Raw genomic sequence first — 57,671 nt, forward strand, 5'->3', positions numbered from 1 at the left:
ATCAGACTCACCAGCGCGGGCGATAACCTCAGCCGGTTTTTTCTGGATCTGGCCAATGAAATGAAGGCAGATTCGGTGAAAACCGGAACCCAAAACCTCGCATTTTCGCAGGAAAACAACCAGCTTTCCATTACGCCCACCCAGCCACTGGGCAAGGGTCAGGCGCTAACTGTAACGGTTTATTACCAGGGAAAACCGGGTGCAACGGGATTAGGAAGCTTTACGTTTAGTACGCATGGTTCTCAAAATCAACCCGCTATCTGGAGTCTGAGTGAGCCCTACGGTGCCCGCGACTGGTTTCCCTGTAAAGATTCCCCGGCCGACAAAGCCGATTCGTCGGATGTCTGGATTACCGCCCCGAAGCAATTTGTTTCGGTTTCGAACGGTCGACTGGAATGGGTCATCGACAATGCCGACAGCACGCGTACGTACCGCTGGCGAAACCGCTACCCGATTGCCAACTACCTGATTTCGGTGGCCATGTCGAATTACGCGCTCTACGAACAGACGTTTCGCTCATCGCCCACGGATTCGATGCCAGTGACGCACTACCTTTACCCCGAAGCCCTAACCGATAACGTGAGAAGAACGTTGGACCAGACCACGGCCATGTTGGAGGTGTTTACGAATTACTTTGGGCCGTATCCGTTTCTCAAAGAGAAATACGGCCACGCCCAATTCGGCTGGGGTGGAGGTATGGAGCATCAGACCATCAGCTCGATGGGCGCCTTCAACACCGATCTGATTGCTCACGAACTGGCTCATCAGTGGTTTGGTAACAAGATCACCTGCAAAACCTGGGAACACATCTGGCTCAATGAAGGGTTTGCGTCCTACGCAGAAGTGCTGTACCGGGAAACCGTCGGGGGAACCCCCGCGCTTCGTTCCTACATGAACTCGTATATGCTGCTGGCCCGACGGGCACGCGGGACGCTGTTTGTGCAGGATCTGGCCAATGTGAACAACATCTTTGATTCCAACCGGACGTATTACAAGGGCGCAACCGTTTTGCACATGCTCCGGGGCATCGTGGGTGATCAAAAATTCCGGGAGATTTTGCAGAAATATGCCGCTTCGGAATTTGCCTACAAAGCTGCTACCACCGAGGATTTTGCCGCCATTGCGTCGCAGGTCTACGGAAAACCGCTCGACTATTTTTTCAAACAGTGGGTTTACGGCGAAAATTATCCGACCTACCGGGTGAAATGGAGCAGCGGTGCCCTGGCGGGTCAAGCCAATCAATACCGGGTCAACCTGCGGCTGGAACAAACCACCGGCACGGCCAACCCGGCTTTTTTCACGATGCCGGTGCCGGTTTTGGTGAGAACATCGGTGGGCGATACGCTGATTACGGTCGTGAACAACAGTGCCGACCAGACGTTCGAGCTTACCGTGAAAGGGCAACCGACTGAAATTCAAATTGATCCGAACAACTGGATTTTGAAACAGGTCGAAGTAACGGAAGTTATTACGGCTTTGAACGACCCGGTTCCGGCGACGCAACTGACGGTTTTGCCCAATCCCGCCCGCGATCAGTTAACGGCCCAAATCGATGTGGCCGGGGCGTTTACGGGGCGGCTGGTGTTGACCAATTTGGTGGGACAGGAAGTAGTTACCCTATCCGAACGGCCTTTTACCAGCGGACGGCATACGGTTACTTGGCCGGTGCTTGACCTGCCAGCCGGACGCTATAACCTGACACTAACCACCGGCGACCGTCGGCTGACGAAAGCGGTTTTAATCGCTAAATAAAAGGAATGTAAAATATCAAATGATGAATGCTAAATGTAAAAGTAGCCTGACGCTATTCACTTTTACATTTAGCATTCATCATTTGATATTTGAAATTAATTCCCACCAACCAGCACCGGTTTTTCCATCTCCGCTTTCATTTCTGCCGGTAATTGAAACACCTGTCCTTCCCGGTTGCAGAAATAGAGAAAAGAAGCAGACGGTTTTCGGGCGTTTCCATCGGCCCAGAAGGCGTAAAAACCGGGATGGGCTACCACGGGGCGACGGGGATAGGCATGGTTGCGGACGCTGTTCTGCGTAACGGCTTTCACGGTTTTCCAGGATTTTCCGGCATTCCGGCTTTCCAGCATGGAGAGTTCACCGCCCGTGCCAAACGGCTGCGGCCCGGCTTCGAAGGAGCCAATGATGCCCCACGTATTGCCTTCTACCACCAGCGACGCCATGTCGTAGTTGTGGTCCGATTGCGCCACGGCGTGGATTGCCCACTGCTTGCCGGTCCAGTGGGCCACCTGCCATTCATACGGGCCGTTTTGGGGTCCCGGTTCCGGGCCTTTGCTGCTGACATACAGAATGATCGGCCGGTTAGCGGCATCGTAGTTCACATCGCTGATGTACACATTCCGGCCCAACTTCCGGTAGTCTTTCACCAGAGCGGTGTTGAGGGTGTCTTTGAGGGGCAACTGAACCGGTTTTCCGTCGGCGGTATGCCAGCTTTTGCCGAAATCGTCGGTTTCGACGTAATAGACATTGGTGCGGTAATCGAGTCCGGCACCGACTTTGGTGTTGGGGTGGTAATTAAACGCACTGCCAATCTTGTTGCCCCGCTGCCCGCTGCTTTGGTAATGGCCCTCCTCGATGGTCGCAATATCCTGCCAGGCCGACCAGGTAATGCCATCCGGGCTGGTGATGTAGGAAATCGTTCGGCGGGGTTTCTTGGCGCCGTAGGGTAAAACGCCCCGGTCGTAATGGGTCATCAGGTTGAAAAAACCGCTGCCGGGCTGGTAATACGTTTGCAGGTAAGAGAAGTTGTTGAACGGAACGGTTTGCCCGTTTTCATCCCGGCGCGTGGCTTCCATGCGGTCGAAGGCGCTGATGTCATACGGTTTCCGGCTCCGGTGAATAAACGACGGGCGTTCGGTGCCGTGCGAGGTGGAGAAGAGCCAGATATACCCCTGACTATCCAACTGAATCACCGGATTGTCGTGTGCATCGCCGGTTTGTTTGTTCAGCACCAGCGTGGGGCGCGACACCATCCCGGTTTTGTGATCGAAGAACCCGACCATGTGGCACAACGCGCGGGAACTGGAGTCGGTGACACCTCCGTAGCAGAAAAACGTTCGCCCGACTGCCGGGGCGTAAACCGAGAATGGATAGTGATTGGCCGGATACGTTCCCAACCCGCCACTGTACTTGTACACATAGTCGTTTTTGGTGTCGCCGATGAAGTACCAGATGCCCCGGTAGCCGGATGCCTTCTGGTTGAGGGTTTCGATCTGAGCGTAAACGGAAAATGAAGCCAGAAAACTGATGATAAACAATATACTTCGGAACATCATGGGGTTAAACGGTTTTGAGCAGTCCTTCATCTTTCGGTACGACCAGAATTACTTCTTCTTTTTCGACTTTCACCTGACCGGCCGCCAACCCTTTGGGTTTGCGGACGAATTTTTTGGGTGTATAAATAACCGGGCAGAGCGAATCCGTCCGGCGTTTGGAATACCAGGCCGCCAGTTCAGCCGCCCGTTCGATGACGGTTTTGGGAAACGTCTTCCCGGCTTTGTATTTAATCACGACGTGCGAGCCCGACACGTCGCGGGCGTGCAGCCACAGATCGTCTTTGTAGGCGTATTGCTGCGTCAGCAAATCATTGTTTTTCGAATTGCGCCCAATCAAAATCACAAAACCTTCGTGAATCACCTGCTTGAACAAAGGAGCCGTCCCGTCGGCGGCTTTTTCTTCTTTGATCGGATTCTTTTTCAGGTATTTCCGCAACTCCCGCAGCGATTCCACGGGTTGAATCAGGTCGATTTGTTGCTGAAGCTGCTGAACTTCCAACTCCCGGTTTTCGATTTGTTCCTGAAGGATAACGGTTTCAATTTTCTCGTTTTTTGCTTTTCGATAGTAATGTTCGGCGTTTTTCTGGGGACTGAGGTCGGTTTTGAGCTTGATTTTAATCGGTTTGTTCCGGTAAAAATCCTCCAGTTCCACCACCTCCGGCGAACGCGCCCCCGGACTTTCGGGAATCTGGTGCAGATTGGCCATCAGGATGTTGGCAACCTCTTCATTCTTAACCGATTCGTCCAGTCCAATGAGCCGTTGCAGGTTGGCGTCGATGGAGGCTTTGGTGCGTTTCAGCCGCTTTTCCAATAACCGCAGGGCTTCGCCTTTCTCGCGTTCCAGCGTATTTTGCCCCATAAAGCTGGCGAAAAACCGGTTGCTGGCTTCGAGCGGATCGGTAAATTCCTGCCGGATGGGTTCGCCGTAAAGCAGAAGGGAGAGCGCAGGTTTGTGTTGAAACATCGTGAGGTAAAAGCGCGGTTGTTCCAGTTGCCGCACGGTTTCCTGAATCAAGTCCCACTTTCCGCTTTCGTCTTTTTCGTTGATGTCTTTTTCCTCCAGATACGCATTGACGAGTTTCCCGAAGGTCGGAAACAGCTTCCGGTGGTCGAAACCGCTTTGTTCGTAAGCTTCCCACGATTGATCGAGCGGCCGGTCGAGAGCTGACAGCACGAGTTGGGTGTCAGCCGCCAGTTTGTTGTTGAACAGGTCGATCACCGCATCGTCCGAAAAGATCAGCAGATTCGGGCGGTTTCCAAAAAATTTGAACAGCAACGTAAAACCGCCTTCCAGCGTAATCGCCAGACAGCGTTCGTTCAGAAATGAGCGGACGTCGATCACCGGCTGGTCATACAAATTCTCGAACAGATCGACGCTGTTGATGCGGGCGCGCTGGATGGTTTCGGGAAACAGCAGGCCCGAAAAATCGGGTCGGAGGGTGGCTTTGATGAAAAACGGGCGGTAAAAATTGACTTTTCCCCGGGCGTGAGCGAACACCAGCACCAGTTCGTCCCGATCCTGGCTGAAACATTCCATCAGTTTCAGGCCGATTAAATGCGGTTTCAGGGCAGGAGCAAGCTGACGAAGAAAATAGTAATTGGTGTGCATAGGGCACAAAAGTACCGGAAATTAAGGGGGCAGCGAAAAGAATATCGAATAATGAATATCGAACAACGAATATTGAATAGCGAAGTAGGATTATTCACTTCATTATTTCGATATTCGTTATTCAATGTTCAGTATTCGATATTTCTTTATACTTTCCTAACCTTGTTATGATTGACCTTCGAGTGATCCGTCAGGAACTCAATCAGGAATTAAAAGACATTCTGGCTTATTGGCAGAAATATGGCCCTGACCCGGTTGCGGGGTATTATGGCCAGGTCAATTACCAGAATGTGCCAAAAACCGATGCTGCCAAAGGCATTGTGCTCAACAGCCGCATTCTGTGGACGTTTGCCGCTGCCGCCCGGCATATGCAGCACGACGAATACCTTCCCTACGCCGAACGCGCCTACAACTACATCGAAAAATATTTTCGGGATAAGGAACACGGTGGCGTGTACTGGGCCGTCGACTACAAAGGCGAGCCGCTACAAACCTTCAAGCAACAATACGGTCAGGCGTTTGCGATCTACGGATTGAGCGAATATTACCGGGCCACCAAACACCAGCCCGCCCTGGATTTTGCCAGAGATATTTACGGACGGATGATCAAACACGCCTACGATCCCAAACGGGGCGGTTTTTACGAGTCGATGACCCGCGACTGGTCGGGCATGGCCGACGACTACGTGATCAGCAAAAAAGACAATCACGAAAGCAAAACCATGAATACGCACCTCCACATTCTGGAGGCATTCACCAACCTCTACCGCGCCTGGCCGGACAAAGGGCTGAATCAGCACATTCACGGACTGATCGGCAATTTTGAGAAATACATTGTCGATCCGAAAACGTACCGGATGAATCTGTTCATGGATGACGACTGGAAGATCCGGAAAACCGCCATTTCCTACGGCCACGACATCGAAGCATCCTGGCTGCTGGTCGAATCGGCCGAAGCCCTGCACGACGAAGCGTTGATCAAACGCATCAAGACGCTTTCCGTGAAAATGGCGCGGGCGGCTGCCACCGGTCTGGAAGCCGACGGCGGGATGAACTACGAGTATGATCCCAAAGAAAACCATGTGAACCGCGAACGCTCGTGGTGGGTGATGGCCGAAGCCATGGTCGGTTTTATGAATGCGTATCAGCTAACCAAGGAGCAGCAGTTTCTGGATAAGTCGCTGAAAACCTGGGAGTTTATCAAAACCTATCTGCTCGACAAGAAGAACGGCGAGTGGTATAGCGGCATTGACGAAAACCACAAAATACTCGGAAATACCAAAATCAGCATGTGGAAGTGCCCGTATCACAACGGCCGGGCGTGCATCGAAATGGTGGATCGGTTGGGGTGAGATCGCCTACAGTTCAATTTTTAACCCATCATAACCCAGTCGGATCGACGGCGGCAATCGTTTTTCGACTTCCCGGTGAAGACCAATTTTGTGGCTCATGTGGACAAAATAGGTTTGTTCCGGCCGAATCCGCTCCACCAGTGCGAGGGCCTGTTCGAGCGTGAAGTGGGAAATATGGGGCTCGATTTGCAGGGCATCCAGCACCAGAATCCGCGTTCCGTACACCTTTTCCAGCTCTTCGTCGGAAATATAATTGAGGTCGGTCAGGTAGGTGAAGTTATGAATGCGGTAACCAAAAACCGGTAACCGATGGTGTAATACATCGATGGGCGTGAACAGAACACCCTCAATTTCAATCGGTTCATTCCGGATCTCGTTCAACTGGAGCCGTGGAATGCCGGGGTATTTTTTTTCGGCGAAGATGTAGGCGTATTCGGTCTGAAGCTGGTTCAGGACGCGCTGGTGGGCATAAACAGGGACATCCTGCCCCTGCAGAAAGTTGTAAGCCCGAACTTCATCCAGCCCGGCGGTGTGGTCTTTGTGTTCGTGCGTAAACAGCACCGCATCGAGTCGTTGGATGCCGGTGCGCAACATCTGCTGTCGAAAATCCGGGCCGGTATCGACAACGAAGCTTTTTCCATCAATGTCGAGATGAACGGAGGTCCGCAACCGTTTGTCCCGGAAGTCAATCGAGCGGCATACGTCACACGCACAACCAATCAGCGGCACACCGGAGGATGTTCCTGTTCCGAGGAGCGTAACAATCATAAGGATTGAAAGAAGGAAAAGTGGAGGAGTGATTTAACAGACACTCCTCCGTCTCTTCACACCTTATTTATCCGTTAGCTGATTCACGACTTCGACCAGCCGGTCGAAGTTCAGCGGTTTCACCAGAACATCGTTGAAACCGGCGGTTTTAAATTCTTCCTCCGTATAATTTTTCGCGTTTCCGGTGATGGCTACCACGGGAACTGCGGCTTTTTCTTTGTCGGCGAGCGCCCGCACCCGGCGTACGCACTCCATGCCATCCATCACGGGCATGTTAATATCCAGCAGGATGATGCTGAAATCTTCCTTTTCCAGAATTTGCAATACCTGCTCCCCGTTTTTGACGGAGGTGATGTCGTAATTCTGAAATTCAAGAATTTTACGGGCAAGGTTCTGGATAACGGAGCTGTCTTCGGCAATCAGTACTCGTTTGGTAGACATAAAGTCAATGGCTTGTGGTGAACTGTATCTTCACAGGAAGTTTGGACAGGTGAAATTAACGACTATTCCAATAACACAAAAAAAATGTTCGTGTACAGTCCCTACTTAATTTCGTTTATCAGACGATAAAGAGGTGACTTTGAATTATTTCTCGCCTAGTTAAATTTTTTAAACGGAAAATGCTATATAATTCTATCCCTTTTGTATTTTTACTTTACGTTTATACCTACGTGTTGGTTGTGTTTGAATGGCTACTGGCTTTCGGTTGAGACCCGGTTTTACTGATTCGGTTCTGCGATTTGCCTTGGCTGCCCCGTGCCTGAACTGCGCTGCAAGATTGTGTTGATCCTACTTCGGTCTGCCTCAAACAGATCGCCTGATTTTTCTAACCCATGAAACTGACTGGCCCCGAAGCTTCTTTTGAATTGGATATTCTGGACTATGAATACAGCGATTCGCAGTATTTTATGGATCGTAACTGGCTGTTGATCAGCTTAAAAACCCGGTATCGAAACAAAGAGTATACGACGACGGCTCCCCTGTTATCGACCTGGGAAATTGAGTTGCTGATCAACTGGATGCGTTCGGTGGCTTCTCAACGGGAGCTTTCGCCCCGGCTTTCGTTTGTAGAACCGTGCCTGGGCTTCAGCAATTCGTCGAAAGGGCTGAGTGGGTATTCATTCGGGATCAAACTGGATCAGGAAGCGGCCCCGGATTGGTACAGTGATCCCAACAAACCATTCTGGTTGTCGGTCAGTCCCAACAACGATGAGCTGGAGCGCGCTATTTCGGATCTGGAAGGGCAATTGGGCCGTTTTCCGGTGCGGGATTAAGAACCCATTACTTCCTGATCAATTCCTGTAAGGTGTGCATATTGACGGTTTTATCGAAAATGGCTCGCACCGGAATCCGGAAACCGGGGATCGTCAGACTTTCGAGGGTGTCATCCACAAAAAGAACCGCAGCTTCTTCAAAAGCCATCAAATCCTCGTCCAGTTTATACTGCTCCAGCGACTGACGAACCGGATCGATCATCCAGTATTCCCGGACGCCATGCGCGGCATAGTCTTCGAATTTGATGCCTCTGTCTCGCCCGGTGGTGGTTCGGGAGAGAATTTCAACAATGAGATCCGGGGCAGGATGTTCCATCTGATCGTCGTGGAACGATGCCGCTATTTCTTTGTTCCAGTAGCAAATATCTGGTTCATAATCGTTTCGGGACAAGGCAACCAGCGCCTTTTCGGTATTCACTTCACCTAAATCCTGTTTGTTAACATAGACTTTTAACAGCATCAGGAGGTTTTCACTGGCATTCAAATGTTGTCGCTTAACCGGCGAGTGCATCACAACCACACCATTGATAAATTCCGCTTTTACATCATCGCGCAGCCATTCCCGGAATTCTTTACGCCGTTGTGCTTCGTCGTTCAATATAGCCTGTGCCCGTTCGATAACCAGTTTGGCATCCGGCGCTTCCAGTAAATCAGCAACGCGGCTTGTGATCATAGTGAAAATCAATTTTTATAAAAATACGAAAAAACGGTTTACGATCTAAGGCTGGCCCAACTCGGGCATCAGCCCCTTCAATATTTTCTGAGCCGCTATTGAAATAACCGTTCCCGGCCCGAAAACGCCTTTGACTCCCGCATCATACAGAAACTGGTAATCCTGCGCGGGAATGACGCCCCCGGCAATGACCATGATGTCGTCGCGGCCGATGGTTTTCAACTCCTCGATCAGTTGGGGCACCAGCGTTTTATGCCCGGCGGCCAGACTCGACACGCCGACGAGGTGAACGTCGTTTTCGGCGGCTTGCCGGGCTACTTCCTCCGGCGTCTGAAACAGCGGCCCCATATCCACATCGAAGCCCAGGTCGGCAAAGCTGGTGGCAATGACCTTGGCCCCCCGGTCGTGGCCATCCTGCCCCATTTTGGCCACCAGAATCCGTGGACGGCGGCCTTCCCGCTCGGCAAACCGGTCGGTGAGCTGACGGGCGAGCCGGAAATTTTCATCATCCGACACCTCGGCGGAATAGATGCCTGACACAGAACGAATCGTGGCCTTGTGACGGCCAAATGCTTTTTCCATAGCGTATGAAATTTCTCCTAACGTGGCCCGGTGACGGGCAGCTTCGATGGCGAGGGTCAGGAGGTTGGCTGCCCCCCATTCCCCTTTAGGGGGTGTAGACTCCTCCTTTAGGGGGCCGGGGGGCATTTGAGCGGCTTCGGTAATTGCTTCCAGCGCGGCTTCCACTTTGGCCTGATTCCGCCGGGCTTTCACCTCATTAATTCGCCGGATCTGCCCTTCCCGAACGGCTTGGTTATCGACTTCCAGCAATTCCAGTTCCTTTTCCGAATCGGGGCGGTATTGGTTGACGCCGACAATGACATCTTTCCCGGAATCGATGCGGGCCTGTTTTCGGGCGGCTGCTTCCTCGATGCGGAGTTTGGGCAGGCCGGTTTCAATCGCTTTGGTCATGCCGCCCAGGGTTTCCACTTCCTGAATCAACGCCCAGGCTTTCTGAATCAATTGATCGGTTAGCGATTCGACGTAATACGAACCGCCCCACGGATCGACCACGGACGTCACGTCGGTTTCGTATTGCAGATAAAGCTGCGTATTTCGGGCAATCCGCGCCGAAAAATCGGTGGGCAGCGCAATGGCTTCGTCCAGCGAATTCGTGTGCAGCGATTGCGTATGCCCCAGTACAGCCGCCAGCGCTTCGACACACGTCCTAGCCACATTGTTGAACGGGTCCTGTTCCGTCAGGCTGTAGCCACTGGTCTGGCAGTGGGTTCGCAACGCCAGCGACTTCGGGTTTTTCGGTTCAAATTGCCGGACCAGCGTCGCCCAAAGCACCCGGGCCGCCCGCATTTTGGCAATTTCCATAAAATGGTTCATGCCGATTCCCCAGAAAAACGACAGGCGGGGCGCAAATTCATCGATGCTCATCCCGGCTTTCAAACCGGTTCGGATATATTCCAGGCCATCGGCCAGCGTATAGGCCAGCTCGATGTGGGCGGGCGCGCCCGCTTCGTGCATGTGGTAGCCGCTGATGCTGATGGAGTTGAACCTGGGCATGTAGCGACTCGTATACGCAAAAATATCGCCGACCAGCCGCATCGACGGTTCGGGGGGATAGATGTAGGTGTTCCGTACCATGAACTCCTTCAGAATGTCGTTCTGAATGGTGCCCGACAATTGCTCCGGCCGGACGCCCTGTTCCTCAGCGGCCACGATGTAAAACGCCAGAATGGGCAAAACCGCCCCGTTCATGGTCATCGATACCGACATCTGATCGAGCGGAATCTGGTCGAACAGCGTCTTCATGTCCTCGACCGTGTCGATGGCAACCCCGGCTTTTCCAACATCACCCACCACGCGCGGATGGTCGGAATCGTAGCCCCGGTGAGTCGCCAGATCGAAGGCAACGGAAAGCCCTTTTTGCCCGGCCGCCAGATTCCGGCGGTAGAACGCATTGGACGCTTCGGCGGTTGAAAAACCGGCATACTGGCGGATGGTCCACGGCTGGGTCAGGTACATGCTGCTGTAGGGGCCACGCAGAAAAGGCGGAATCCCGGCGACGGAACCCAGGTGCTGGGCGTCGGCAAGGTCGGCGGCTTCGTAATGCGGTTTTATTTTAATGCCTTCGGAGGTTACGAAAGGGCGCGAAGACGTGGCTGACGATGGAGGGTTGTCAGGTGTCGTTTGATGAAGTGGCGTATTGAAATCAGGTCTCATACCGGTTTTCTCTTCTGGAAATTACTCGAATTCTTGGGGCAATCGTAAAACCGGTAAGGTTTTTTGAAACCTTACCGGTTTGGCCACCATGACCTTCTCATCAATCCGGAACTTCGTCACGCCCACCAAAATCCGGCCGTTCTTCACTGCTTCCACTTTGGCCTGATACGCTTTCTCCAGTTCGCTGGGAACAAAACCGCTTTCGGTTGCTTTCAATAAACCGCCCTGCTTTTCGACATCCAGAAACAACGCCCAGGCCGACTCAACCAACTCGTTCGTCAGGGTTTCGAGGTAATACGAACCCGCCGAGGGGTCGAGCGTTTTGTCCAGATGGGCTTCTTCTTTCAGCAAAATGGAAATATTCCGGGCAATGCGGGTAGAAAATTCATCGGGTTCGCCGAAAACCGCGTCGTATGGATGAACGGTCAGCGCATCACAGCCCCCGATGACGGCGGACATGGCTTCCGTCGTGGCCCGGAGCAGGTTGTTGTAAGGCGTGGCCGTGGCGTCGTAGAAGGTGGAGGTTTGAGCGTGAATGAATAATGAATAGCGAATATCGAATATCGAATAATGAAGTAACAAGCGTTGCCAGAGGATGCGGAGGGCGCGGAGTTTGGCGATCTCGGTGAAGTAACTCGTTCCGACCGAGACCACGAAGGCGGTTTTGGGAATCAGTTGTTCCATCGTTAAACCGGCGTTGGTCAGGTAGTCGAAGACGTCCACCACGGCGTTGAGCGTAAAGGCCAGTTCCTGCGTGGCGGTGGCTCCGGCGTTGTGGAAAACCGTGCTGCCTACGGTTATCGTGCGAAAGTGGGGTGAGTCCAGCGTTAGGCGCGTCGCTTCCGCCATCTGGGCAAGTGCCGCGTCGGGATGGGTGATAGATTGGAGGGAACAGCCCACCGGTTCGTCAAAAATACCGCCTTTCAGTTGATACGGCAGAATCTGCTTCAACGCCTTCGCCACGTTTTCCGACTGCCCATCGACGCGAAACCAAACCGGCGTGTTGCTCAGTTTCAGGCCATGCAGCAGCCGACTCCACTGAATTTTTTCGATTTTTGCCTCGGTCAAATCAAGAAGAAAACCATCGGCTCCTTTGGTGAGCCCCGTACGCAGAACTGTATTGGTCTCACTTTCCGTTTCAAACCGCACACCCGGAACATTCAGCCAGCCCAGCGACCGGCCCGTTTGTTGGCTTTGCTGGTTCGTGGCAAGTGGCAACTTCGCCAGATCTTCGTTTGTATAAAACGGCTCCGTCTCCAGGCCATCGGGTGTGAGCCGCTTCAGGGATTCAACCGGTTTTCCTTTTAGGTCGGCCACCACCTGCCGGGTCCACTCCGCTTTCGTAACGGCCGGAAAGAGCGATTTTATAGAAAACATAGTATCAAGGGCTGTAGGGTTAAAAAGGGTTGAATGGTTTGATGCTTGAATATGGTTGAATGGTTAAATGGTTTTACGGTAAAAAGGATGGCCTTCACAAGCAGCCATTAGCCATTTAACCATCAAACCATTTTAACCATCAAACCATTTTCAACCATTCAACCATCGAATTCATCAAATCCATTCTTTTCCAAAGTTAGGTCTTTTCGGAGTAAAGCCACAGCGGGAGGCTTCACTGTTCACTATTGGGTTGTATTATTTTGATAATCTATTTTAATGTATTGATAGATAAAAAATGGGGCTGTATTTTTATCCGGCCGGAGTTTGGCAAGTCACCTTGTCTGCTCTATTTTTTTTCCTACTTTTGTCTCCCTTTTTTCACCCACCGGGCTGATTGTCTTGGGCAATTTGGCTTTATTATTAGGTAAAATGAAACTGTGAACATATCCGTACCCGGCATACAGCGTGAAGCAGTGACGGTCTGGAACCGCTGCCTGCAGGTGATCCAGGAGAACATTCCCGACCAGAGTTTTCGGACCTGGTTCGAGCCGATTGTTCCCCTGCGCCTGAATGGAAGCGAACTGACCATCCAGGTACCCAGCCAGTTCTTCTACGAATGGCTGGAGGAAAACTATGTTCATTTACTCCGAAAAGCGCTCGACTTTGCCATCGGTCATCACGGTCAATTGCAATATTCGATCATTGTCGACAAAGGTGACGAAGGGAGTAAGCCGTTGACAGTCAACGTGCCGACGTCAAAGTCACCTCAAAATGCCAAACCGGATAACGTCGACGCCGATATTTTGAAGAGTCCATTTGAAATGAAAGACCTGGACTCACTGCAACTGGATTCGTACCTGAATCCGGCCTATACATTTGATAATTTTATTGAAGGCGACTGCAACCGGCTGGGCCGCTCGGCGGGTTTCGCCATCGCCCAGAATCCGGGAACCACGGCCTTTAATCCGCTGATGATCTACGGCGGGGTGGGGTTGGGCAAAACGCACCTGGTGCAGGCCGTCGGCAATTATATCAAAAATAACAATCAGGACAAATTCGTCCTGTACGTGTCTTCCGAAAAGTTTACCACCCAGTTTATCAACTCCATCCGTACCGATTCGCTGCGGGATTTCATGGGTTTTTACATGCAGGTCGACGTGCTGATCATCGATGATGTGCAGTTTTGGGCGGGGAAAGAAAAAACCCAGGAGACTTTTTTCCATATTTTCAACCACCTGCACGGCGCCAAGAAGCAGATCATCATGACGTCCGACCGTGCCCCCCGCGACTTGCAGGGCATGCAGGACCGGCTTCAGTCGCGCTTCAAGCAGGGACTGACGGCTGATCTGACCCAGCCGGATCTGGAAACACGGACGGCGATTATCCAGAAAAAACTGCTGGCCGAAGGCATCTTTATCGAGCATAACGTCATCGAATACCTGGCGCACAGCATCAACACGAATGTGCGCGAACTGGAAGGCGTCATTGTGTCGCTGATGGCACAGGCGTCGCTCAACCGCCGGGAAATCGATCTGGATCTGGCGCGGAACACCCTCCGGAACCTCATCATCGACTCGGATAAGGAAGTGACCATCGATACCATTCAGGATGTGGTGGCCGATCATTTCAAAATCGCGGTTTCTGATTTGAAAAGCAAAAGCCGGAAGAAAGAAGCCGTTTTCCCGCGCCAGATTGCCATGTTTCTGGCCAAAGACCTGACGGAATTGTCGTTGAAATCGATTGGCTATCACTTCGGAGGACGTGACCACAGCACGGTGATTCACGCCATTCAAACGATCAGCGACATCACCAACACGAACCCGCAAATCCGCGAAACCGTCGAAAAGCTGAAGGGCTCGTTGAAATAAGTTAAGAATTAAGAATTATGAGTTAAAAGTTGGCTGACGCATTAACTCATAACTCTTAATTCTTAACTACATAAAGTAATGAACCCCAGACCCTAAACTCATTTGGTTCGTCTGCTCTCCCGACAACACCTCGACGATGCCGCGTATGATCGGTGCGTGGCCCTTTCCCCGCAGCGGCTGGTCTATGCGTTTTCGTGGTATCTGGACGTCGTTTCGCCGGGGTGGGAGTTGCTGGTAGAAGGTGATTATGAACGAGTGATGCCATTGCCGGTTCGCAGTCGGTATGGCGTCAAATCCGTTATTCAGCCTTTGTTCTGCCACCAGCTGGGTGTTTTTTCGGCTGGTGAAACACCGAATTCTTCGGTTTTATCCCGGTTTTTGGAAGCCCTCCACCAGCACATACGCTACATCCCTTCGTATCAGTTCAATGCCGTCAATTCAGCCGGGTTAGTTGCGCCGGTACTACAACCAATTTTCCTGACAAATCACGTATTGAATCTCCGGAAACCGTATGCGGAACTGGCTGCGGGCTATTCGAAAGATCGAAAAAACAACCTGAAACGCGGTTTGCAGCGCGAATGGGAATTTGTCGATACCGACGATGTTGCTCCGCTGATCGACTTATTTCGGAAGCACAACACCGCTGGTATTGGTCGCGTTGCGCCCCAGGCCTATGGTCAACTTCGGCAACTGGTTGCGGTTTTGCAAAACCGGCAGCAGGTAACCATTCGGGTGGCAAAGCAAAACGGACGGATCGAAGCGGGGTGCCTGCTGGTGACGGACGTAAACCGGATCATTCATTTGTTCTGCGCGGCCAGTCCGGAAGGGCGAAGGGGCAACGCCCGAACCGTTATTCTGGATCAATTCATTCGGGAATACGCCGGGCAGCCGCTCTGTTTTGATTTTGAAAGTCCGGAAGTCGAAAATCTGGCGGCTTTTAACCGAAGTTTCGGGGCCGAACCGGAGCCGTATGTTCGGCTGGTCAGCAATCGATTGCCGGATTCGGTGCGGTTCTTGCACCGGATGAAGCAATGGCTGCAGCAAACGCTTCTCTCCCGATGACCGTCCGGTATCTCGACCGCGCTGACCTCGACGCGGTTCGCTGGGATGATTGCGTTGCCGAATCGTCCCAACGACTGATCTATGCGTTCTCGTGGTACCTGGATGCCCTGACCACGGGCGTCGGCGCTCCACAGTGGGGCGGTATCGTGGCCGAACGGGGCGGACAATACGTAGCCGTGATGCCGGTGGTTTACAAAAAAAAGTACGGGATACGGTATGCCTACCAACCCGATTACTGCCAGCAACTGGGGATTTTCAGCCGGGCCGGAATCGATTTAGCTTCATGGTCTTCCAAATTTTTCGATCAATTAAACCGGTCATTTCGCTGGGTGGTTTCGTACCGGTTTAACGAAAAAAATGAAAACGAACTGCGATTTCCGACCGGTTTTTCTGCGATCAAGCGTTATAACCACGTTTTGCCGCTCAATAAACCGTATGAAGAAATCTACCGTCATTATGCAACCGACCGAAAAACCAATCTCAACCGGGCGCGCAATGTGGGCTGGGTGGTAGAAGAAAAACCGGACATGCGGCTACTGATTCAACTGCATCGGGAACACAACGAAGAAAAGGCAGTCGGTGGTATTCAACTAGATTTAACAATCTACGACCGGTTTATGAAAGCCGTCGATCAACTAAAATACCGGGGAATGACGCGCATCTGGCTGGCCCGGAAGGAAGGCGAAAAAAACGCTGAAGCGGGTGGCTTGTTTGTGCTGGATCGCGACCGGATCAGTTATCTTTTTAATGGCGCATCACCGACCGGGCGGAAGCAACAGGCGCGGTTGTGGATGATCAATCAACTTATTGAGGAATTTGCCGGACAACCTGTGGAATTTGATTTCGAAAGTCCGGCGGTAGGAGCGGAGTCGGTGAAGGCGTATTACCAGAGCTTTGGGGCCGAAAGCCGCCCCTATACCGAAATCACCTACGACCATCTGCCGTGGTTTATTGCCTGCGCCTGGGCTTTGGTTCGTAGGGTTTCTGGATGGAAAACCGCGCTGGAAGGAGCCGTTCGTAGGGGCTTTACTGCTTAAAAAATTTCAGGTCGTTGCGTAAACCGGAGTGTTTTTTCAGATCCATTTCCATGGAACCCACCCACAATTCCACCTCGATCTTTACCGGAATTTTATTGGCATCGTCCGACACCCAGATCCGAATCGCATCCTCGCCTTTGAACAATTTATTTTCCGGCAAAACCGGATTCAGTTTGATGGCATTGATGTGACCAAACCGGGTTTTAACCACCTCCCGACCCCGATACCGCACTTTCATGTTGTAGACCTGATCGTCGAAAAAAGCGGGTACTTCGATGGTTTGGTTCGTGTTGACCCGGCTAAAGTCGATGGTTCGTAAGTAGTAATACCCGCTAATGACGTCGTGAACGTTATCCGGCACTTTAAAAACATCCTTCTGGGTTTTTTCTTCGGCCCGAACGGTATTGGCAAAGTGATTGAACGTGACGTTCTCTTCCTTGCGGTGATTGCCTTCTTCGATGTGGGCAAAAAATTTCTGCGGCAGAATCGCCGTCGTATCGATGTATGACCGCCAGGTGTTGCGAATCCGGGTGACGAGGTCGAAGGCACCGACGGTTCGGCCATACACGTTGACGCGGTAGCAAGGCCGTTCGTTGACTTTATAAAGCGTAGGAGCTACATCGACCACCGCTTCCGCAGCGTTGAAAATGCCGTAATGGACTTTATATTCCAGGTGCTCACCGGCCCCAAAACTGGAATTGGGTACGCGACGGTACGCATTTTCCGGTTTCAGCGCCACCTGCGACAGAGCCGCACTGGTTAGGATGGATAGGATAAGGACTACTTTTTTCATGATCGCTTGACCCTTGGCCCCGCAAATGTCAGGATTAGAGATAGATACTTCCAACTGGAAACGAATGAACCGCCAAAAAAAGTGGCTCAACCGTCATCAAACTCATAAAGACGGATACGTCTTTTTCAAATACGTCAGATACTGACTAAAATTGCTATTGAACTTCTCTTCAAATTCGCGCCGGAAGCTGTTCTGCTGCTGCCGGTAGGTTTTATAGCCCACGAAGTACGCGTTATTCGGCAAATTCTGAGGATTAAACCGGCGCTTTTTAGGAACCGGTATGCCCGCCAGCGACTTTCTTTCCAGGGTGTCGACGGTTTCGACAATCTGGCCGATCAACTGCCACTTCTTCTCCTCCCTGACCCGTTCGGGTGTTTGAGGGTTGTAAGTGGCGTATAAACTATCGAGTTTCCGGGTTCCGTGCAAAACGTGTTCGTCGTATTTTTCGCCGTATTGCTTCGAATCCAGATACCCGAGAGCCGCCGGTGAGTTGGCTCCGTATTTCTGGGTCAGAAATTTTAAGGCTCCGTATTCACCGACAAAATCCGCGAGGTTTTCGTTGTATTCCAGGTTGTCTTTCACAAACAGCGTGCCATGCGTCAGTTCGTGAATGATCAACTCGGCCAACTGCCCTTCCGATCGTTTCAACATGGACGACAAAATAGGGTCACGGAAAAATCCTAACGTCGACCAGGCTGATACTTCATTTAAACGCGTATCGTAGCCCAGTTGTTTCAGTTCGTTCTGTTCCTGATTGGCGCGGTCACGTTCAAAAAAACCTTTATACGCAAACGTGCCGATGACCGGGAACTCCCATTCTTTGGCCACAAGCCGGTATTTTTCCGAAGCTACTACGACCCACAAAATCGGTTGCCCGTGCTGGTCGTAAAAAGTCGTGTAGTTTTTGGAAGGATTAATACCCAGAGAATCAACGGCATAACGTTTGATTTCCTGAATAAGTTCAATTTTTTGCTTCAAAGAATCCGGAATCGAGGCATCGGCCATCACTTCTTCGACCGGGCGCGTGTTCCACAAAATCCGGAATTGCCCCTTCGCCTGCATCCAGCCATACCCGATCAGATTGCGGTACCAGATTCCCAACACAATACATACGGCCAGAAGTGCCAGCAGGATTTTACGAACCATAGACAAAAATAGCAGACTCTCCCGGTTTTTAGTGCCGGAAGGTGATATAAACCCCCTCCGAATGCTCAAATTTTCCGTTTCCAAGGTCATAATGCGGCTCAAAACGGACGCTTATCGAAAGCCCGCTGGCGATCGAAATATCCTTTAAAAACCGCAGAATGAAAAGCTGCCGGTTACGCTCCTCGTAGGTGCTGTTATACCGGCGCGTGTAGCTCTGGTACAAATCTCCGCCCAGTTCGGCCCGGTAGGCATTCCCGCGCCAGTAGCTAACCAAAACCGTCAGTGGTTTGAGCTGTAGCGTCAGGTTGGGATAAAAAGCACCACCGGAATAAGCTTTTTCCGCATTTTCGGAATAGCCAGCCACATAGGTGTCCAGCCGGGCCGAGCGCAAAAAACCGGACGCTCCATTCTGCCAGGTCAAACTCAGGCTACCGGCCGCGTTCAAGGCCGTTCGGACGGGGAGCGGGCTGTTGATGTTTTGACCGCCAGCGTGAAAAGCTGTAAACTGGAGCGGCACGCTCAGCCGAAAACCGGGGGAATATAGCAACGAAAATTCTGCCGAAATGCCTCCCCAGAATTGCTCCTGACGCGTGTAGCCGGGCCGGGTATTCTGGAGGTAGCTGATCCAGCCGTCGAAGAAGGTGCGGTCGGTTTGGTGGTTGATTTGCAGGCCATTCTCGATGCGTTGTTGCAGCAGCCGTTCAAAATTATAGAGCGGCTCGATCAGGTTGTGACTTACTGAGCCTTCCAACGTCCCAAAGAGGTAATTCCAGTTGCGGTGACGAAATTTCACGGTGAACGTCGGCGCGATTTGCGTGATCCGTTCCTGGCCAAAATCACTCCTGAAAAACACACCGGCTTCCACCACCACGTTCGGCGCAGGCTGGTAGGCAATCCGGGGATTGAGCTGGTAGCCAAAGAGCGTATACCCGTCGGCGATGGGGCCAAAAAACTCATTATTACGGACAAAACCCAAACTAGTGAAGCGAAAACTCAGTTTTTGAATGCTGTCGAGCCGAAAGCGTTGATCGAAGGTCCGGTTGTCCAATTGAGCGCTAACTGTATGGGATATAAAATATAAATACCATACAACTATAGTAGTAATCGTTCGGCTACACGCGGGTATTGGTGAAAAATATTTAACCTGTGTTAGCTTTTGTCGGGTTACCGAGCGTATACTACGCTTCATATATTTTGATTATTTTACAAACAGGGCTTGCAAATCTGGCTGCAAAATCGTAATTTTATAAGGCTAAACATACTAAAAATCATTTTTTGAGGAAAAACACATCACATGGCACAAGCAACCGCTAGTACGGCTACTGAGAACAAACTGAAAGCCCTGCAAACGACCATCGAAAAGTTGGACAAGGCCTATGGCAAGGGCACGGTCATGCGGCTGAGTGAAAGCAAAGTCGTTGATATTCCGGTCATTTCGACGGGCTCGCTGGGGTTGGACCTGGCGTTGGGAATCGGGGGTGTTCCACGGGGTCGGGTCGTTGAGATCTACGGGCCGGAGTCGTCGGGGAAAACCACGCTGACGCTGCACTGCATCGCCGAAGCTCAGAAAGCCGGTGGTCTGGCTGCGTTCATCGATGCCGAGCACGCGTTCGACCGTTCGTATGCTGAAAAATTAGGAATCGATACCAAAAACTTACTCATATCGCAACCCGACAACGGTGAACAGGCGCTCGAAATTGCCGAACACCTGATTAGCTCCGGGGCTATCGACATTATTGTCATTGACTCTGTGGCCGCGCTGGTTCCGAAAGCCGAACTGGAAGGTGACATGGGGGATAGCAAGATGGGTCTACAAGCCCGGTTGATGTCGCAGGCCTTGCGGAAACTGACGGGTGTGATCAACAAAACCGGTTGCTGCTGCATCTTTATCAACCAGTTGCGCGAAAAAATCGGGGTTATGTTTGGCAATCCCGAAACGACCACGGGTGGAAATGCCCTGAAATTCTACTCGTCAGTTCGGCTGGACATTCGCCGGATCGGACAGATCAAGGATGGTGATGAAATCATGGGTAACCGCACGAAAGTGAAGGTGGTCAAAAATAAACTGGCCGCTCCGTTCAAAGTGATCGAATTCGACATCATGTACGGACAGGGAATTTCGAAAGTCGGTGAAGTGCTGGACCTGGCGGTTGAACTGGAAATCGTGAAAAAATCCGGTTCCTGGTTCTCTTACGAAGGCAACCGGCTGTCACAGGGACGCGATGCGGTTAAAAACCTATTGTTCGACAATCCCGAATTGATGGCCGAACTGGAAGCTAAAATCCGCGCGATGGTGAATGCCAACGAAGATGCGCTGGTTGATCCTGTTGGCGCTGCCATTGAAGGTGACGAGACACTTGATTAAGAGATACCGTGATGAGCCGGTTTTGGGGCTTCACAACGGAAAAATTTTCAGTATTGTTTGACAAATGAAGAGGTGGTTGGCCGTTGCTGACCACCTCTTTTTCGTGATTGGCGGAAAAACAAAGAACCCCGCATTCATACGGGGTTCCTGCAATAGAATTAATTAACGTTCATGAATTCTACCGATCGCCGATGGCTTTAAACTCGCGCAACGTCGGGCCGGTATAAATCTGACGGGGACGGCCGATTGGCTCTTTCTGGGCCCGCATTTCAACGAACTGGGCGATCCAGCCGGGTAAACGTCCGATGGCGAACATCACCGTGAACATATTAGTCGGAATGCCGAGGGCGCGGTAAATAATGCCAGAATAAAAATCGACGTTAGGATACAGTTTCCGCGACACGAAATACTCATCGTGGAGAGCCGCTTCTTCGAGTCCTTTGGCAATTTCCAGCACCGGATCGTTCACGCCGAGTTTACTCAGTACATCATCGGCCGCTTTTTTGATGATACGCGCCCGGGGATCAAAATTCTTGTACACCCGGTGGCCGAAGCCGAAAAGCCGGAAACCGGTGGTTTTGGCGTTTTTCGCCATGTCGACATATTTCGCCACATCACCGCCATTGGCCTTGATTTCTTCCAGCATCTCGATCACTTCCTGGTTGGCACCGCCGTGGAGCGGCCCCCACAGCGCGTTGATACCGGCCGAAATCGAGGAATAAATATTGGCGCGTGACGAACCGACCAGCCGAACCGTCGAAGTCGAGCAGTTTTGTTCGTGATCCGCGTGAAGAATCAGCAGTTTGTTCAGCGCGCGGGAAACCACCGGATCGATCTGGTAGTCTTCCACCGGCAACGCAAACATCATGTGCAGGAAATTCGAGCAATAGTCAAGCTGGTTTTTCGGGTAATTGACCGGATGGCCCTGCGATTTTTTGAACGACCAGGTGGCAATCGTCGGCAGTTTGGCCAGCAACCGGATGATGTGCATCTGCGTCTGATCCGGCGCTTTGTCGTCGTATGAGTCCGGATAAAACGCACTCAGGGCGCTCACCAGCGATGACAATACGCCCATCGGGTGGGCATTATTGGGGAAACCTTCAAAAATTTTCCGCATGTCCTCATTCACCATCGTATGACGCCGGATGCTGTCTTCAAACTCGGCGTATTGCTGCTGAGTCGGCAAGTCACCGTAAATCAGGAGGTAAGCCACTTCCAGGAAACTGGCTTTGTCGGCAAGGTCTTCAATGGAATAGCCCCGGTACCGCAGAATGCCTTCTTCACCATCCAGGAAAGTGATCGCGCTCTGGGTCGCACCGGTATTTTTGTATCCTTTGTCTAACGTAACATAACCCGTTTGGTCGCGGAGATTGGAAATGTCAATGGCTTTTTCTTGTTCGCTACCAACAACGATTGGAAATTGGTAGGTTTTACCATCGACAGACAGTTCGGCAGTGTTTGACATACGTATTTGGGGTAGAGTAAATCGGTTATGGTAAACTTAATCGTTCAGGTTGGCTATCTATCCTCCATAGTGACGACCCTGCGCAACGAATGGACAACGCCGGGCGAGGAGTCGCCGGGCGAAATTAGCCAAAAACCACTAACGACAAGTGATTACTTTGGTAAAAACGCAAGGATTATGCAAAATCTACTTGTTTAACCCGAAATGGATGCCAATAGTTGCGACTCTAATTGGCTGAATTCATCATTTTTGAACAACAGCCCCACCTTCCGGAAAGCCCCCGATCGACGGAATCCGATTAGTAAGTTCGTGGAAGATATTCTAATTTTAGGTTCAAACCGCCGACGATGAAAAAAAATCTTATCCTCCTGTTACTCTGCGGATTCCTGACTCCGTTTGCATGGGCCCAGTCGACCAAAACGCTGATCGAAACGACCTCGCAATTTCTCAGCACGCTCGATGCCGGAGAGTTGAAAAAAACGCAGTTTCCCTTTGCCGACAGTCTTCGAAAAAAATGGACCAACCTGCCGGTGGGTCTGGTGCCAAGGCCCGGTATTGCCTACGGAACCTTATCCGATCAGAGCCGTCTGGCTTTTCACCGGGTATTGTCGGCGATGCTGAGCTCGCAGGGATACCTGAAAACGACGAGTATCATGCAGTTGGACGATATCCTGAACACCCTCTACCAGCAGGCATTCGATCAGGGCAAGATCGACCAGAAAACGCTCACCATGGTCCAGAACCTGAAGTGGTCACACGGTAATTACTACATTTCGGTCTGGGGAAAACCGCAAACCGCCGAACCCTGGGGTCTCAATTTTGGCGGACATCACCTGGCGCTCAGTCTCACCGCCGACGGCCAGAAGGTGTCGATGTCGCCCTATTTTATCGGTACCGATCCATCGGAGGTAAAAACCGCCAAATATGCGGGGCTACGCGTGTTGAGCAAGGAGGAAGATTATGGATTTATGCTCATCAACGCGCTGACCGACAAGCAGAAAGCCCTTGCTACCCTCAGGCAGGACGTTCCGAAAGACATCATAACCAGTCCGCAGGGCAGCCAGCGCATTATGCAATACTACGGCATTTCCGCCCGGCAATTCGACGAGGGACAAAAGGCGTTGCTGACTTTGCTGATTCAGGAGTATACCCACAATTTCGAACACTGGAAAGCCCATCAGCTTTTCAATAAAATCGTGAAGTCGGGCATCGACAAGATTTATTTTGCCTGGATCGGTAGCCACGAAAACAACAAACCGCATTATTACATCATCAACGGCCCCGATTTCCTGATCGAATACGATAACGTTGGTTTTCAGAACGATGGCAACCACATCCACGCCATTCTGCGGGAAAAAGGAAACGACTTTGGCGAAGATGTGTTGAAGCAGCACTACCTGGAAAGCCACAAATAACCGGCCTGAGTCCATCGAAAACCGTTGTGATAAATTGATCTGGTTACCGCCGTTTTTTTGGCGTTTTCGTCGTTAAAACATCATACGACGTTTTTCCGAAGATAATTGCCAGAATCACGGGAAGCAGAACCGCACCGGTTTTAAAGCCTGAACCCATCAATTGGTAGGTACCGGACGAAAACCGGGTGTAGGTTTGAAAAATCGCAAACAGACAGACCACAAACAGGGTGACGGCCAGCACTGCCGCCAGCGTACCACTCAGGACCCGGCTGATGAGGAAGCCGAGCAGCAAGGCCACCAAAACCGTGACCGCCACAGTGGCCATGGCTTTGGGTAGCGTTTCAAGGTAATCATGGTCGTACCAGAAAATACTGATCTGGCCAATCAAATTCGGATGGGCCAGCAGCCAGGCATCGACGATAACTAAAACGAACAGGACGAGGTAATAAAACTGGTTGTTGCGCATTGGAGAGCAAAAGGTGATGAAAACCCAATCTTCGGGAGTTTTTATGAATAAAAAAAGCCTCAAAAGAGGCTTCTGATTAGAAATAATCCCGCGACCGTTTCAGGATAACGCTGCCGCCTGGTCATTTTGTGTGTGTAGAACCGATACGGGTACCGATTCATAGCGAATCGTTTCCGGATGTGCTTTTATAGGAGCAACGATTTTGGGTCGGCTCGTGTGAATCCAGTGTAGTAGCGGTTTTTCTACCCATCGGTGCGCCAGCCAACTGAACCAGGCCAGGAACGCAACCAGCAGGACATTCGATACGACCACGAAGTTGGCAAACCCCAGAATCATCAGCGCCTGGGTAAGCATCATGATGGCGGGAACGTGAATCAAATACAGCAGATAGGAAGCATCCCCCAGCTTTGTCAGCCAGTCCGGATACGAAAACCGGTTCGACACCTCCCAACGGATCAGACCCAGCAACAGAACCATCGCCGGAAAACCGAATCCGCCGATTCTGAGCCAATAGTCGGCGGGGGTAGCCCACTCTCCGGTCAGGAAGAAAAGCCCGGCGGCCAATCCCATTAACACAGGATGAATGTCAAAGGCATTCCGGCGGGCGAGATGGTAGGCCGCCACGCCAAAGCAAAATTCCAGCGTGAAAGGACTCAACAGGAAAGAATGATGACTGAATGCGAACAGCGGGGGCTGGCCGGCCCCGGTTGCCAAACCGTTGAGCAGTGTTGCCCCCATGAGCAGAACGGGGATGATCAGGAAGTACCGCGAGACAATCAACAGTCCGAAGAGAACGTAAAAATAAAGCTCGTAGCTCAGGGTCCAGGTAACCGGGAGCAGGCTCTCATGAAAAGGAAAAAGCGTGAGCGCTTTTGCAATTTCGACGGGATTCAAGCCGTAGGAAAGCCATTTTAACGAAGGGGCAAAGGCATTGAGCCACAGAAACAGCACACCGGCTGCTACCAGAACCAGCCAGTAGATGACATAGATGCGGCCAAAGCGTCTTTTTAAATACGGAACCAACTGATCGGGTCGGTTTATTTTCGACCCGTTGGTGTGGGTAATGATGAAACCGCTGATCACAAAAAATAAATCGACGCCACCAAAACCGGCTTTGAAACATCGCAAGAAGGGGGAATAAATCGCGACATCCTCCATTTTCATCGATACGTGGAAGAGCGTGACAAGGAGGGCAGCCAGGGCGCGCAATGCCTGGATGGATGCGAAGGATTTTGGTAAGGTGTTGGTAGAACAGAGCTGCATGAAAAGGAAATGTTGGTACACGTTTCGAGTTGAAAGGCCCTTACATTTCCCGTTTACGGGCATAGGCAGTGAAAAACGAAGTGATCCCGTCAGGTCAAATGCATAAGGTTACTATTAAGATGATGATATGGCTAAATGGTAACATATTAGACCGAAATAAATATCTGCAAGATTAGTAAAAGGCTTAAAATCAGTGATGTATTGAAGGGTTTTCTGTTTTAAGACGTGTAGTACCGCCGGGCAAATGTCATAAAACCAGCGGCTAGCCCTTCTGGTAAACCCTGCAAATGGACGAAACTGAACGTTCTGGGCAGGCGAAAATCTTTGATGGAGACAATTTTGAGTACTCCGCTCTTGACTTCTTTTTCAATGGCGCGGGAGGACAGAATGGACAGGCAATTGGCGTGTTCCAGAAACGATTTGATGCTTTCTGAACTGCCCAGGTGCATGACCACAGTTAGTGCAGAAGGCCGGATGCCCCGCGCCTGGAGTGCCGTTTCCAGTACTTCGAGCGTACCGGAACCCCGTTCGCGCAACACCATCGGAATGGCACTCAGTTCTTCCAGCGAGATTTCCTTCAGACGGCTGTAGCGACTGTTGCTGTGCACGACGGCCACAAGTTCATCTTCCAGAAAATCATGGTATTTCAACCCGGCATGGTGTTTTTTGCCTTCCACAATGCCCAAATCGATCTCTTTGGCCGAAACCGCGTGTTCGATCATCTCGGTGTTGCCGGTTTGCAAACTGAGCTGGATGGTTGGATACCGTTCGTAATAGGAAGCCAGGAGGGGAGAAATCAGGTATTGGGCGATGGTGGTACTGGCACCCAGCCGCAGACTGCCTTTCAGGTCATTTTTAAAAGTATTGAGCTCAAAAAGGGCTTCCTGATACAGATCGAAGATTTGCCCGGCATACCGGAACAACACCTCACCGGGGGGCGTCAGCACAATGGTATTGCCTTTCCGGTCAAAAAGCCGAAGGCCGAGCATATCCTCCAGGGCCTTCACGTGTTTGGTAACGGCGGGCTGGGTGATGAATAGCTCCGAAGAGGCTTTCGTGAAACTGTGGTGACGGGCGACGCTGTAAAATACTCTCAACCGGAAATCTTCCATCGGAACAATCAATAAAGCTATAGTTATAACCAAAGGTAATAGAGCTACGAAGAAAACAAACCAGGAAATTGCCAATAAGCCCGTAGAGCGGTTGTTAAGTTGCATGAAAATAACTACCAGACTCTGCTTACCTTTGCATTTCTCCGCTAAACCGCACGGGCGATCCCGTCTGCGAAACAACTCGATTATGCAGCGCAACGACCATCTCAAAGAAGCCGAAAATCAGGAATTTGACATTTGCATCATTGGTGGAGGTGCCACCGGCGCCGGGTGTCTGCTCGATGCCCAAAGTCGCGGTCTGAAGGCCATTCTCATCGAGAAGCACGATTTTGCCTCCGAAACCTCCAGTAAATCGACCAAACTGATTCACGGCGGGGTGCGGTATCTGGAACAGGCGGTCAAACAGGCCGATCTGAACCAGTATCACATGGTAAAAAAAGCCCTGCGCGAACGCCTGACGCTCATCCGGAACGCTCCGCATCTGGCACATCCGCTGGCGCTGCTAACGCCCTGTATGAGCTGGATGGAAGGCATCTACTATACCGCCGGACTGAAAATGTACGACACGCTCTCCGGCGACCTGAGCATCGGAAAAAGCGAGTGGCTGAACAAGGAAGAAGCCCTGAAACGCAACCCCTCGCTCACCCATAAAATTCATAGTGCGGTGTTGTATTACGACGGTCAGTTAAACGATGCGCGGTACAACATGTCGCTGGTCAAAACCGCCATGCAATACGGCGCGGTGGCCCTCAACCACGCCGAAGCCCGCACCTTTGAGAAGGACGCGGCCGGTCAACTGGTGGTTTTGTACGTCCGGGATTCGTTAACGGGGCGGTTGTTGCGGGTGCGGGCCAAACGGTTTATCAACGCCACCGGTCCGTTTGCCGACCGCATCCGTTTGCTGGCAAACCCCGAAATGGGCATCCGGATGCGGGTCAGCAAGGGTGTACACATCATTGTGCCGGGCGAATTGATGCCATCGGATGCCGCCATTCTGGTGCCGAAAACCGACGACGGACGCGTGGTGTTCATCATTCCCTATAACGGGAAACTGATGATTGGAACGACTGAAACAGAATCTGAACTGGGCGAATCGGAGCCGGTGGTCGAGCGGGCAGAAGTCGATTACCTGATCAGTTACGTCAACCGGTATTTTGAAAAACCGATCACTGCCGATCAGGTCATTGCCGGTTTTGCCGGATTGCGCCCTTTGTTGCAGGCCGACCCCAACGCCGATACCAAGCAACTGGTGCGCGATCACGAGGTTGAAGTGGATCCGTCATCGGGCCTCGTCAGCATTCTTGGGGGCAAATGGACAACCTATCGACTTATGGCGAAAGACACCATCGACAAGTTCTATGAATTGCAGCAATGGCCCGAACAACCCTGCGTTACGGATCACATCAAACTGGTCGGGGCCGAAGGCTACGCGGATGATTTCTGGAAAGTACTGGTCAATAAATATGCGGTTCCGGAAGCCATTGCCAGACACCTGAACCGGCAGTACGGCACCGAAAGCCTGGAAATTGCCCAGCTCATGCACGACCGGCCCGACTGGACGGAGCGGCTTTCGGATCGCTTGCCACACACCAAAGCCGAGGTGGTTTTTGTAGTGAGGGCCGAAATGGCGCAGACCCTCAAGGACGTGCTGGCCCGGCGGTTTGGGCTGGAACTCACCGACTGGGAATCCACCGACCAGATTTCCGAAACCGTTGCCGACCTCATGGCCACCGAATTGGGCTGGACCGAGGACGAGCGCCGGAAAGCCGTGTCCGACTACCATGCCGAGATCGACTGGTTCCGGAAATCGGCGGGGCTGGTGCTTTAATTTGAATTGAATAAACGAATGGTCTGGCCGGTGGTCTCGGGGAAATAGGATTGATCAGAGGTTAATCCTATTTCCCCGAAACTACGGGGGTCAACGTCACCGGACCGAGCAAGCCGGATGCCAGCGGTTTCCATTTTTCAGCGGTAAAATTGCCATCCGCCCCCCGGTTTTCGCGCAGCCGGGCCGACATGTTGATGTTGTAAAATTTCTTCCAGTTAATGTGCCCCCGGTCCATGTCAGCAATCCGGTTCGCCATGCTGTTCGACACAAAAACCGTCAGGGTATTGGTCGGTTTCAGTTGGTCTTTGGGAATAAAAAGCTGATACGTCGGGCCAATCAACGTTCCGATTTCTTTGCCATTCAACTGAACACGAGCACTTTCGGCCACTTTTCCCAGATCGAGCAACCAGCCATCACCGGTTCCTTCCGGTTTCGGAAAAGAAACCGTGTAGGTGGCTGTTCCCGAAAACTTCTTGACGTCGTCGCCCTCCAGTTCCGTCCATGAAGCCAGTTGATCGGTTTCTTTTTTGGTGGGCAACTGGGGCCCTCCATCAACGAAATTGATCGCCCAGGTTCCCTTGATTTCAGTCCCGGCGGCTGACGGTTTCAGATACGCATACGCCGGACCACTGACGGCCGTTCGCGACGTTTCCAGAATGCAGGACTCGCCGGGCGCCAGTTGCAGATACACCTCCCCAACTCCGCCGGTGGTCCGAAACCGGGCCAGTCCCAGCTTCTCCGTCATCGGGTTATACAACGCTACCGACTTCGCAACCACACTGATCGGCACCCAGCCGTCTACAGCCTTGTTGCCCCAGTTGGCAATGAAATAATAGTTGCCATTGGCGTGGCTCCGGCGCACGACCTGTAGTCCGGTATCGACCATTTTCTCGCGCTTGACACCCGCAGCCGTCAGCATAGCCTCCAGATCACTCGCCACCCAGAACGCGCCTTTCCCGACCCGCGCTTTCTGCACGCCATCCTCGGCATCCTCGAAGTTAATCGACGTAATCAGCGCATTAAACGCGTTCTGGCGAATGGCCAGTTTGCCCCAACCGGGAACATCCTGCGGCAATTCGTTGGCAAAAACCACCTTCGCCCCACTTTGCGCCAGCTTCATCAACTGCTGCAGCGTCTCCAGCGGAATCAGTTGCGCTTCGGGAACCAGAATCGTCTGGTACATTACACCGCCCGTTTGCAATTTCCCGCCAATGGCCGTTACCTTCATCAGTTGTTTGTCCGATATAAAGTCAAAACCGTAGCCTTTTTTTAGGAGTGCCTCGGCGTGTTTCTCCACCGGCAAGCCTTTAAAACCGTGTTCGATGCCGTCGAAATGTTGCAGCAGTTCCCGGGCGGGGCGGGCAAAGGCATCGTAGATCGGCAGGTACACCAGCACGTCGTTATTGGGCTTTCCGGCTTGCAGAAACGACTGGCAACGAGCCACATACTGGTTCAGCTTCCCAAAATCAGCCCAGAAGGAATTGTTCGGATTGAAATGCACGGCGGCATAAAACAGCCAGCCGGGCCAGGCAGCTTCCTGCGGGGAATAGTTGGTGCCGTGGTAAAAGGTGTGGTTCACCCCGCCGAGCAGAAACCGGTCCATGTCCTTTTTAATGTCGCTGAGTTTCGACAGGAAATGTTCGTTATCCCAGGTCGCCGACTCCGACGAGGTCAGTTTTTTGCCCGTCACGTTAGCCGCCGACGACGCAAATTTGATGCGCAGCATCTCCGTGCCTTCGATTTCGGGAATGTCGGTGATGGCATACAAGTCCAGAATGTTCGCGGGCGAACCGTGCGCCTGGTTCCGGATGATTTTGCCTTTCCCTTTGGCCCAATCGCTCCAGGTTTTTGTGTAATTTTCGAGCAGCAGTTCCGAAATGGTTTCCCGGTAATCGGTCAGCACGCGCTGGTAACGGTCATTTTTTCCTTTTGCAAAGAAGGACACCAGTTGGTGCCGCAGGTCGTAACCGCGCCGTTTCACAAACTCATTGAACAAGGCCGGGGTCCAGTTGCTTTCGCCCTGGGCGTCGTCCACCTCATACGAATCGTTGAAAAACGCCCGGATGTTTTTCAGGTCGTGTCCTTTAAAAGCCGTGTCGAATCTTTTGAGGTAATTCTGCGTGGCGGTTTTGGAAAAGTGATCGATGACGTCACCCTCGCCCCCCGGTCCGGCCCGCTCCACCATCTTGCCGTGCCAGCCCTGAAAAACCGCATACAGAATCCAGGTGCCCTCCGGTGCCGTCCAGTTCAGTTTCCCCGTACTGTCGACGCTCGTGGTCAGGTTGATGACCCGGCCGTTGTCCGAATACGCCATCATCGTGACCAGCGGCAACGGTTTTTCAAACCGCACCTGATCGAACGCATGACGTTGCAGGTTCGGATTTTTCGCAATCGGTTCGACTACTTCTTTGATGTCGATTTTCTCGCCCACCGTCCGCATGATCGGCTTCTGGATGTACGTAACGGGCTCAGTGAGGGTTTCGCCACTTTTCAGCGTGAACGTCTTGTGAACGACGTACTTACAGGCATCTTCCGGGCTCACCCACGGACCGCCAAACGGCCAGCCCGACGCCTGCGCCAGATCGACCCCCAGGCCAATCCGATTGGCTTCTTTCAGGGTATGATCCAGCATCGACATCCACTTCGGCGACAAAAAGTCGATGAACTGCTTTTCCTCGCCTTTGACCCCGTAAATGGGGGTAATTTCGACCCCGCCTAAACCGGCTTTCTGGTATTGGGTCATCAGGTTCGTGAGGTCTTTCGGGTTCACCGCGCTCCCCATCCACCACCACCGGGTCCAGGGTTTGGCCTGTTGCGTGATGGCTGGCCAGCGGGGTTGGGCAAGAAGGGCGTTGCTGAGAAGAAGTAAAAAAAGTAATTTTTTCATGTGTTTTAAAGGATTATTTCGCGGAGTTGAGCGGAGGAAGAGGAGCTAAGCGGAGATTATAATTAATTCTCTCCGCTTAGCTCCTCTTCCTCCGCTCAACTCCGCGAAATAACTTCAATTTCTCTTTACCACGTCAGTTTATACAACGAAATCCCCTGCCTCGGCAGGTCGGTTTTCAGCCGGACGGTGCCGTTGGTAACCGCCACCTGCGCCGGCGCTTCGAATTGGGCCAGCTTCCCGGCTTTTTCCAGCGTCGCAACCTGCTCCGCCGTCGGTTGCTTTGGCGAACCCATTTTTAGCCAGACGGCGTAGGAATTGCTGTGGTTTTCGTCGATCCGGTACTGCGTCACCGTCACCTGCTGGGTTGGTAAGCCTTTGATAGTCAGATCGACCGGCGAAGCGGCCGAAGGGACGTTGTCGTCGTGGTAGTTCCAGACCATCACAGCCGCCGTGTTCGAAGCCGTATCGCGGGTTGCCAGCGCATTGACATCCGGTTCGGTCCGCCGAACGCTGGAGTCCCGAATCGCCATCGTGTGGTAGGCCAGGTTACCACTAACCTCTACCCGGTTTCCGCGCATCATGCCGTACATCCGAAACACGTTCAGCACCGGTTTATCGACGCCATTGGTCGCCAGATCGCGAAAACCGTAGAACCAGGGCTGGCCTTCAAATTCAAACGACCAGGAAACCGCGCCTTTGAAATTCACCTGGTGCGCATCTGCCAGTTCGTATTTCCGGGCAAACGCGGCTGCCGTGTAGCTCGAATACATCGTACCGTTGCGGTAGGCGTTCTCCGGGTTGGTTTGCATCCCGCAAGCCGCACAGCCTTCCGGGTCAGACTCGCCAATGATGATCGGTAGCTTGCTGAATTCGGGATACGAAGCCACAATCTGAAAACCGCTGGAAATGTCGCGCAGTTGGGTTCCCAGATTCATCCGAACGTGTCCGTCGACCAGTTTGGGCGACCCTTTCGCGTGGAAAGCCACAAAATCGAGGGGAGTGCCGGTTTTGCCGGTGACGTAATTTTTCCCGCTCCGACAGTGTTCCAGAAACGCTTTCAGGAAAGTCGCACCCCGTTTTCCCTGCGGCCCCGTCACGTGCGGCCCACCGACTTTGGCCGTGGGCAAGGCCCGCCGAACGGCGTCTACGGAATAGTCATACAGTTTGTTGTAGTCATCGACCGTGCCGCCCCAGTACGGACTGTCGGGTTCGTTCCAGAGTTCCCAATACCAGCTTTCGACTTCTTTTTTGCCGTACCGCTTCACCGAATGCCGGACCCACTGGTAGATCAATTCGCCCCATTTCCGGTAATCTTTTGGTGGATACCGCCAGCCGGTGTAAATCTTGTCGTAGGGTTGTCCGGGTTGCCAGTCGTGGCCGTATGGTTGCGGTTTGGAGGATAATGCTTCCGGCATGAAACCCATCTGCGCCATCGGTTTCATCTTCCGCTCGACATACGTATCGAAAATCTTGTCGACAATCGTCCAGTCATACACCGGTTTTCCTTTGGCATCTTCCGTGTAGGCGTTGGTCGATCCCCATTTCAGGGCCGGTTTTCCGTCGCCGGTCACCAGCAGGCTGTGCGCGCGGACATACACCGGAACCGGACTCAACTCGGCCAGTTCAGACAGCAGTTTTTTGCCGTCTTTCATGTACGTGTAATTCGGCTCGTCGTAACCAAACCACGCCCAGACGGGTTCCATTTTGCCTTTTTTCTTATTCAGATCCACCTGAATCGAAACCGGGGGCGGGGGCGTCGGAATGACCCGCAGCGCTTCTTTGTAATCGACGTATTGCGCCAGATCCCGCAGCGCAATGACCTTGTAATTGTTGTCGTGCAGGTATTTCAGGTAGGCTTCAAAAATAGCCGGGGGCGTCGTCACCCAGTCGTGCGCGTAGTCGGGAACACCGTGGATCGTCAGCACGACAACCTTGCCGTTTTTTGCTTCCTGAAAGGCCTTGAAAATCCGCTCTTTGTCGAAATTGTTGGGTTCGGTGGTGCTGAAACTCGGAATCAGATACGGATAATCAGTCGTCGGATCATAAGCCCGTGCCCCGCCAACCCGTGCAAACTGGTAGTTTTTTTCTTTCAGAACCTCAAACGCAACCGGGTTGGTGCCGTAGCCGGGATACGCAAACGTGGTGAGTGGCCGGTCAATGCCATACGTTTTGCAACGCGCTTCGAGGGAGTCGAGCTGCGCCGTAAACTGTGCTTTCGACAGTTTCGCCACGTTGCTGTGCGTCAGCGTATGATTGGCAATTTCAAATCCCATGCGGTCCAGTTCCCGCATCTGCTCCCAGCTCATGTATTTCTGCTTATCGGCAAAGTCGGGCGGGAATTCGCAGACGTAGAACGTACCGCCAAAACCGTATTTCTTCAACAGCGGAGCCACCACCGTCGCGTGGGTGACGGGGGCATCGTCAAACGTCAAAACCACAAGCTTATCCGGAATCGGTTTGCGGACAATTTGCGCTTCAACGCCAGTCAAGAAACTGATGATCAGAAAAATGACAATACCGATTCGGTTCATCTGAAAACAAGAAGAGAGGATTGGTTCGGTTTTCAGTTTACGGTATTCGGTTTACGGTTTACAGTTTACGGTTTACGGTGGCTGACGCATGCTGGCTCAAGAAGCCTAATGCGTCAGCCACCGTAAACCGTAAACCGTAAACCGTAAACCGTAAACCATCAGGCTACCGGCGCACTTGAACTGGAGAGTTCGATCAGTTTATAGCGTGGAACCAGCAGGTGCATGATCAGCCAGGCCAGCAGGTACCCAAAACCGCAGATCAGGAACATGATGTAATAGCCCGTTTCCAGGTGCCCGAGTGCCTTGTAATGATCGAACAGTTTTCCCGCCAGTTTCGAAAAGGCCATGCCGCCCAAACCACCCGCCATACCGCCAATCCCGATGACAGAGGCCACGGCTTTTTTAGGAAACATGTCCGAAACCGTCGTAAAAATGTTGGCACTCCAGGCCTGGTGGGCCGAGGTAGCAAACCCTATACTCAAAACCGCCAGCCAAAGGCCCATACTGCCCAGATACTGGATAAAAACCGCCGGAATGGCACAAAGGGCATAAATGAACATGGACGTTTTCCGCGCCCGAAACACCGGAAATCCTTTTTTAATTAGATTCAGGGGCAACCAGCCGCCAAAAATACTGCCGACACTGGCAATCGTGTAGACCACGGCCACCGGCAGCGATGCGGCACTGCCTTCCAGTCCGTACTCGGCTTTCAGGAAGGCGGGCAACCAGAACAGGTAAAACCACCAGATGGGGTCGGTGAGCATTTTCCCGATCACGAATGCCCAGGTTTGGCGGAACGTCAGGAGTTTAAACCAGGAGACTTTTTCGGTCGAAGTTTGATCTTCCGTTTGCTCATCCTGATCGCTGTTGATGTACGCCAGTTCTTCCGGGGTGACTTTCTTGTGCTTCGCGGGCGTATCGTATATGGTAATCCACAGGATCAACCACAGAAACCCAATCGCACCGGTGATGATGAAGGCCCATTGCCAGCCCCAGAATTCGGCGATGAACGGCACGGAAAGGGGCGCCAGGATGGCACCAACGTTGGTACCGGAGTTGAAAATACCGGTGGCCAGCGCACGTTCTTTTTTGGGAAACCACTCGGCAATCGTTTTCACAGCCGCCGGGAAGTTACCGGATTCACTCAATCCCAAACCGGCCCGGGCAATGCCAAAGCCGAAGGTTGTTTTGGCAAAAGCAGTTAACACACCCACAATACTCCAGGCGGTTAGCGAAATGGTATAGCCTATCTTGGTTCCGAATTTATCGATCAGACTTCCTGCACCCAGCATCCCAAAGGCGTAGGCGAGCTGGAAAACCACCACCAAATCTGCGTAGTCTGATTCCGACCAGTTAAAATCTTTTTCCAGGTCGCCTTTCAGCAAACTGATGACAACCCGATCCAGGTAATTAATCGTTGTTGCAAAAAACACCAGAGCACAAATCGTCCAGCGGTACCTTCCAATGGCTTTATTCATGAGAAAAAAGAGTAGAATTCAGGTACAGAAAGCAGGCGGTGGTGGTTATCTACTTTGAAAAGTTGTTACACAGAGTTAATCGGAGAAAAAGGGAGTTTATCCGAGAAATTGTTCTATAACTCTGATAAACTCCCCTTTCTCTGATTAACTCTGTGTAACAACAGTGCGTCTCACACCGTTTTTCGATACCGCCACGACGCCAGCAGCAACAGCCCGACGGCCATGCCCGCCAACACGAAAAACTGACGGCTGACATCGGCGAAGGTGCTGCCTTTCAGCATGACGTTCCGGCCCACTTCAATGATGTATTTCAGCGGGTTAAGCCAATTGAGCCACTGCGCCCAGACCGGCATATTCTCGGTCGACGCAAACAAACCGCTCAAGAGAATGAAGAGTACCAACAGGAAAAACGAGACGAACAATGCCTGTTGCTGGTTTTCGGCCAGGGTGGAAATCAGCAGGCCCAGCCCCACGCACAAAATCAGAAAAAGAAGGGCAAAAACGTACATCAACGCAACACTGCCTTCGATCCGGATCTGAAATAAAAATCGCCCCAGCAGCAAACCGACCGTGAATAAACCCAGCCCGACGATCACGAACGGAATCGATTTTCCCAGAATAAACTCGTGCTTGCGGATGGGCGTTACGTTTAACTGCTCCATCGTCCCGATTTCCTTTTCCCGCACGATGTTGAGGGCCGACACCAACCCGCCCACCAGCAACAGGAGTTCGAACAGAACACCCGGCACCATGAACGTTTTGTATTCCAGTTTTGGGTTGTACCAGTACTGATTTTCAATGGATAATGCCTGATCTGTTCCAGGTGAAATCACCTTCGTTTCAGCCAAAAGATCAGCACTGAAATCCCGGATGATGGCCGTCGAGTAGCCGTTGGCAATGCCGGCTTTGGAACCGTCGATGGCGTTGAGCAGCAACTGAACGGAGGCATTTCCTGCCTTTGCCAGATCGCGCTCAAAATGGGGCGGAATGACAAGAACCAGGTCGGCATCACCCGCCAGCAGCGTTTGCCGGGCCTGTTTGTCCGATGGTAAATAACCGGTCAGCTTAAAATTATCGAGATGCCGGAATTTGCCGACGAGCCGCTGCGAATACGTCGTATGATCGCCGTCGACTACGGCGATGTTCAGGTTTTTTACCTCGTAATTGGCCGCGTACGACAGCAGGATCAACTGCATGATCGGGGTAAAAACCATCATCCGGAGCAACACCGGATTCCGGCGAAGCTGGCGGATTTCCTTTTCAACCATATACCAAATCCGGTTCATGACAGTCGGGTTTTTAAGTTACGTAAGCTCAGGCCCATGAATAAAACCGACATCCCGACCAGCACCAGCGTGGGTTGCCAGAGATACCGAAAACCGGCACCTTTGATCATGATTCCTTTCACGATGTTGATGAAATATTTCGCCGGAATGAGGTTGGAAACGATCTGAAGCGGTTTGGGCATACTTTCGATCGGAAACATAAAGCCTGACAGAAAAATGGTCGGCAGCAACAGCGCCATCAGCGACGCAAACATGGCAACCAATTGGGTGTCAACGATCGACGAGATAAAAATACCGATCGATAACGACAGAAAGATGAACAGCAATGTTTCGGACAATAACAGCAAAAGACTGCCATTCAGCGGCACTTTCAGGACAAAAACGCCGAGTGCGATGATGATGCAGCCGTTCAGAAATGATAACAACAGATACGGCACGACCTTCCCCAGCAAAATCTGTCCCTGACTCAGTGGCGATACCATCAGCACTTCCAGCGTCCCGGTTTCACGTTCGCGGGCAATGGTAACGGAGGTCATCAGGGCCGACACCAGCAGCAAAACCATCGCCATCACGCCCGGCACAAACACAAACGCGCCCTTCAGTTCGGGGTTGAACACCATGCGACTGCGGACGTCGATGGTCAACGGCGGCTGAATGGTCGGGTTGAGGTCTGTGGTGTAATCGCGGATGATCGCCGTGGCATAATTGGTCAGGCTAATGGCAGTATTTTGCTCGGTGGCGTCGGCCAGCAATTGAATTTGGGTGTTGCGACCGTGTTCGTAGTTTTCCGTAAAACCGGCCGGAAAAACCACCGCCAGTTTGATCGTCCCTTTCCGAAACGCCCGTTCGATGTCGTCGTTCGAGCGCAGGTTTTCCCGCAACTGAAAATACCCGGAAGCCAGTAACTTGTTGGTAATCTGCTGCGAATGCGGGCTTCTGTCGTTGTCGAGAATCGCAATGCCGGCGTTTTTGATTTCGTTTGTGAGCGCGAATCCAAACAGCAGCACCTGCACGAGGGGCAACCCGAACAGGATCAACAGCGTCCGCCGGTCGCGCAGGATGTGGAAGAATTCTTTTTTGACAAATGCAGTGAAGCGGTTCATATGGTGTAGTTTTCGGTTTACGGTTTACCGTTTTCGGTAGGCTGACGCTTTCTTGATTGTATACGTCAGCCAGCACGCGTCAGCCTACCGAAAACGGTAAACCGAATACCGTAAACCGGTATCATTTCGTTGACGTTCCTCTCGCTAAAATCTGGAAAACCGCATCCATTGAATCCACGTTGTAGGCGGTTTTCAAACCCATTGGCGTGTCCAGGGCTTTCATTTTCCCGTCCACCATGATCGACACGCGGTTGCAGTACTCGGCTTCGTCCATGTAGTGCGTGGTGACAAAAACCGTCGTGCCGCCGTGGGCGGCTTCGTAGATCAAATCCCAGAACTGTCGGCGGGTGATGGGGTCGACCCCACCGGTCGGTTCGTCTAAAAACACAATTTTGGGTTCGTGAATCAGCGCCACCGAAAAGGCCAGTTTCTGCTTCCAGCCCAGCGGCAGCGACGCCACGAGCGAATCGCCAACGGATTCAATACCCAGTTTTTGCAAAATCTGGTCGGTTTTCACCAGAATGTCCGCCCGGCGTAAACCGTAGATACCGCCGTAAAACCGGATGTTTTCGCGAACCGTCAAATCTTCGTAGAGTGAAAACCGCTGACTCATGTAGCCGATGTTTTGCTTGATCTTTTCAGACTGGCGATAGACATCAAAACCGGCTACGGTAGCTTCGCCCGACGATGGTTTCAACAAACCGCAGAGCATCCGCATCGCCGTGGTTTTCCCGGCCCCGTTCGCGCCCAGAAAGCCAAAAATTTCACCCTGTGCCACATCGAAGGTGATCGCGTCGGTCGCAATGAAACCGCCGAATTTTTTGGTCAACTGGTGGGTATGAACTGCTTTTTCCATGATTATCAGTTTGTTACTTCCGGTTGGGTCATCAACGCCATAAACGTGTCTTCGATACCCGGTTGAATAGGTTGGATTTCAATATTCCGATGGTTATTGTCCAGCAGATACCGGCCAATCTGCTCGTCAGTTACCCGTTCCGAACGAACCGTCAGGTGCAGAAACTCGCCAAACGCATAGCAGGATTCCGTAAACGGAGCCAGCCGCAGATCTTGAATGAGTTGATACGTATCGGCTGCCCGAACGGCGTACAGCGGTTTGGTAAACCGGTTCGTAATTGCCGACGGCGTATCGACCGCCAGCACGGTTCCGGTCTGCATAAAGGCCACCCGGTCGCAGCGGCTGGCTTCGTCCATGTAGGGCGTAGAAACCAGCGTCGTCAGTCCGCGTTCGTTGAGTTTGCGGAGCATATCCCAGAATTCCTTGCGGGAAACCGCATCGACACCGGTGGTCGGTTCGTCCAGAAACAGCACTTCGGGCTTGTGAATCAGGGCACAACACAGGGCCAGTTTCTGTTTCATCCCCCCGGACAGTTGCCCGGCCCGACGGTCTTTGAACGGTTCCAGTTGCGAATAAATCTCCTGAATCAGGGGATAGTTTTCCCGGATAGTGGTTCCGAAAACCGTTGCAAAAAACGACAGATTTTCCTGCACGCTTAAGTCGGGATACAGCGAAAACCGCCCCGGCATATACCCCACCAGTTGCCGCAAGGCTTTGTAGTCTTTGACCACATCATACCCCGCCACCGTTGCCCGGCCATGGTCGGGCAGCAACAGCGTCACCAGCATCTTGAAGAGCGTGGTTTTTCCGGCGCCATCCGGCCCGATTAGCCCGAACAGTTCGCCCGGCCGGATCGAAAGGGAAATGTCGGAAACCGCCGGAACGTCGCCGTACGATTTCGAGACGTTTTCAATGCTAATTGCATCCATAATTTAACTGTTTATGGTTTACAGTTTTCGGTGGCTGACGCGTTAGAATTTCTGTATCAGCGAAGAATGCGTCAGCTACCGTAAACTGTAAACCGAAAACCGACCTCATAACCGAATTTCCCCCGGCATCCCGATCTTCAGTCCGCCGTCGTTTTTTACCTTCACTTTCAGGGCGTACACCAGATTGACGCGTTCGTCTTTGGTCTGGATCACCTTGGGCGTAAACTCGGCTTTGCTCGAAATCCAGGTCACGGTTCCGGTGTATTCTTTGAACTGATCGTTCGGCGCATCGACCAGCACTTTCACCGGCTGACCGGTTTTGACCCGGACAAGTTGGTCGCCACTGATGTAAGCCCGGAGCGTGATCTGGTCCAGATCAGCCACTTTGTACAGCGGTTTTCCGTAAGCGGCCACCTCGCCGGTTTCGGCAAACTTGACGGTGACCGTACCCGCCGAGGGGTTCACAATCGTTGCTTTTTTGATCTGGTCGTCGATCTGCCGGATTTGCTCTTCCAAAGGGGCTTCCTCCGACAGCGTTCCGCTCCGCTGGGTCGTCAGGGCCGACTGCTGGGCCGCCCGCTGCTGGCGAATCAAGGCAATCTGTCGCTCGATGACGTCGATCTGGGCAACGATGTCATCCAGTTGTTTCGTCGGAGACGCTCCGGCGGCAATCAGGTTTTGGGTACGGATTTTCTCGCGCTGGAGCGTCTTCAGTTGCTGTTCCTGAACGGCAATCTGCTGTTCAAAAGGCGAAAGTTGCGCCGGAATGTTCGGGGAGCGACTGGAAACCGCCCGCCGACTGGCCAGCAACTGCGCTTTCCGAAGCTGGAGTTGAAGGGGATCGATCTGCCCGACGGTTTGTCCGGCTTTCAGCGTCTGGCCTTCCTCGACCGACAAGTGTTGCAACGCGCCGGTGGCTTCGGCGGAGATGATGGTTTCGACGGCTTCAAAATTGCCGTACGCGTCTGATTGCGGCTCGGATTTGCAACCCAGCATACCGATCAGAAAAGCGGAAGTAATTAGAATGGATTTCATGGAATGGCTGGTTTGTATGGTTAATTTCCGGTCAGCGTTCGGTACTGGATTTTCGCCAACAGCAGTTGTAATTCGTGGGTTTTCTGGTTCAACAGCGCCAGGCTTTCGGCGTTGAGTTCGGATGCATAATCGCGGGCGGCCAGGGTTCCGTTGTCGAGTTGTACGCTGGCGGTTTGCCGAATTTTCGAACGCAAGGCGCTGATTTTCTGGTCTTTCTCCAGCAGGGCGCCAATGCGGTCGATCTCGGTTTGCTGCTGCCGAAGTTGGAGCGACAGGTTCCGGTCGAACATCTTCTGCTGAACGCCGATCTGCTCCCGGTTGAGGGCCAAAACCGTCCGGTCGTTGCGAAGCGTGTAGGCCGACGACAGGTTCCAGCTCAACCGGATGCCACCGATAAAAAAGCCTCGAAAGTCGTTGTTGAGAAAGTTCAGTGCCGGTCGGCCCGCCCCGCCCTGGGCAAACGCGCTCAGCCGGGGTTGCAGGCGGTTGTTCATCAGCCGCAGTTGCGCATCGAGCAGCGTCCGTTGCGACTCAAAAAGTTTTTGCTCCGGGCGGTTCAGCGACAGATTTACCGGAACGGTTGGCGCTTCTTCCACCACCAGCCGCGTGCTGTCGGTAATCGTTAAACCGGTCAGCATGGCAAGTTGATCGCGCAGGCCCCGGCGGGTGGCCGCCAACTGAGCCAGTTGCTGTTCGGCGTTCAGCACTTCGGCGCGTAACACATCGACGTTCATCGTGGCAACCGTTCCATACTTTACGCCCGCTTCGGCTTTTACAATGCGGTTTTGCAATTCTGCCAGGCGGTTTCGGGTCAGCCGGGTGTTTTCGTCGGTTAAGAGACTGTTCAGGAAATAGGCGTTGACCTGCTCTTTCAACCGGTTTTGGTCGACGGCTACCTGTTGCATACTCACCGCCGTACCGGCCTGTTGCACCTGTTTCTGGAGCGTCGTCTGCTGGCCGTCGAACAAGGTGTAACTGACATCCGCCGTCAGCTTGTATTGGTCCTTGCTAAGTTGCGGAATCATTACGTTCGGCAATTCGATGGGCAGTTTAGTCACTTCCGATTGCCAGCTTGCCTGCCCGTTGACACCCACCTGCGGAAGCCGCCGGTTTTTGTCTAGATTCGCTACGGTCAGATCGCCGGTTTGCTGCACCAGTTCACGTTGGCGGCTCAACGGGTCGTTGGCCAGGGCAGCGGCATAGCCTTGTGCCAGCGTCACCACCGACTGCCCCCGGGCGGCCCCCGTCAGCAACACTCCCAATAAAAGTGCGGAGATCGATTTCATAAAAATTAGTTTAAAAATTCATTCTAAATTGTTTTTCTAAAAATGTTTTTAATAAAATATCAAAAAAAATCAGACGGGTTTCAGATACGCCATGATCGTCTCAAATACAATTACTTTTCGTTCTTCCAGGAAAGCCCTGTAGGCGGCATCGTCCATACCGCCAATGTAGAGAACAATCGGTTTTGCCATAAATGGAAATACCAGACTCCCCAACAGACTGACGATTAATTGCAGTGGTTTTACGTTCCGAATGGTCCCTTTTTCCCCTTCCAACTGCAACTGCCTGACAAAAGTAGATGATTGAATAATGTCTTTCGCTTTGAGCTTTTCGAAGATTTCGCTGCTATCTTTCTGTAATTCAGATAGTATGAAAACCGGCACGTGAGGGTTCGCACACAGAAAGTCCGTGTAGTTATCGACCACTTTCCAGATTTTTATTTCCAGTGGCACTTCTTCATTCAGGATGGACACGACTCTGCCTAAGAACGAACCCATCGTTTCCATGAAAATGCTCTGAAAAAGCTGTTCCTTGCCCCGGAAGTAATAATTCACCATCGCCATGGTCGTGCCGGATTCCTCGGCAATGTGACGCAGCTTCGCCCCGTCGAATCCGCGCTCCAGAAATACCTTCTTGGCGGCTTCCTTGATCTTCTGCTCCGTGTTTTGCTCGGTCTGTTTCGGTTTCATCGGCACAAAGGTAGGGATAGAATTGGTTTATTAAAAACTTTTTTAATAAATATTTTTAGTTGTGACACAGAGGTGATCAGAGGACATCAGAGAAAATTTTTGGTTAACACTGAAAAACCGCCGGGTGTCTCCGTTCGTGTAATAACCGGTCCAATCGGTTGTCGCTTGGGGCAAGTGAACTATATTTGAAGTATAAAGATAAGATCATAAGCTATACGACCCCTGCAGTCGTATTTACGAGTGACTAAACTGTCGACTTTTTGTATGATACGTCCGTGCTGGCTCATCCTTTTAGTCATACCGCTCCTGCGTTCCTACGCCCAGTCGAATCAACCCCTCCGAATTTCTGAAAAATCCCCGATCGCCAATCAATTTGAGCATCTGTCGGTAGAAGATGGCTTGTCCAATGACTTCATAACGGCTATTCTCCAGGATCGCGACGGTTTTATGTGGTTTGGAACGGGGGAGGGCCTCAACAAATACGACGGTTCTTCTTTTACGGTTTTTAAACCAGATCCCAGCCAGCCAGCCCGCAGCTTTCAGAATGGCTACATCATGGGCCTGTGCGAAGGCGACTCCACCCAGCTATGGGCGGTTACAAGGGGTGGTGGATTGCATGAAATCAACCGGAAAACGGGGGTCGTCATTCCGCATCCCATTCAGGCCAGCCAGGCCAACCGGTGGAATAACCAGCATTCCATCTTCATCGACCACCAGCGCATCATCTGGATCAGCGCCTATGCGGGTTTGGCTCGTTATGACCCGGCAAGGCACCATTTCACCCTCTATCCATCTCCCGTTGCCGATGTGCCGGTAATTACGGCTTTTGAAGACCGACAGCATCGTTTCTGGGTTGCCACCCACCAGGGATTGTACCGCTTCGACCGCCCGACCGGAAAATTCACTCCGGTGGTGGTTCAGGGATTGAAAGGTCCCCAGCCCTCCTTCCAATCGTTTTACCTCGATGAGAACGATGTGCTCTGGCTGGGTACGGCCTTGGCCGGCTACAGTCTGTTCAAGCTCGATCTGCGCAGCCAGCCGTGGAACCTGGTTCCCTACAACCCGCGCGGAGAACTTCATTCCTTCGTGTGGCGGAACACCATCCACCGGGATTCCACCGGGATGATCTGGATCGGAACCACCAGCGGTTTACAGGGAATCAACCCGGCCAGCGATCAGGTTTTTACGTACCAGTCTGACCCAAACCGGTATAAAGGGCTGGCCAGCAGTAGTATACAGGCTCTTTATCACGATCGGTCGGGTATGTTCTGGATCGGAACCAACAACGGGATCGACCGGCAGGCTGTGAACACCAAGCCCTTTTCCACCTACCAGGTAAAAGCCAATGAGAGGAGGGCCCATGTACCTGAAAACAGAGCATACGCCGTCTTCAAGGATACGCGCGGTCAGCTCTGGTTCAACAATTCACCCGGAATATACCGACTCTCCGCCGATCAACAACGGCTTGACCCCATACCGCCCGAAAAGCTGGGGGCCGTGGGAGACCACTACAACGAGGTGAGATCGTTCCTGCCCGACGGGAAAGACGGCATCTGGCTGGGATCGTACGATGGTTTATACCACTTCGATCAGACATCCGGACGGTTTACCGCATATCCGTCGGAAATGCCGGCCCAGTTTATTGCGGTTCAGCAAAAGGCGGGGAAACCACAGGGCGACGTCTGGATTGGGGGAGATGGCGGTTTTGCTTCTTTCAATGTCCGCACGCATCGATACACTTATTACCGCTATCAACCGGGGAAACCGGGTGGCATCCCCGACCGGTTTGTGTATGGGCTTCTGGTGAGCCAGAGCGGTGAGGTATGGATTCTGATCCACCGGTTGGGCCTGTGCCGACTGAATCCCAAAACGGGCCAGATAACCCGCTATTCGGCCGGCCCCAAAGGACACCTGAGCAGCAACGACGTTCGAACCATTTACGAAGATCCGAACGGAATCATCTGGATCGGCACCTACCTGGGCGGTTTAAACCGGTTCGACCCGAAGACCGGCCTGTTTTCGACGATCACCCACCAGGAAGGCATCCCCGGCAACACCATCGTCGGCATCACCGGAGATGCGTCGGGGCATCTCTGGCTCAGTACCAACGACGGTCTTTGCCGGGTCGATCCCCGCACCAAAGCCATTCGCAGCTACCAGGTTTCGGACGGCTTACCCAGCAACAACTTCAAGCAAAATGCCGTTTTTCGATCTGGAAATCAACTTATTTTCGGCAGTGAGAATGGCATTGTCCAGTTCGACCCCGACCAGATTCGCGATGATACGCGCCCCTTTCCGGTTTATGTTACCGGGCTGACGGTCATGGATAAACCCCGGAAAATCACCGGCAACGTTATTCATCTGCAACACGACGAGAACTTTTTGTCGATTGCCTTTGCTGCCCTGGCTTACGATCAGCCCCGGCAAAACCAGTATGCCTACCAACTCGTTGGAATCAACCCCGACTGGGTTCAGAACGGAAACCGCACCGTGGTCAATTTTACCAGTCTGCCACCGGGCCACTATACATTCCGGGTAAAGGCCGCCAACAGCAATGGGTTCTGGAGCCCGCACGAAGCCGCCATTCAGGTGATTGTCCAGCCGCCCTGGTGGGCCACCTGGTGGGCCTATGGATTGTATGGACTGGCGACTGCTGGAGCGATCTGGGGGTACATCCGGTTTTCTACCAGCCGGTTCCGGCAACGCCAGGAGTTTGAGCTGAATCGCCGGGAGGCCGAGCAGCTCAAGGCCGTCGACGAGCTGAAAACCCGTTTTTTTTCCAACATGACCCACGAGTTTCGAACTCCCCTGTCGCTGATCATCGCACCGGTAGAGAAGTTGCTCCAGGAAGGCCGGTTCGATGGGCCGATGCTCCGCCTGATCCACCAAAATGCCGAACAGCTCCTGCGACTGATCAACCAATTGCTGGATATTGCCAAACTGGAGGGGAATCACATGACGGTTTCGCCCGTGCAGGGCCAGGTCACCGACTTCATCCACCCGATCGTCACGGTATTCCAGCGGGCCGCCGAGCAAAAAGGCATCACCTTAACCGGTACGATGGATCACTTTCCCGCCCAGGCGCAGCTTTTCGACGCGGACAAGTGGGAGAAAATCCTGACCAATCTGCTCGCCAATGCCCTCAAATTTACCGGGGCTGGGGGAAGCATCACCCTAACCGTTGCGCCCGTTTGGGTAGCGGACGAAATGACCGGAGTTCAATTTCAACTGGTCGATTCGGGCATCGGCATGGCTCAACAACATATTCCGCACATTTTTAACCGGTTTTATCAGGCCGACACCTCCACTACCCGAACCCATGAAGGCACCGGCCTTGGGCTGGCGCTGGTTCATGAGTTGATTCAGTTACTGGGTGGCCACATTGCCGTGGAGAGTGAGGTAGGGGTAGGAACCCGTTTCAACTGGACGCTGCCTGTCAGCCCGGTCACCAACGTCGACCACCCCCGGGTCCGGGTGTCCGGTGCGCCATTGCCTGTTGCCGACCCACCGACACCACTTGATCATATTTCCGGTACGAGCCCGTCACCGGAGGAAAATACCGCTCCCCGTATTTTGATCGTGGAAGACAATCAGGAGTTGAGGGAGTTTCTGGTGGGTGAACTGACCGCTTCCTATCAGGTTTTACAGGCGGTCGACGGGCAGCAAGGGTGGGAGGTAACCCAGGCTGAACTGCCCGATATCGTTCTGACGGATGTGATGATGCCCCGACTGGATGGCCATGAATTGAGCCGGCTCATCAAAGGCCATGCGGATACCGATCATATTGCCGTCGTGATGCTGACGGCCAAAGCCGCCCAGCCGAGTCGGCTGCAGGGGCTACAGGAGGGAGCGGATGATTACCTAACCAAGCCCTTCAGCATGGCCGAGCTGCGTCTCCGGCTTCAGAACCTGCTCAGTCGCCAGCAACGGCTCCGTGAACGTTACCAGCAACAATTTTTGGCAACCGCCAGCGCCCCATCGGTGGAAGGGGAGGTCACGCACCCTTTGCTGGAACGGATTTATGACCTCATGGATGAGCGACTTGATGATCCGCAACTGAGTGTCGAGTGGCTGGCCGATCAACTTGCCATCAGCCGTCGTACGCTCCACCGGAAAGTAGTCAGCTTGACGCCCTGGGTTCCCAATGAACTCATCCGGCAGTATCGAATCCGGAAAGCGGCCCGCTTGCTCCAGGCGGGTCATACGGTTTCTGAGACGGCGGACCTGGTTGGTTTTAGCACTCCTTCTCATTTCGCCATGGTTTTCAAAGAAGTGTATCAGCAAACCCCCACCGAGTTTATGACCAGCTCGTCAAAAAGCCTCTGATGCCCTAATTTTTCGGCCTTTTCCGGGTAAATGTCCCCAATTTGACAGCATCTGTCCCCAATCCGACAGCCTGCCAGCCGGTAAAACAGCACTTTTGTCCTGTTGATAATGTGTGCTATCCACACCATTTTTTTAAACCCACCGTACCTTTTGGCCTGTGCTGCCCTTGCAAACGGCAGACCGTAAAGCCAACTTCACTTCCGTACCTGCTCAAGCAGCCACGCTCCCAATTCTTTACTCGCTTTGTAGTTTTCGTAAACCGTCGGAATGATCCTGCCATCGGTGTATTCATTGTAGAGCCAGGGGTCGCCGACGGCGAAAACTGTCCCCTTGCCCACTTTCGCCACCGCCATGATCACATCGCCCTCTTCCGAAACCAGTGCCTTGGCCGGAGCTTTCAGATCAAGCGTCGCCAGTTCCTTGATGTAAACCGCTTTCGTTTCCCTGAAAACCGGGTTATTGGCCGGGATCGTCACTTTGCCCTGCTCCCAGTTTTTGCCCTTCACCATGTTGCGGTTTTTATCGGTAAACCGGATGCCGAAGGTCTGCGCCAGTTCGTTGAAATGCTTCGTTTCGCAGTTGGCCGTGTCATTGGCCATCATCACCAGCACCCCACCGGCTTTCACCCACTCATTAATCGCCTTAATGTCAGCCGACTGAATGTAATTCGGTTTGGCGGTTTCTTTCGGAGAATCGGGGTCGACAATGATGTAAACGTCGATGCCTTTCAGCGATTCGGTGGTCGGCGCGGTCCGAACCGGGACGGTTTTAGCCCCCAGTTCGCGGAAGGTGTTGCCCCAGTGCCAGAAACCCGAGTGCATCCGGTCCTCCCAGGTGTAGTGAAACTGCTCGGTCTGGCCGAGTAAATCCTTGCGAAATTCGTGGTTGAAGTGGTAATCGACAGCCACGGTTTTTCCGGCACCAAGGGCCAGTTCCGGCGCGATTTCCATTTCCAGACTCGCCATGATGAACGGCCCGACGCCCTTCAGGTCGTTTTTGCGGATCGGTTCGCTCAGGTAATACTCGTAGCTGCCGTCGCGGTAGGGCGTCCCCCCCAAACCGCCCACGCTGACGGTGCCGTTGAGGTTGATGGCTCCGTTCGGTTCTTCTTCAATGAAATTTTTCAGAATTCCCTGATACCCTTTCTGCGCCGAAGCCAGAAACGACTTGTCCAGATAGCCCATCCGCACGGCTTTCGCCAGCGTATACACAAACATGCACGACGCCGAAGCCTCGATGTAATTGCCTTTCCGGGTTCCCTGCGTGGTCATCTGGTACCAGCAGCCGGTTTTGGGGTCCTGGTATTTTACCATCGGGGTTGCCAGCCGTTGCAGGTAGCTCACCAGATTGGCCCGTTGGGGGTGGTTGGTCGGGAAATAATCCAGCACATCGACCAGTGCCATGCCGTACCAGCCAATCGACCGACCCCAGAAGTGGGGCGACTGCCCGGTTTTCGGATCCGCCCATTTCTGCTCCCGGCTTTCGTCATAGCCGTGGTAGAGCAGCCCGGTTTTGCCATCGATCAGGTGTTTTTCGATCAGCGCAAACTGTTTGGCGATATCGTCGAAGTTTTCAGGTTGGTTGAATACCCGGCTGAATTCGGCGTAAAACGGCTCGGCCATGAACAACCCGTCGAGCCACATCTGGTTTGGATACCGGTTTTTATGCCAGAAACCGCCTTCTTTCGTGCGCGGTTGTTTCGCCAGTTGATCGCGTAACAAAAAAGCCGCTTTCTGAAATTTCTCCTTGCCCGGCAGCGACTGCTGGGCCAGCATCAACAGCACCCGCCCGGTCGTGACGTTATCGATGTTGAACTCGTCCATTTTGTAGGTACGGATGCTGCCGTCTTCGCGCACAAACTGGTTGATGTCGTTCAACGTATAGGTAAAGTATTTGCTGTCACCGGTGCGGTACCAAACCCGTTCGAAGGCTTTCAGAACCAGTCCCTGTTCATAATCCCAGCGGGCGGTTTTGTGGTTCCCAATCAGAATCGAATCCTTGTGCCACGTCATGAACGAATCCGCCATGCGCTGGGAATACGGTTTTTGCTGGGCGAAAGCGCAGGTAGTGAAGAGGATCAGAAATAGATATTTCATGGCATGTTTAAATTGAGTTGTATCGCAGAGTTAATCAGAGGACATCAGAGTTTAGCAGAGAAAGACTTTGATAAACTCTGATGTCCTCTGATTAACTCTGTGTAATAACTTAAAGTAAATTCTACGACTTTCTACCAATTCAAAGCAGTGTTAATTTGGCGGTTTCGCCGGAAAGTTGGTTATTACCTAAGCCTCATTTCCCTATCCACCTTATGTCTACGATTACAACGCCCGAACATCCGCATCAACTTCCCATCGAACAGTTGCTGCAGGATCTGAACGTCGATCCCAAAACCGGGCTGACGGCCGAAGAAGCCAAAAACCGCTACGACGAATTGGGTCCGAATGCGCTGCAGGAGGTCAAACGCGAAAGTGCTATCACCATTCTGCTGCGACAGTTTACCGGCGTCATTGTCTACATTCTGGCGGCAGCAGCCGGTATTTCGTTTTTTCTGGGCGAAACCGTCGAAGGCTTTGCCATCATTGCGGTTTTGCTCGTCAACGCCGTAACCGGTTTTTTGCTGGAATGGAACGCCCGGCAGTCGATGGATGCCCTGCGAAAAATGGACACCACGCCCGCGCGGGTGTTGCGCGACGGCCGCATCCGGGAAATTTCGTCGGAAGAAGTCACGCTCGGCGATATCCTGGTCGTCGAAGCCGGTGATCTGGTCGCTGCTGATGGCAACTTGTTTGAAGTCAGTCAGTTACAGATTGACGAATCGGCCCTCACCGGCGAATCGCTGCCCGTTGACAAAAATACGGAAATCCCGCCGGACGAATCACCCCTGGGCGACCAGCACAACCGCCTGTTCAAAGGAACGCCCGTGACGGCGGGCAACGGCCGGGCCATTGTCACAGGCATCGGGCAGCAAACGGAGTTGGGCAAAATTGCCACGATGGTGAAGGACGCCAAACGATCGGCCACACCGCTGGAAGCGAAGCTGGATTCGCTGGCGAAAGTGCTGATCTGGGTGACGGTGGCACTGGCCGCTCTGTTTCTGGTGGTTGGCCTGATCCGGAAAGAAGAACCGCTGCGGCTGATCGAAACCGCGCTGGCGCTGGCCATTGCGGCCATTCCGGAAGGCATGTCGGTGGTGGCTACCATTGCGCTGGCCTACGGCATGTTGCGGCTGGCGGAGAAGAAAGTAATCGTCAAACGGCTGTCGGCAGTCGAGACGCTGGGCGGAACCAACGTTATTTTTACGGACAAAACCGGCACGCTGACCCAAAACCGCATCGAGGTCAACACCCTCGAACTGCCGGATTTTCACGCCGAGATCCGGGCTGATGCCGAAGCTAAAAAACTGGAAGTGGTGGAGGGTGATCAGGCCGTCACGGAATCCGATGCCTACCAGCAGCTCATCCGCGTGGGCGTTTTGTGTAATAATGCGGATTATGATATCGTGAAGGGAAAGCCCAAGGAAGTGGGCGATCCGGTGGAAGTTTCGCTGCTGAAATTCGCGATTGCCGCCGGTCACAATCCCGACCGCATCATCCAGAATTTTCCACGCAAAGCCGAACAGGCTTTTAGCTCGGACACCCGGATTATGGGCACGCTCCACGCCCACGACGGCGGCTTTTTCGTGGCCGTGAAGGGCGCGGCTGAGGAAGTGCTGGAGCGCTGCCGGTCGCTCAACGAACAAGACCGCAAAGCCTATTACGACATTTCCGAGAAAATGGCCGTCGACGGGTTGCGAACGCTGGCGTTTGCGTTTCGGGAAACCCCCGAAAAACCAGGTGACGATTTTATTGACGGCGACCTGACGTATGTCGGCCTGATCGGTTTTCTCGATCCGCCCCGCACCGAAGTAACGCCCGCACTCAAAGCCTGCCGGGCCGCTGGCATCAAGGTCATCATGGTGACCGGCGATCACCCCGCAACCGCCCTCACGATTGCGTCCAAAGTGAACCTGATCGAACCCGGCGAAGAAATTGTCCTGACGGGCAAAGACCTCAAACCACTGGATCAACTGACGGAAGCCGACAAAAAGAAGCTGCTGGAGTGCCGGGTGTTTGCCCGCGTCAGCCCGGCCCAGAAGCTGGATATGATCGACCTGTATCAACAACAGGGCGATATTGTGGGCATGACCGGTGACGGCGTCAACGATGCGCCCGCGCTGAAAAAGTCGGACATCGGCATTGCGATGGGATTGCGCGGCACGCAGGTGGCCGCCGAAACCGCCGACATGGTGCTGAAAGACGACTCGTTTGCGTCCATCGTGGCCGCAATTGCCCAGGGGCGGGTCATTTTCGAGAACATCCGCAAGTTCGTCCTTTTTCTGCTGTCGTGTAATTTGAGCGAGATTTTTGTGGTGACGTTTGCGGGATTTCTGAACGTTGGCAATCCGCTGTTACCGTTGCAGATTCTGTTTATCAACATCGTCACCGACGTGTTCCCGGCTCTGGCGCTGGGCGTGGGTCGCGAGAATTCAAGCCTGATGCACCAGCCGCCCCGCGACCCGAAAACGCCGATTATGGACATCCGCGACTGGCGCATGGTGGTTTTTTACGCCCTGGCCATGACGGTTTCGGTGCTGGGAGCCTACCTGCTTGGCACGCGCGAACTGGGGCTGACGGCAAAGGAAGGCAACAACCTGACGTTCTACGCGCTGTCGTTTGCGCAATTGCTGCACGTTTTCAATCTGCGGTCCGGCCATTCGTTTTTTGTCAACGAGATTACGCGAAACCGGTATATTTGGTACGCCTTGCTGTTGTGTCTGGTGATTCTGGTTCTGACGTACTACGTGCCGTTTTTGAACCAGGTGCTCAGCATTCAGCCCATGACCAGCACCGAACTCTGGCTCATTGCCGCAGCCGGTCTGGCACCGGTGGTGTTGGTGCAGTTGGTCAAAGGAATAATGCGATTAGGCAAATAGCGTAAGGCAAACGAATCGATTTTGGTAATTCAAGTCAACCAGGGATGCGAACGCAAAACCAGGACTTTTCTAACCCCAATTACAATGCAGGAAGTTGCTTTTACCATGAAACTCAAACCCGGCGTGGAGGCTGAGTACCAACGCCGTCACGATGAAATCTGGCCGGAATTGTCGCAGGCACTGACCAATGCCGGTATCCGGGATTACTCCATTTTTCTTGATCGGTCGAGCGGGATTCTGTTCGGTGTGCAGAAGCGCGAGGAGAATCATACCGCCGATCAGTTGCCGGGTTTGCCCGTGATGAAACGCTGGTGGGCGTATATGGCCGATTTAATGGACACCAATCCGGACCAGTCGCCGGTGGCAATTCCATTGGAGCGGGTTTTTCATATGGATTGAAACCAAATTGTGGATCAAATTAAACCTGCTAATTATCCCTACGGGATCATTGACCCGTTCACGGAATGAAATTTGGGAAATTGGATCGTTTTACCTTTTGGTCAACTAATATGAAAAAATGGATTGCCGGTGCTTTCTGTCTAGTCATGGCCGTAACGGGTTTTGCCCAGCCGAAAAATCCGGCGGCAACCGTCCCGGATGAAAAGATGCGGGCGGTTTTTGAGGAGGTGAAAACGCCTTATAAATACGGGATTGTGCTGCCCCAACCCGACAAAGGCCGGATGGTCGACAGCCCCACGATTTTTCGTAAAGGCGACACCTGGTACATGACCTACATCATTTTTGATGGCAAAGGCTACGAAACCTGGCTGGCAAAAAGCGTCGATCTGCTGCACTGGAACACCCTGGGAAAACTGATGTCATTTACCGATAAAGACTGGGATGCCACGCAGAAAGCCGGCTATGTTGCTTTGATCGACACGGACTGGGGCGGTTCCTACGAACCCGAAAAATACCGGAACCGTTACTGGTTGTCGTATTTGGGCGGCTCCGAAAAAGGCTACGAAGCGGGCCGTTTGGGGGTGGGAATCGCGAGCGCAAACGATTTGTCTAAACCGGAGGAAGTCACCCGGTTGTCGAAACCGGTGCTGTCGGCGGTGGATCAAGATGTGCGCTGGTACGATAACCAAACCATTTACAAGAGTCTGATAATTCGGGACAAGGCGAAGAAAACCGGGTATCTGTTTGTGATGTATTACAACGCCAAAGGCGAAAAACCGGACGCCAGAGGAGCCGGTTTTGAAAACATTGCGATGGCGGTTTCCAACGACATGACGCACTGGAAACGCCACGGGCAGGAGCCGTTGATTACCCGGAAAACCGGCATCTGTGGTGATGCACAGATCGCTAAAATCGGCGATCTGTACGTGATGTTTTACTTCGGTGCGTTCTGGAAACCGGGCGCTTTCGAGCGGTTTGCGTGTTCCTACGACCTCGTCAACTGGACCGACTGGCAGGGGGACGATCTGATTGCACCCTCGGAACCGTACGACAAAACTTACGCCCACAAACCGTGGGTCATCAAATGGAAAGGTGTCGTTTATCATTTCTACAATGCCGTTGGCGACCAGGGGCGCGTCATTGCCGTAGCTACTTCTAAAGACTTGGGCAAGAGTGTATTAGGGCAGTAAAAACAGTTTTTACTGTTTTTGCCGGTAGTTTCTCCTGAAAACCGAAGCCGTATAGAGTCATGACTTCTACAACTTTTCCAGCTATTTATGTCGTTGGTAACTATAAAGTTAATTTTATAACTAATTTATTAGTTATTTTGCGTTGAAAAACGAACTTTATATGGGAAAGGCGTTATACATCGGTTTCTGTCTACTAACCTACTGGTCAATCTATAGCCCCATTGAACTGCAAACAAAGCCATTGAGTTACGGATTCTATCAGGTTGGATTCAGGACTGAGCAACAGGTTGACAGCACCCGGAGCTATCAACCGGACAGGGGCATACCGTACCGACCATTGTCTATTCATATTTGGTACCCTGCCCGGAAAGCATCAACGGAGAATCTGATGCCTTACAGAACGTATATTGGGCTGGAAACGCAACGGGAAGGATTTGTCACTACCGATTCTAACCAGTTTCGTGCATTTTGTACCAATCTAGTGGGGGGATATCGCCAATACGCCACCACCTTTATGAAAAATCTCATCGTGAGGTAGATGATATTCTACTGGCACCGACGAAGGCGGTTTATAACGCAGCGCCGGTTAATAGAAAGTTTCCGGTGATCCTCTATGCACCTTCATTGAGCAAACCAGCCAATCAGAACCATATGGCCTGTGAGTACTTAGCCAGCCACGGCTATGTAGTCATTTCAGCCGCGTCAGCCGGGAAACATGGGCAAACAATGACCAAAGATACGGCGGGTATTATGGCTCAGGTTAGGGACTTGGAATACATCATGGCTCAGGCTTACCAACTCCCTGCTGTGGATACGTCCAGAGTAGGTACGTTTGGATTCAGTTGGGGAAGTATGGCTACTGTCATTTATCAGATGCGGAACCCGAACGTAAAAGCGTTGGCCTGCTGGGATGGTAGCACCGAGTACCAGGATTATGATCTAATCAAAACCGTTAGCGGCTACAACCCGGCCCAATTAACAGGGCCTTACCTGTATCTTTGCAATCAAAATGAAGACTGGTCTACTTTCCCTTTCTTTCGTTCGTTAGCCAACACCACCAAGCATTTATATCGGCTTAAGAAGCTAGAACATGCGGAATTTACGGCCTATTGGTCTTTCTACGCTTCCATCAAGCCGACTACCAATTACCAAACGGATAGTTACCGGGCCGTATGCCACTATACATTATCTTTTTTTGATGCTTATTTAAAGGATAATAAAAAAGCCAAAAGAGTGCTTCAGAATTCAAGTGAGGAAAATGGTTTCAGTTCTAAGACAATTGCTAAACTGTCGATTTAATGGGCTGATGGGGTAGGGGTCTCATCAGAATTCCATCTGCCGAAACCGCTGCTGATAGCAAACTACAGCCGAAGACTACCACGCCAAGCCACGCTTGCAGCAAAACCGGTGTTGGTGGTTGGTATCTATCTGTCTTTATTACTTGTTAAAGACATTTTGTTGGGTTTTTCATGTTTCAATACGAGGCCATTTCCATGCATAACGGATAATCAGGCAGAGAAGAACGACTTCTACAACAGCGCCAATCACCATGTGCAACCAAGCCTCTCCTGCCAAATTAAACAATATAAAGGGAATATTCACCGCAGCAGTAATGATATTTGTCCAGCGATTTACTTTAGCCGGCAGGGCAACAGAAAGGAAAATCATCAGTGCCGGAATTGTCACTAAGGAGAGTGCTGCCAAAAGAAATCCCTGCGTAATATCAAATTCGAACACCCTCCCTTTCAGAATATCCTCTATCTTACTTGGCATATATAAGTGGAAATAATCAAGATAGATAATTAGAAACATTAAACTCGTCCACAGCGTAGCAAGCTTCAGTTTCAGACTAACTTTGATGTCTTCCAGTGCATTTTGTGCTGTTATTTGTGTATTCATAAATTGTCAATTAAAAATTAAATCCGAAATGTAGCCCTGGTTCAGGCGTGTATTTTGGCCATTTATCATCTTTTTCTTTAAATCCATTGGGCATTTCCGTGTAAAAAGCACGACCAGCAATACCAAGAGAAGGTTCTATAAAAAACTTATCCTTTAAGAGTTTAATGTGATAGCCAACTCGATTAGTGTTGAATATAATGAAACCATTACCCACCTTATCACCGTTTTCATTCTTGAATGTTTGCCACATAGGCATTGCATGTACTGCTACGTAAAGACCTTTCCAAATATACCTTTGATAAGCTAGGCCAATTCCATACTCTCTTATATAACCCGGAAATTTCTCTTCAGGTGTTCCGTATGCTTTATTATAAAATGGGTTAATACCAAGAGGCCAAGCATGTTTCCAGGTTATTAGTTCAAGTGAAATTACGTCTTTTCCTGTAATCCGGTAGCCAACATTAAGCTGGGCAAAGCCGGGAGGGTTTGTAGAATCCAAATTACCTAATAAAAATATAGTGCTACCAACGAACCACCGTTTATACGTGCTGTCTGTTTTAGCATATTGCGCGTAGAGTTGGAGCGTGCTTGTCATCAAGAAGACAAAACCAATGAATAAAATTTTCTTTTGCATTTTCTTTTCTTTATGTGAAACGATACGGCAAAAATAGATTGGCGAGTTGCCACAACTCGTTCACTTAAGTTAAGAAATACACTTTAGCTCTTTTTTTTTAGGATTCCTGCTCTTAGCAGATCTTTGAACTTACCTCGTAAATTCAACTACCTGAGCACTCACAGTTATCGTTCTTCTGACAAAGAAAGGGGCAAAACCACTGACGTGTTCCTCTGTCATCACGTTGATTATGGCTTTGGAACCATTCAGCAAGTTGGCTTTCTTCATCATCGTTGAATATGCATTTTCGTACAATTGCCTTTTCTTCATACCTCCAATCGCCAATACATAAGACACTTCCGAACTTCCGCTTACCTGATCAATCACTTTGAAGTTGTTCCCACTTAAGTGTACCTGAGTGGCGTTTTGATTGTGGTTGGTAACAAGGGCGGTGCCGATGCCACATGAACTAAAAAATGCTGCGAGCAATAACAACACGGAATAAATGCCGATCTTTTTCATTGTAGTAATTATTTATTGTTATACATGTATTAAAACTTCAATCCGAAATGCAGGCCCGGCCACCGGTAAAGTACTTTTTCCACTTGTTGTCTGGTACTTTAAAACTTTCCGGCATGTTGGTGCTCATGGTACAGAAAGAGACCGCGATGGAAGGTTCTGTAAAACCATTTCTTGAACAGGGAGAGTTGCTGTTGGGAGTTTTATTCTGTTGGAAGGTATCCTGAAAACTTTTCGATCAGAAAGCTAAAAGTTAAACCCAAAATGAAGCCCTGGTTGAATAAAGTAGTTAGACCATTTTTTTTCTACTAATTTAAAAGTATCCGGAACATTAGTTCTTACTGGCCAATAACTACATCCAATCGCTGGTTCAAAAAAGAACCGGTTTTTAAAAAACTTAAACTGGTAGCCCAAATGGAAGTTCAGATATAACGTGTATCCATTTCCAATCTTTTTTTTATTCTCATCCAAATATTTTTCAAAAGCATTCAATGCATAAACGGATGTGTAGATTCCTTTCCACCAAAAATGCTGGTATCCTAATGTAGGTGCAAGTATGCGCGCATGTCCGGGATAGTTTCCTCCTGGTTTACGAAATGATGGTCCAAAAGGGATACCTATGGGCCAGGAATAAATGGACCTTTTAAATTCAAAGGAAACAACATCTTTAGGTGTTATCCTATAGCCAAAATTTATTTGAATATACTCAGGGTTATCTTTTTTATCAAGATTTCCTAGCATAAAGAGCGAACTTCCAACGTACCACCTTTTATAAGTACTATCTTGTTTGCCATATTGTGCATTGGCCTGTAAAATGCTTGCCAAAGCTATAGCAAGTCCAATCCATAAAATTTTCTTTTGCATTGCTTTCTTTTTATGTGAAGCGATACTGCAAAAGTAGATTGGCGAGTTGCCATAACTCGTTCACTTAAGTTAAGAAATACACTTTAGCTCTTTTTTTCAAGGATTCTTGCCCGTAGTCTGCTTAACGATTGCGGTTTGATCCCTAAATAGCTCGCTAATTGGTGTTGTGAAACACGTTGAATAAGGTCCGGTCTATTTTGCAGTAGGTTCAGGTATCGTTGCTCAGGTGAAGAAGTCTTGAACTCGTCAAAATTGATTTGTTGTTTGGCTAATAACTCTTCCGACAATAGTCTACACATTATGTCAAACTTTGGAAATTTACTGTTAACTTCTTCGCTCATGTCAGAATTTGAGACTAAAAGAATACTGTCTTCAATGCAACCAATGAAATATTC

Annotated in this window: 44 protein-coding genes and 1 pseudogene (2 of these 45 only partly in view); 14 read left to right on the forward strand and 31 right to left on the reverse strand. The window is 51.7% G+C overall.

Annotated elements, in window-relative coordinates; genetic code table 11:
* Positions 1-1,752, forward strand: the 3' portion of a protein-coding gene (locus tag ACS5NO_RS06200) for a M1 family metallopeptidase (RefSeq protein ID WP_439414320.1). It extends 267 nt beyond the left edge of the window; 1,752 of the gene's 2,019 nt are visible here — the last part of the coding sequence; its start codon lies beyond the left edge, outside the window; it ends in the stop codon at positions 1,750-1,752.
* Positions 1,753-1,847: 95 nt separating this feature from the next.
* Here ACS5NO_RS06200 and ACS5NO_RS06205 read toward each other — a convergent pair whose 3' ends face one another.
* Together ACS5NO_RS06205 and ACS5NO_RS06210 are read right to left on the reverse strand one after the other, a co-directional pair.
* Positions 1,848-3,305, reverse strand: a complete 1,458-nt coding sequence (locus ACS5NO_RS06205; protein ID WP_439414321.1) for a BNR-4 repeat-containing protein — start codon at positions 3,303-3,305, stop codon at positions 1,848-1,850.
* A gap of 7 nt (positions 3,306-3,312) precedes the next feature.
* A complete protein-coding gene (locus tag ACS5NO_RS06210; protein WP_439414322.1) occupies positions 3,313-4,917 on the reverse strand; it encodes an NFACT RNA binding domain-containing protein in 1,605 nt (534 codons plus the stop codon).
* A gap of 167 nt (positions 4,918-5,084) precedes the next feature.
* Here ACS5NO_RS06210 and ACS5NO_RS06215 point away from each other — a divergent pair, with 167 nt between their 5' ends.
* Positions 5,085-6,269 (forward strand): AGE family epimerase/isomerase, encoded by a 1,185-nt coding sequence (locus ACS5NO_RS06215; protein ID WP_439414323.1) that lies wholly within the window; start codon positions 5,085-5,087, stop codon positions 6,267-6,269.
* A gap of 6 nt (positions 6,270-6,275) precedes the next feature.
* Here ACS5NO_RS06215 and ACS5NO_RS06220 read toward each other — a convergent pair whose 3' ends face one another.
* Positions 6,276-7,037, reverse strand: a complete 762-nt coding sequence (locus ACS5NO_RS06220; RefSeq protein WP_439414324.1) for an MBL fold metallo-hydrolase — start codon at positions 7,035-7,037, stop codon at positions 6,276-6,278.
* A 63-nt stretch (positions 7,038-7,100) separates the two neighbouring features.
* Entirely contained in the window at positions 7,101-7,478 is a 378-nt protein-coding gene (locus tag ACS5NO_RS06225) for a response regulator (RefSeq protein ID WP_124906585.1), read from the reverse strand.
* Between the two features lie 392 nt (positions 7,479-7,870).
* On the opposite strand from ACS5NO_RS06225, the gene ACS5NO_RS06230 reads away from it, so the two are divergent.
* Positions 7,871-8,311, forward strand: coding sequence for a WapI family immunity protein (locus tag ACS5NO_RS06230; protein ID WP_138989424.1), 441 nt, complete (start codon positions 7,871-7,873; stop codon positions 8,309-8,311).
* A gap of 7 nt (positions 8,312-8,318) precedes the next feature.
* Here the strand turns inward: ACS5NO_RS06230 and ACS5NO_RS06235 are convergent, their stop codons facing one another.
* From ACS5NO_RS06235 to ACS5NO_RS06245, 3 genes are read right to left on the reverse strand one after another with little or no spacing between them, the layout of a single operon-like run.
* Positions 8,319-8,984, reverse strand: coding sequence for a Uma2 family endonuclease (locus ACS5NO_RS06235; protein WP_439414325.1), 666 nt, complete (start codon positions 8,982-8,984; stop codon positions 8,319-8,321).
* A gap of 45 nt (positions 8,985-9,029) precedes the next feature.
* Positions 9,030-11,219, reverse strand: coding sequence for a methylmalonyl-CoA mutase (gene scpA / locus ACS5NO_RS06240; protein WP_439414326.1), 2,190 nt, complete (start codon positions 11,217-11,219; stop codon positions 9,030-9,032).
* 21 nt (positions 11,220-11,240) lie between these two features.
* Positions 11,241-12,596 (reverse strand): methylmalonyl-CoA mutase family protein, encoded by a 1,356-nt coding sequence (locus ACS5NO_RS06245; RefSeq protein WP_439414327.1) that lies wholly within the window; start codon positions 12,594-12,596, stop codon positions 11,241-11,243.
* A 458-nt stretch (positions 12,597-13,054) separates the two neighbouring features.
* Between ACS5NO_RS06245 and dnaA the strand changes: the two genes are divergently transcribed.
* The 3 genes from dnaA to ACS5NO_RS06260 all read left to right on the forward strand — a co-directional run bounded on the left by dnaA (position 13,055) and on the right by ACS5NO_RS06260 (position 16,563).
* Entirely contained in the window at positions 13,055-14,464 is a 1,410-nt protein-coding gene (gene dnaA, locus ACS5NO_RS06250) for a chromosomal replication initiator protein DnaA (RefSeq protein WP_150881492.1), read from the forward strand.
* A 102-nt stretch (positions 14,465-14,566) separates the two neighbouring features.
* Positions 14,567-15,526 (forward strand): GNAT family N-acetyltransferase, encoded by a 960-nt coding sequence (locus ACS5NO_RS06255; RefSeq protein ID WP_439414328.1) that lies wholly within the window; start codon positions 14,567-14,569, stop codon positions 15,524-15,526.
* Positions 15,496-16,563: a GNAT family N-acetyltransferase gene (locus ACS5NO_RS06260; RefSeq protein ID WP_439414329.1), complete on the forward strand. Its 1,068-nt coding sequence runs from the start codon at positions 15,496-15,498 to the stop codon at positions 16,561-16,563. The genes ACS5NO_RS06255 and ACS5NO_RS06260 overlap by 31 nt, the downstream gene beginning before the upstream one ends.
* On the opposite strand, the gene ACS5NO_RS06265 is transcribed toward ACS5NO_RS06260, so the two are convergent.
* From ACS5NO_RS06265 to ACS5NO_RS06275, 3 genes are all read right to left on the reverse strand, one after another.
* Positions 16,553-17,356 (reverse strand): DUF3108 domain-containing protein, encoded by an 804-nt coding sequence (locus ACS5NO_RS06265; protein WP_150881398.1) that lies wholly within the window; start codon positions 17,354-17,356, stop codon positions 16,553-16,555. The genes ACS5NO_RS06260 and ACS5NO_RS06265 overlap by 11 nt on opposite strands.
* Positions 17,357-17,458: 102 nt before the next feature.
* Positions 17,459-18,502, reverse strand: coding sequence for an aminopeptidase (locus ACS5NO_RS06270; RefSeq protein ID WP_439414330.1), 1,044 nt, complete (start codon positions 18,500-18,502; stop codon positions 17,459-17,461).
* Positions 18,503-18,530: 28 nt separating this feature from the next.
* Positions 18,531-19,550: a lipid A deacylase gene (locus ACS5NO_RS06275; protein ID WP_439414331.1), complete on the reverse strand. Its 1,020-nt coding sequence runs from the start codon at positions 19,548-19,550 to the stop codon at positions 18,531-18,533.
* A gap of 246 nt (positions 19,551-19,796) precedes the next feature.
* Here ACS5NO_RS06275 and recA point away from each other — a divergent pair, with 246 nt between their 5' ends.
* Positions 19,797-20,867, forward strand: a complete 1,071-nt coding sequence (gene recA, locus ACS5NO_RS06280; RefSeq protein ID WP_439414332.1) for a recombinase RecA — start codon at positions 19,797-19,799, stop codon at positions 20,865-20,867.
* A gap of 178 nt (positions 20,868-21,045) precedes the next feature.
* Here recA and ACS5NO_RS06285 read toward each other — a convergent pair whose 3' ends face one another.
* The gene (locus ACS5NO_RS06285; protein WP_150881402.1) at positions 21,046-22,332 is read right to left on the reverse strand and encodes a citrate synthase; all 1,287 of its coding nucleotides are present in this window, start codon (positions 22,330-22,332) and stop codon (positions 21,046-21,048) included.
* A gap of 347 nt (positions 22,333-22,679) precedes the next feature.
* Here ACS5NO_RS06285 and ACS5NO_RS06290 point away from each other — a divergent pair, with 347 nt between their 5' ends.
* Complete coding sequence (locus tag ACS5NO_RS06290) at positions 22,680-23,747, forward strand: DUF3500 domain-containing protein (protein ID WP_439414333.1); 1,068 nt, start codon at positions 22,680-22,682, stop codon at positions 23,745-23,747.
* 43 nt (positions 23,748-23,790) lie between these two features.
* Here ACS5NO_RS06290 and ACS5NO_RS06295 read toward each other — a convergent pair whose 3' ends face one another.
* The 3 genes from ACS5NO_RS06295 to ACS5NO_RS06305 all read right to left on the reverse strand — a co-directional run bounded on the left by ACS5NO_RS06295 (position 23,791) and on the right by ACS5NO_RS06305 (position 26,588).
* Positions 23,791-24,213, reverse strand: coding sequence for a hypothetical protein (locus tag ACS5NO_RS06295; protein ID WP_439414334.1), 423 nt, complete (start codon positions 24,211-24,213; stop codon positions 23,791-23,793).
* 99 nt (positions 24,214-24,312) lie between these two features.
* The gene (locus ACS5NO_RS06300; protein ID WP_439414335.1) at positions 24,313-25,476 is read right to left on the reverse strand and encodes an acyltransferase family protein; all 1,164 of its coding nucleotides are present in this window, start codon (positions 25,474-25,476) and stop codon (positions 24,313-24,315) included.
* Between the two features lie 218 nt (positions 25,477-25,694).
* Positions 25,695-26,588 carry a LysR substrate-binding domain-containing protein gene (locus ACS5NO_RS06305; protein ID WP_439414336.1) on the reverse strand — a complete coding sequence of 298 codons (894 nt, stop codon included), beginning with the start codon at positions 26,586-26,588 and terminating at the stop codon, positions 25,695-25,697.
* 187 nt (positions 26,589-26,775) lie between these two features.
* Between ACS5NO_RS06305 and ACS5NO_RS06310 the strand changes: the two genes are divergently transcribed.
* On the forward strand, positions 26,776-28,416 hold the full coding sequence (locus ACS5NO_RS06310) for a glycerol-3-phosphate dehydrogenase/oxidase (RefSeq protein ID WP_439414337.1): 1,641 nt from the start codon (positions 26,776-26,778) through the stop codon (positions 28,414-28,416).
* A gap of 67 nt (positions 28,417-28,483) precedes the next feature.
* Here the strand turns inward: ACS5NO_RS06310 and ACS5NO_RS06315 are convergent, their stop codons facing one another.
* The 11 genes and pseudogenes from ACS5NO_RS06315 to ACS5NO_RS06365 all read right to left on the reverse strand — a co-directional run bounded on the left by ACS5NO_RS06315 (position 28,484) and on the right by ACS5NO_RS06365 (position 42,494).
* Complete coding sequence (locus tag ACS5NO_RS06315; RefSeq protein WP_439414338.1) at positions 28,484-31,303, reverse strand: glycosyl hydrolase; 2,820 nt, start codon at positions 31,301-31,303, stop codon at positions 28,484-28,486.
* 125 nt (positions 31,304-31,428) lie between these two features.
* On the reverse strand, positions 31,429-33,075 hold the full coding sequence (locus ACS5NO_RS06320) for a GH39 family glycosyl hydrolase (protein WP_439414573.1): 1,647 nt from the start codon (positions 33,073-33,075) through the stop codon (positions 31,429-31,431).
* A 309-nt stretch (positions 33,076-33,384) separates the two neighbouring features.
* Positions 33,385-33,834, reverse strand: a pseudogene (locus ACS5NO_RS06325) (polysaccharide deacetylase family protein); the annotation flags it as partial.
* 158 nt (positions 33,835-33,992) lie between these two features.
* Positions 33,993-35,312, reverse strand: a complete 1,320-nt coding sequence (locus ACS5NO_RS06330; protein ID WP_439414339.1) for an MFS transporter — start codon at positions 35,310-35,312, stop codon at positions 33,993-33,995.
* A 170-nt stretch (positions 35,313-35,482) separates the two neighbouring features.
* On the reverse strand, positions 35,483-36,598 hold the full coding sequence (locus ACS5NO_RS06335; protein WP_439414340.1) for an ABC transporter permease: 1,116 nt from the start codon (positions 36,596-36,598) through the stop codon (positions 35,483-35,485).
* Positions 36,595-37,701 (reverse strand): ABC transporter permease, encoded by a 1,107-nt coding sequence (locus ACS5NO_RS06340; protein WP_439414341.1) that lies wholly within the window; start codon positions 37,699-37,701, stop codon positions 36,595-36,597. Before ACS5NO_RS06340 ends, ACS5NO_RS06335 begins: the two co-directional genes overlap by 4 nt.
* A gap of 121 nt (positions 37,702-37,822) precedes the next feature.
* Entirely contained in the window at positions 37,823-38,557 is a 735-nt protein-coding gene (locus ACS5NO_RS06345; protein WP_439414342.1) for an ABC transporter ATP-binding protein, read from the reverse strand.
* A 5-nt stretch (positions 38,558-38,562) separates the two neighbouring features.
* A complete protein-coding gene (locus tag ACS5NO_RS06350) occupies positions 38,563-39,486 on the reverse strand; it encodes an ABC transporter ATP-binding protein (RefSeq protein WP_439414343.1) in 924 nt (307 codons plus the stop codon).
* A 105-nt stretch (positions 39,487-39,591) separates the two neighbouring features.
* Entirely contained in the window at positions 39,592-40,521 is a 930-nt protein-coding gene (locus ACS5NO_RS06355) for an HlyD family secretion protein (protein ID WP_439414344.1), read from the reverse strand.
* Positions 40,522-40,541: 20 nt separating this feature from the next.
* The gene (locus ACS5NO_RS06360; protein ID WP_439414345.1) at positions 40,542-41,807 is read right to left on the reverse strand and encodes a TolC family protein; all 1,266 of its coding nucleotides are present in this window, start codon (positions 41,805-41,807) and stop codon (positions 40,542-40,544) included.
* 69 nt (positions 41,808-41,876) lie between these two features.
* The gene (locus tag ACS5NO_RS06365; protein ID WP_439414346.1) at positions 41,877-42,494 is read right to left on the reverse strand and encodes a TetR/AcrR family transcriptional regulator; all 618 of its coding nucleotides are present in this window, start codon (positions 42,492-42,494) and stop codon (positions 41,877-41,879) included.
* Positions 42,495-42,758: 264 nt separating this feature from the next.
* Here ACS5NO_RS06365 and ACS5NO_RS06370 point away from each other — a divergent pair, with 264 nt between their 5' ends.
* Positions 42,759-46,820, forward strand: coding sequence for a hybrid sensor histidine kinase/response regulator transcription factor (locus ACS5NO_RS06370; protein ID WP_439414347.1), 4,062 nt, complete (start codon positions 42,759-42,761; stop codon positions 46,818-46,820).
* A gap of 194 nt (positions 46,821-47,014) precedes the next feature.
* On the opposite strand, the gene ACS5NO_RS06375 is transcribed toward ACS5NO_RS06370, so the two are convergent.
* Positions 47,015-48,916 (reverse strand): glycoside hydrolase family 88 protein, encoded by a 1,902-nt coding sequence (locus ACS5NO_RS06375; RefSeq protein WP_439414348.1) that lies wholly within the window; start codon positions 48,914-48,916, stop codon positions 47,015-47,017.
* Positions 48,917-49,128: 212 nt separating this feature from the next.
* Between ACS5NO_RS06375 and ACS5NO_RS06380 the strand changes: the two genes are divergently transcribed.
* The 4 genes from ACS5NO_RS06380 (at position 49,129) to ACS5NO_RS06395 (ending at position 54,680) form a co-directional block, all read left to right on the forward strand.
* Complete coding sequence (locus ACS5NO_RS06380) at positions 49,129-51,792, forward strand: cation-translocating P-type ATPase (RefSeq protein WP_439414349.1); 2,664 nt, start codon at positions 49,129-49,131, stop codon at positions 51,790-51,792.
* An 84-nt stretch (positions 51,793-51,876) separates the two neighbouring features.
* Entirely contained in the window at positions 51,877-52,191 is a 315-nt protein-coding gene (gene rhaM / locus ACS5NO_RS06385; RefSeq protein ID WP_439414350.1) for an L-rhamnose mutarotase, read from the forward strand.
* Positions 52,192-52,301: 110 nt separating this feature from the next.
* Positions 52,302-53,381, forward strand: a complete 1,080-nt coding sequence (locus tag ACS5NO_RS06390; RefSeq protein ID WP_439414351.1) for a glycosylase — start codon at positions 52,302-52,304, stop codon at positions 53,379-53,381.
* 468 nt (positions 53,382-53,849) lie between these two features.
* Positions 53,850-54,680, forward strand: a complete 831-nt coding sequence (locus ACS5NO_RS06395) for a dienelactone hydrolase family protein (RefSeq protein ID WP_439414352.1) — start codon at positions 53,850-53,852, stop codon at positions 54,678-54,680.
* A gap of 168 nt (positions 54,681-54,848) precedes the next feature.
* Here ACS5NO_RS06395 and ACS5NO_RS06400 read toward each other — a convergent pair whose 3' ends face one another.
* From ACS5NO_RS06400 to ACS5NO_RS06420, 5 genes are all read right to left on the reverse strand, one after another.
* Positions 54,849-55,280 carry a DUF6326 family protein gene (locus ACS5NO_RS06400; protein WP_439414353.1) on the reverse strand — a complete coding sequence of 144 codons (432 nt, stop codon included), beginning with the start codon at positions 55,278-55,280 and terminating at the stop codon, positions 54,849-54,851.
* Positions 55,281-55,290: 10 nt separating this feature from the next.
* On the reverse strand, positions 55,291-55,914 hold the full coding sequence (locus tag ACS5NO_RS06405) for a hypothetical protein (protein ID WP_439414354.1): 624 nt from the start codon (positions 55,912-55,914) through the stop codon (positions 55,291-55,293).
* Positions 55,915-56,043: 129 nt separating this feature from the next.
* The gene (locus ACS5NO_RS06410; protein ID WP_439414355.1) at positions 56,044-56,415 is read right to left on the reverse strand and encodes a DUF6567 family protein; all 372 of its coding nucleotides are present in this window, start codon (positions 56,413-56,415) and stop codon (positions 56,044-56,046) included.
* Between the two features lie 243 nt (positions 56,416-56,658).
* Positions 56,659-57,276: a hypothetical protein gene (locus tag ACS5NO_RS06415; protein ID WP_439414356.1), complete on the reverse strand. Its 618-nt coding sequence runs from the start codon at positions 57,274-57,276 to the stop codon at positions 56,659-56,661.
* Between the two features lie 83 nt (positions 57,277-57,359).
* Positions 57,360-57,671, reverse strand: the 3' portion of a protein-coding gene (locus tag ACS5NO_RS06420; RefSeq protein ID WP_439414357.1) for a Crp/Fnr family transcriptional regulator. It continues 267 nt past the right edge of the window; only the last 312 of its 579 coding nucleotides appear in the window; its start codon lies beyond the right edge, outside the window; the stop codon is at positions 57,360-57,362.

Origin of the sequence: Larkinella fluvii (assembly GCF_051857545.1) — a bacterium.
Lineage (GTDB): Bacteria > Bacteroidota > Bacteroidia > Cytophagales > Spirosomataceae > Larkinella.

What these genes read in the sequence shown, in the direction of transcription:
- ACS5NO_RS06235 (WP_439414325.1), bottom strand. Translation starts at nt 8,984, where the DNA reads ATGATCACAAGCCGCGTTGCTGATTTACTGGAAGCGCCGGATGCCAAA.
- ACS5NO_RS06360 (WP_439414345.1), bottom strand. Translation starts at nt 41,807, where the DNA reads ATGAAATCGATCTCCGCACTTTTATTGGGAGTGTTGCTGACGGGGGCC.
- ACS5NO_RS06285 (WP_150881402.1), bottom strand. Translation starts at nt 22,332, where the DNA reads ATGTCAAACACTGCCGAACTGTCTGTCGATGGTAAAACCTACCAATTT.
- ACS5NO_RS06340 (WP_439414341.1), bottom strand. Translation starts at nt 37,701, where the DNA reads ATGAACCGCTTCACTGCATTTGTCAAAAAAGAATTCTTCCACATCCTG.
- scpA (WP_439414326.1), bottom strand. Translation starts at nt 11,219, where the DNA reads ATGAGACCTGATTTCAATACGCCACTTCATCAAACGACACCTGACAAC.
- ACS5NO_RS06330 (WP_439414339.1), bottom strand. Translation starts at nt 35,312, where the DNA reads ATGAATAAAGCCATTGGAAGGTACCGCTGGACGATTTGTGCTCTGGTG.
- ACS5NO_RS06215 (WP_439414323.1), top strand. Translation starts at nt 5,085, where the DNA reads ATGATTGACCTTCGAGTGATCCGTCAGGAACTCAATCAGGAATTAAAA.
- ACS5NO_RS06290 (WP_439414333.1), top strand. Translation starts at nt 22,680, where the DNA reads ATGAAAAAAAATCTTATCCTCCTGTTACTCTGCGGATTCCTGACTCCG.
- ACS5NO_RS06375 (WP_439414348.1), bottom strand. Translation starts at nt 48,916, where the DNA reads ATGAAATATCTATTTCTGATCCTCTTCACTACCTGCGCTTTCGCCCAG.
- ACS5NO_RS06405 (WP_439414354.1), bottom strand. Translation starts at nt 55,914, where the DNA reads ATGCAAAAGAAAATTTTATTCATTGGTTTTGTCTTCTTGATGACAAGC.
- rhaM (WP_439414350.1), top strand. Translation starts at nt 51,877, where the DNA reads ATGCAGGAAGTTGCTTTTACCATGAAACTCAAACCCGGCGTGGAGGCT.
- ACS5NO_RS06310 (WP_439414337.1), top strand. Translation starts at nt 26,776, where the DNA reads ATGCAGCGCAACGACCATCTCAAAGAAGCCGAAAATCAGGAATTTGAC.
- ACS5NO_RS06270 (WP_439414330.1), bottom strand. Translation starts at nt 18,502, where the DNA reads ATGGTTCGTAAAATCCTGCTGGCACTTCTGGCCGTATGTATTGTGTTG.
- ACS5NO_RS06335 (WP_439414340.1), bottom strand. Translation starts at nt 36,598, where the DNA reads ATGAACCGGATTTGGTATATGGTTGAAAAGGAAATCCGCCAGCTTCGC.
- ACS5NO_RS06365 (WP_439414346.1), bottom strand. Translation starts at nt 42,494, where the DNA reads ATGAAACCGAAACAGACCGAGCAAAACACGGAGCAGAAGATCAAGGAA.
- ACS5NO_RS06245 (WP_439414327.1), bottom strand. Translation starts at nt 12,596, where the DNA reads ATGTTTTCTATAAAATCGCTCTTTCCGGCCGTTACGAAAGCGGAGTGG.
- ACS5NO_RS06345 (WP_439414342.1), bottom strand. Translation starts at nt 38,557, where the DNA reads ATGGAAAAAGCAGTTCATACCCACCAGTTGACCAAAAAATTCGGCGGT.
- ACS5NO_RS06265 (WP_150881398.1), bottom strand. Translation starts at nt 17,356, where the DNA reads ATGAAAAAAGTAGTCCTTATCCTATCCATCCTAACCAGTGCGGCTCTG.
- ACS5NO_RS06220 (WP_439414324.1), bottom strand. Translation starts at nt 7,037, where the DNA reads ATGATTGTTACGCTCCTCGGAACAGGAACATCCTCCGGTGTGCCGCTG.
- ACS5NO_RS06205 (WP_439414321.1), bottom strand. Translation starts at nt 3,305, where the DNA reads ATGTTCCGAAGTATATTGTTTATCATCAGTTTTCTGGCTTCATTTTCC.
- ACS5NO_RS06305 (WP_439414336.1), bottom strand. Translation starts at nt 26,588, where the DNA reads ATGGAAGATTTCCGGTTGAGAGTATTTTACAGCGTCGCCCGTCACCAC.
- ACS5NO_RS06390 (WP_439414351.1), top strand. Translation starts at nt 52,302, where the DNA reads ATGAAAAAATGGATTGCCGGTGCTTTCTGTCTAGTCATGGCCGTAACG.
- ACS5NO_RS06415 (WP_439414356.1), bottom strand. Translation starts at nt 57,276, where the DNA reads ATGCAAAAGAAAATTTTATGGATTGGACTTGCTATAGCTTTGGCAAGC.
- ACS5NO_RS06300 (WP_439414335.1), bottom strand. Translation starts at nt 25,476, where the DNA reads ATGCAGCTCTGTTCTACCAACACCTTACCAAAATCCTTCGCATCCATC.
- ACS5NO_RS06295 (WP_439414334.1), bottom strand. Translation starts at nt 24,213, where the DNA reads ATGCGCAACAACCAGTTTTATTACCTCGTCCTGTTCGTTTTAGTTATC.
- ACS5NO_RS06355 (WP_439414344.1), bottom strand. Translation starts at nt 40,521, where the DNA reads ATGAAATCCATTCTAATTACTTCCGCTTTTCTGATCGGTATGCTGGGT.
- ACS5NO_RS06210 (WP_439414322.1), bottom strand. Translation starts at nt 4,917, where the DNA reads ATGCACACCAATTACTATTTTCTTCGTCAGCTTGCTCCTGCCCTGAAA.
- ACS5NO_RS06410 (WP_439414355.1), bottom strand. Translation starts at nt 56,415, where the DNA reads ATGAAAAAGATCGGCATTTATTCCGTGTTGTTATTGCTCGCAGCATTT.
- ACS5NO_RS06380 (WP_439414349.1), top strand. Translation starts at nt 49,129, where the DNA reads ATGTCTACGATTACAACGCCCGAACATCCGCATCAACTTCCCATCGAA.
- ACS5NO_RS06315 (WP_439414338.1), bottom strand. Translation starts at nt 31,303, where the DNA reads ATGAAAAAATTACTTTTTTTACTTCTTCTCAGCAACGCCCTTCTTGCC.
- recA (WP_439414332.1), top strand. Translation starts at nt 19,797, where the DNA reads ATGGCACAAGCAACCGCTAGTACGGCTACTGAGAACAAACTGAAAGCC.
- ACS5NO_RS06350 (WP_439414343.1), bottom strand. Translation starts at nt 39,486, where the DNA reads ATGGATGCAATTAGCATTGAAAACGTCTCGAAATCGTACGGCGACGTT.
- ACS5NO_RS06225 (WP_124906585.1), bottom strand. Translation starts at nt 7,478, where the DNA reads ATGTCTACCAAACGAGTACTGATTGCCGAAGACAGCTCCGTTATCCAG.
- ACS5NO_RS06230 (WP_138989424.1), top strand. Translation starts at nt 7,871, where the DNA reads ATGAAACTGACTGGCCCCGAAGCTTCTTTTGAATTGGATATTCTGGAC.
- ACS5NO_RS06370 (WP_439414347.1), top strand. Translation starts at nt 42,759, where the DNA reads ATGATACGTCCGTGCTGGCTCATCCTTTTAGTCATACCGCTCCTGCGT.
- ACS5NO_RS06260 (WP_439414329.1), top strand. Translation starts at nt 15,496, where the DNA reads ATGGCTGCAGCAAACGCTTCTCTCCCGATGACCGTCCGGTATCTCGAC.
- ACS5NO_RS06400 (WP_439414353.1), bottom strand. Translation starts at nt 55,280, where the DNA reads ATGAATACACAAATAACAGCACAAAATGCACTGGAAGACATCAAAGTT.